This is a genomic window from Sphingomonas sp. (assembly GCF_019746015.1).
GTDB lineage: Bacteria > Pseudomonadota > Alphaproteobacteria > Sphingomonadales > Sphingomonadaceae > Sphingomonas.
In genome coordinates this window covers 1-52,782 of sequence record NZ_JAIESM010000017.1, presented here as the reverse complement: position 1 = coordinate 52,782, position 52,782 = coordinate 1, and the positions used below count along the sequence as shown (strand labels likewise).

General features: G+C 67.1%; 57 protein-coding genes, 1 tRNA gene and 1 pseudogene. 30 read left to right on the top strand and 29 right to left on the bottom strand.

Translation table 11 applies throughout. The features are described from left to right. The 3 genes and pseudogenes from K2Y03_RS03005 to K2Y03_RS02995 all read right to left on the bottom strand — a co-directional run. Positions 1–368: pseudogene (locus tag K2Y03_RS03005) on the bottom strand (hypothetical protein); the annotation flags it as partial. A gap of 176 nt (positions 369–544) precedes the next feature. Next, positions 545–1,567 carry a sulfur carrier protein ThiS gene (gene thiS / locus K2Y03_RS03000; protein WP_294088144.1) on the bottom strand — a complete coding sequence of 341 codons (1,023 nt, stop codon included), beginning with the start codon at positions 1,565–1,567 and terminating at the stop codon, positions 545–547. A gap of 59 nt (positions 1,568–1,626) precedes the next feature. After that, complete coding sequence (locus K2Y03_RS02995; RefSeq protein WP_294088143.1) at positions 1,627–1,896, bottom strand: TonB family protein; 270 nt, start codon at positions 1,894–1,896, stop codon at positions 1,627–1,629. A gap of 129 nt (positions 1,897–2,025) precedes the next feature. Between K2Y03_RS02995 and aroQ the strand changes: the two genes are divergently transcribed. The 12 genes from aroQ (at position 2,026) to bfr (ending at position 12,327) form a co-directional block, all read left to right on the top strand. Then, a complete protein-coding gene (gene aroQ, locus K2Y03_RS02990) occupies positions 2,026–2,457 on the top strand; it encodes a type II 3-dehydroquinate dehydratase (RefSeq protein WP_294088141.1) in 432 nt (143 codons plus the stop codon). Between the two features lie 87 nt (positions 2,458–2,544). Further along, on the top strand, positions 2,545–2,997 hold the full coding sequence (gene accB / locus K2Y03_RS02985; protein WP_294088149.1) for an acetyl-CoA carboxylase biotin carboxyl carrier protein: 453 nt from the start codon (positions 2,545–2,547) through the stop codon (positions 2,995–2,997). Next, positions 2,997–4,349, top strand: coding sequence for an acetyl-CoA carboxylase biotin carboxylase subunit (gene accC / locus K2Y03_RS02980; protein ID WP_294088139.1), 1,353 nt, complete (start codon positions 2,997–2,999; stop codon positions 4,347–4,349). Before accB ends, accC begins: the two co-directional genes overlap by 1 nt. 16 nt (positions 4,350–4,365) lie before the next feature. Continuing rightward, entirely contained in the window at positions 4,366–4,860 is a 495-nt protein-coding gene (locus K2Y03_RS02975; protein ID WP_294088137.1) for a GNAT family N-acetyltransferase, read from the top strand. A gap of 34 nt (positions 4,861–4,894) precedes the next feature. Continuing rightward, the gene (locus K2Y03_RS02970; RefSeq protein ID WP_294088134.1) at positions 4,895–5,584 is read left to right on the top strand and encodes a hypothetical protein; all 690 of its coding nucleotides are present in this window, start codon (positions 4,895–4,897) and stop codon (positions 5,582–5,584) included. 77 nt (positions 5,585–5,661) lie between these two features. Next, on the top strand, positions 5,662–6,609 hold the full coding sequence (locus K2Y03_RS02965; RefSeq protein ID WP_367114749.1) for an alpha/beta fold hydrolase: 948 nt from the start codon (positions 5,662–5,664) through the stop codon (positions 6,607–6,609). A 184-nt stretch (positions 6,610–6,793) separates the two neighbouring features. Then, a complete protein-coding gene (purL, locus tag K2Y03_RS02960; RefSeq protein WP_294088129.1) occupies positions 6,794–9,001 on the top strand; it encodes a phosphoribosylformylglycinamidine synthase subunit PurL in 2,208 nt (735 codons plus the stop codon). 112 nt (positions 9,002–9,113) lie between these two features. After that, positions 9,114–9,788, top strand: a complete 675-nt coding sequence (locus tag K2Y03_RS02955; protein WP_294088128.1) for a nitroreductase family protein — start codon at positions 9,114–9,116, stop codon at positions 9,786–9,788. Continuing rightward, positions 9,785–10,213, top strand: a complete 429-nt coding sequence (locus tag K2Y03_RS02950; RefSeq protein WP_294088127.1) for a hypothetical protein — start codon at positions 9,785–9,787, stop codon at positions 10,211–10,213. The genes K2Y03_RS02955 and K2Y03_RS02950 overlap by 4 nt, the downstream gene beginning before the upstream one ends. A gap of 33 nt (positions 10,214–10,246) precedes the next feature. Then, positions 10,247–11,500: a DUF418 domain-containing protein gene (locus K2Y03_RS02945; RefSeq protein ID WP_294088126.1), complete on the top strand. Its 1,254-nt coding sequence runs from the start codon at positions 10,247–10,249 to the stop codon at positions 11,498–11,500. 110 nt (positions 11,501–11,610) lie between these two features. Then, positions 11,611–11,781, top strand: a complete 171-nt coding sequence (locus tag K2Y03_RS02940) for a (2Fe-2S)-binding protein (protein WP_294088125.1) — start codon at positions 11,611–11,613, stop codon at positions 11,779–11,781. A 57-nt stretch (positions 11,782–11,838) separates the two neighbouring features. Further along, positions 11,839–12,327, top strand: coding sequence for a bacterioferritin (gene bfr, locus K2Y03_RS02935; protein ID WP_294088147.1), 489 nt, complete (start codon positions 11,839–11,841; stop codon positions 12,325–12,327). A gap of 167 nt (positions 12,328–12,494) precedes the next feature. Here bfr and K2Y03_RS02930 read toward each other — a convergent pair whose 3' ends face one another. The 15 genes from K2Y03_RS02930 to K2Y03_RS02860 form a co-directional block, all read right to left on the bottom strand. Beyond that, complete coding sequence (locus K2Y03_RS02930; RefSeq protein ID WP_294088124.1) at positions 12,495–12,941, bottom strand: Hpt domain-containing protein; 447 nt, start codon at positions 12,939–12,941, stop codon at positions 12,495–12,497. A 55-nt stretch (positions 12,942–12,996) separates the two neighbouring features. Next, positions 12,997–13,236, bottom strand: coding sequence for a sulfurtransferase TusA family protein (locus tag K2Y03_RS02925; protein ID WP_294088122.1), 240 nt, complete (start codon positions 13,234–13,236; stop codon positions 12,997–12,999). Next, on the bottom strand, positions 13,236–14,585 hold the full coding sequence (der, locus tag K2Y03_RS02920) for a ribosome biogenesis GTPase Der (protein WP_294088120.1): 1,350 nt from the start codon (positions 14,583–14,585) through the stop codon (positions 13,236–13,238). The genes K2Y03_RS02925 and der overlap by 1 nt, the downstream gene beginning before the upstream one ends. A 35-nt stretch (positions 14,586–14,620) precedes the next feature. Further along, complete coding sequence (locus K2Y03_RS02915; protein WP_294088146.1) at positions 14,621–15,940, bottom strand: PQQ-like beta-propeller repeat protein; 1,320 nt, start codon at positions 15,938–15,940, stop codon at positions 14,621–14,623. Beyond that, complete coding sequence (locus K2Y03_RS02910; RefSeq protein ID WP_294088119.1) at positions 15,940–16,665, bottom strand: tetratricopeptide repeat protein; 726 nt, start codon at positions 16,663–16,665, stop codon at positions 15,940–15,942. The genes K2Y03_RS02915 and K2Y03_RS02910 overlap by 1 nt, the downstream gene beginning before the upstream one ends. Positions 16,666–16,732: 67 nt before the next feature. Next, a complete protein-coding gene (panB, locus tag K2Y03_RS02905) occupies positions 16,733–17,593 on the bottom strand; it encodes a 3-methyl-2-oxobutanoate hydroxymethyltransferase (protein ID WP_294088118.1) in 861 nt (286 codons plus the stop codon). A 58-nt stretch (positions 17,594–17,651) separates the two neighbouring features. Continuing rightward, positions 17,652–18,299: an MOSC domain-containing protein gene (locus K2Y03_RS02900; protein ID WP_294088116.1), complete on the bottom strand. Its 648-nt coding sequence runs from the start codon at positions 18,297–18,299 to the stop codon at positions 17,652–17,654. A 19-nt stretch (positions 18,300–18,318) separates the two neighbouring features. After that, positions 18,319–18,600 (bottom strand): DUF427 domain-containing protein, encoded by a 282-nt coding sequence (locus K2Y03_RS02895; RefSeq protein WP_294088114.1) that lies wholly within the window; start codon positions 18,598–18,600, stop codon positions 18,319–18,321. Between the two features lie 71 nt (positions 18,601–18,671). Continuing rightward, positions 18,672–19,019, bottom strand: a complete 348-nt coding sequence (locus tag K2Y03_RS02890; RefSeq protein WP_294088113.1) for an ArsC family reductase — start codon at positions 19,017–19,019, stop codon at positions 18,672–18,674. 37 nt (positions 19,020–19,056) lie between these two features. Further along, positions 19,057–19,133: transfer RNA gene (locus K2Y03_RS02885), tRNA-Pro, on the bottom strand. 121 nt (positions 19,134–19,254) lie between these two features. Next, positions 19,255–20,550 carry an FAD-dependent oxidoreductase gene (locus K2Y03_RS02880; protein ID WP_294088112.1) on the bottom strand — a complete coding sequence of 432 codons (1,296 nt, stop codon included), beginning with the start codon at positions 20,548–20,550 and terminating at the stop codon, positions 19,255–19,257. Between the two features lie 79 nt (positions 20,551–20,629). Next, complete coding sequence (locus K2Y03_RS02875) at positions 20,630–21,622, bottom strand: nucleotidyltransferase family protein (RefSeq protein ID WP_294088110.1); 993 nt, start codon at positions 21,620–21,622, stop codon at positions 20,630–20,632. Beyond that, positions 21,607–22,467, bottom strand: a complete 861-nt coding sequence (locus tag K2Y03_RS02870; RefSeq protein ID WP_294088108.1) for an HprK-related kinase A — start codon at positions 22,465–22,467, stop codon at positions 21,607–21,609. The genes K2Y03_RS02875 and K2Y03_RS02870 overlap by 16 nt, the downstream gene beginning before the upstream one ends. Further along, entirely contained in the window at positions 22,464–22,733 is a 270-nt protein-coding gene (locus K2Y03_RS02865; RefSeq protein ID WP_294088106.1) for an HPr-rel-A system PqqD family peptide chaperone, read from the bottom strand. Before K2Y03_RS02865 ends, K2Y03_RS02870 begins: the two co-directional genes overlap by 4 nt. A 2-nt stretch (positions 22,734–22,735) precedes the next feature. Next, positions 22,736–23,131, bottom strand: a complete 396-nt coding sequence (locus K2Y03_RS02860) for a hypothetical protein (RefSeq protein ID WP_294088105.1) — start codon at positions 23,129–23,131, stop codon at positions 22,736–22,738. Between the two features lie 109 nt (positions 23,132–23,240). Here K2Y03_RS02860 and K2Y03_RS02855 point away from each other — a divergent pair, with 109 nt between their 5' ends. The 8 genes from K2Y03_RS02855 (at position 23,241) to K2Y03_RS02820 (ending at position 31,553) form a co-directional block, all read left to right on the top strand. After that, positions 23,241–24,533, top strand: coding sequence for an ATP-binding protein (locus K2Y03_RS02855; protein ID WP_294088103.1), 1,293 nt, complete (start codon positions 23,241–23,243; stop codon positions 24,531–24,533). Positions 24,534–24,571: 38 nt separating this feature from the next. Beyond that, positions 24,572–25,615, top strand: a complete 1,044-nt coding sequence (locus K2Y03_RS02850) for a substrate-binding domain-containing protein (RefSeq protein WP_294088102.1) — start codon at positions 24,572–24,574, stop codon at positions 25,613–25,615. A gap of 69 nt (positions 25,616–25,684) precedes the next feature. Continuing rightward, a complete protein-coding gene (pstC, locus tag K2Y03_RS02845; protein ID WP_294088100.1) occupies positions 25,685–27,061 on the top strand; it encodes a phosphate ABC transporter permease subunit PstC in 1,377 nt (458 codons plus the stop codon). After that, positions 27,054–28,328, top strand: a complete 1,275-nt coding sequence (gene pstA, locus K2Y03_RS02840) for a phosphate ABC transporter permease PstA (RefSeq protein ID WP_294088098.1) — start codon at positions 27,054–27,056, stop codon at positions 28,326–28,328. The genes pstC and pstA overlap by 8 nt, the downstream gene beginning before the upstream one ends. An 11-nt stretch (positions 28,329–28,339) precedes the next feature. Then, a complete protein-coding gene (pstB, locus tag K2Y03_RS02835; protein ID WP_294088145.1) occupies positions 28,340–29,107 on the top strand; it encodes a phosphate ABC transporter ATP-binding protein PstB in 768 nt (255 codons plus the stop codon). A gap of 19 nt (positions 29,108–29,126) precedes the next feature. Then, positions 29,127–29,810 carry a phosphate signaling complex protein PhoU gene (gene phoU, locus K2Y03_RS02830; protein WP_294088096.1) on the top strand — a complete coding sequence of 228 codons (684 nt, stop codon included), beginning with the start codon at positions 29,127–29,129 and terminating at the stop codon, positions 29,808–29,810. A 15-nt stretch (positions 29,811–29,825) separates the two neighbouring features. Then, positions 29,826–30,518: a phosphate regulon transcriptional regulator PhoB gene (phoB, locus tag K2Y03_RS02825; RefSeq protein WP_294088094.1), complete on the top strand. Its 693-nt coding sequence runs from the start codon at positions 29,826–29,828 to the stop codon at positions 30,516–30,518. Between the two features lie 135 nt (positions 30,519–30,653). Further along, entirely contained in the window at positions 30,654–31,553 is a 900-nt protein-coding gene (locus K2Y03_RS02820) for an SDR family NAD(P)-dependent oxidoreductase (protein WP_294088091.1), read from the top strand. A 94-nt stretch (positions 31,554–31,647) separates the two neighbouring features. Here K2Y03_RS02820 and K2Y03_RS02815 read toward each other — a convergent pair whose 3' ends face one another. Both K2Y03_RS02815 and epsC read right to left on the bottom strand, forming a co-directional pair. Next, entirely contained in the window at positions 31,648–31,995 is a 348-nt protein-coding gene (locus K2Y03_RS02815; RefSeq protein ID WP_294088089.1) for a DUF2794 domain-containing protein, read from the bottom strand. Then, positions 31,995–32,687 (bottom strand): serine O-acetyltransferase EpsC, encoded by a 693-nt coding sequence (gene epsC / locus K2Y03_RS02810; protein WP_294088087.1) that lies wholly within the window; start codon positions 32,685–32,687, stop codon positions 31,995–31,997. Before epsC ends, K2Y03_RS02815 begins: the two co-directional genes overlap by 1 nt. A gap of 177 nt (positions 32,688–32,864) precedes the next feature. Between epsC and K2Y03_RS02805 the strand changes: the two genes are divergently transcribed. Both K2Y03_RS02805 and K2Y03_RS02800 read left to right on the top strand, forming a co-directional pair. Next, positions 32,865–33,764: a hydrogen peroxide-inducible genes activator gene (locus tag K2Y03_RS02805; protein WP_294088085.1), complete on the top strand. Its 900-nt coding sequence runs from the start codon at positions 32,865–32,867 to the stop codon at positions 33,762–33,764. Positions 33,765–33,869: 105 nt separating this feature from the next. Beyond that, positions 33,870–34,496 (top strand): fasciclin domain-containing protein, encoded by a 627-nt coding sequence (locus K2Y03_RS02800; RefSeq protein ID WP_294088082.1) that lies wholly within the window; start codon positions 33,870–33,872, stop codon positions 34,494–34,496. 6 nt (positions 34,497–34,502) lie between these two features. Here K2Y03_RS02800 and K2Y03_RS02795 read toward each other — a convergent pair whose 3' ends face one another. The 3 genes from K2Y03_RS02795 to pgsA are packed head-to-tail and all read right to left on the bottom strand — an operon-like array spanning position 34,503 to position 35,748. Continuing rightward, positions 34,503–34,940 carry a molybdenum cofactor biosynthesis protein MoaE gene (locus tag K2Y03_RS02795; protein WP_294088081.1) on the bottom strand — a complete coding sequence of 146 codons (438 nt, stop codon included), beginning with the start codon at positions 34,938–34,940 and terminating at the stop codon, positions 34,503–34,505. Beyond that, positions 34,937–35,194, bottom strand: a complete 258-nt coding sequence (gene moaD, locus K2Y03_RS02790; RefSeq protein WP_294088080.1) for a molybdopterin converting factor subunit 1 — start codon at positions 35,192–35,194, stop codon at positions 34,937–34,939. The genes K2Y03_RS02795 and moaD overlap by 4 nt, the downstream gene beginning before the upstream one ends. Further along, positions 35,194–35,748 (bottom strand): CDP-diacylglycerol--glycerol-3-phosphate 3-phosphatidyltransferase, encoded by a 555-nt coding sequence (gene pgsA / locus K2Y03_RS02785; RefSeq protein WP_294088079.1) that lies wholly within the window; start codon positions 35,746–35,748, stop codon positions 35,194–35,196. The genes moaD and pgsA overlap by 1 nt, the downstream gene beginning before the upstream one ends. Positions 35,749–35,919: 171 nt before the next feature. Here pgsA and K2Y03_RS02780 point away from each other — a divergent pair, with 171 nt between their 5' ends. Then, positions 35,920–37,209, top strand: a complete 1,290-nt coding sequence (locus tag K2Y03_RS02780) for an MFS transporter (RefSeq protein ID WP_294088078.1) — start codon at positions 35,920–35,922, stop codon at positions 37,207–37,209. Positions 37,210–37,253: 44 nt separating this feature from the next. Continuing rightward, complete coding sequence (locus tag K2Y03_RS02775) at positions 37,254–38,042, top strand: transporter (RefSeq protein ID WP_294088076.1); 789 nt, start codon at positions 37,254–37,256, stop codon at positions 38,040–38,042. Here K2Y03_RS02775 and K2Y03_RS02770 read toward each other — a convergent pair. Beyond that, the gene (locus K2Y03_RS02770; RefSeq protein ID WP_294088074.1) at positions 38,028–39,413 is read right to left on the bottom strand and encodes an MATE family efflux transporter; all 1,386 of its coding nucleotides are present in this window, start codon (positions 39,411–39,413) and stop codon (positions 38,028–38,030) included. The genes K2Y03_RS02775 and K2Y03_RS02770 overlap by 15 nt on opposite strands. 4 nt (positions 39,414–39,417) lie before the next feature. Further along, a complete protein-coding gene (locus tag K2Y03_RS02765) occupies positions 39,418–40,659 on the bottom strand; it encodes an FAD-dependent oxidoreductase (RefSeq protein ID WP_294088072.1) in 1,242 nt (413 codons plus the stop codon). 420 nt (positions 40,660–41,079) lie between these two features. Between K2Y03_RS02765 and K2Y03_RS02760 the strand changes: the two genes are divergently transcribed. Both K2Y03_RS02760 and K2Y03_RS02755 read left to right on the top strand, forming a co-directional pair. Then, positions 41,080–41,532: a hypothetical protein gene (locus K2Y03_RS02760; RefSeq protein WP_294088070.1), complete on the top strand. Its 453-nt coding sequence runs from the start codon at positions 41,080–41,082 to the stop codon at positions 41,530–41,532. A gap of 19 nt (positions 41,533–41,551) precedes the next feature. After that, positions 41,552–41,707, top strand: a complete 156-nt coding sequence (locus K2Y03_RS02755; protein ID WP_294088068.1) for a hypothetical protein — start codon at positions 41,552–41,554, stop codon at positions 41,705–41,707. A gap of 11 nt (positions 41,708–41,718) precedes the next feature. On the opposite strand, the gene K2Y03_RS02750 is transcribed toward K2Y03_RS02755, so the two are convergent. Next, positions 41,719–42,276, bottom strand: a complete 558-nt coding sequence (locus tag K2Y03_RS02750) for a PilZ domain-containing protein (protein WP_294088067.1) — start codon at positions 42,274–42,276, stop codon at positions 41,719–41,721. Positions 42,277–42,558: 282 nt separating this feature from the next. Between K2Y03_RS02750 and K2Y03_RS02745 the strand changes: the two genes are divergently transcribed. Further along, the gene (locus tag K2Y03_RS02745) at positions 42,559–46,362 is read left to right on the top strand and encodes a PAS domain-containing protein (protein WP_294088065.1); all 3,804 of its coding nucleotides are present in this window, start codon (positions 42,559–42,561) and stop codon (positions 46,360–46,362) included. Here the strand turns inward: K2Y03_RS02745 and K2Y03_RS02740 are convergent. The 3 genes from K2Y03_RS02740 to K2Y03_RS02730 all read right to left on the bottom strand — a co-directional run bounded on the left by K2Y03_RS02740 (position 46,352) and on the right by K2Y03_RS02730 (position 49,967). After that, on the bottom strand, positions 46,352–46,954 hold the full coding sequence (locus K2Y03_RS02740; RefSeq protein WP_294088063.1) for a response regulator: 603 nt from the start codon (positions 46,952–46,954) through the stop codon (positions 46,352–46,354). The two genes, K2Y03_RS02745 and K2Y03_RS02740, sit on opposite strands and share 11 nt — an antisense overlap. A gap of 488 nt (positions 46,955–47,442) precedes the next feature. After that, positions 47,443–49,107 (bottom strand): amidohydrolase family protein, encoded by a 1,665-nt coding sequence (locus tag K2Y03_RS02735; protein ID WP_294088061.1) that lies wholly within the window; start codon positions 49,105–49,107, stop codon positions 47,443–47,445. Further along, complete coding sequence (locus tag K2Y03_RS02730; RefSeq protein WP_294088059.1) at positions 49,104–49,967, bottom strand: NAD(P)-dependent oxidoreductase; 864 nt, start codon at positions 49,965–49,967, stop codon at positions 49,104–49,106. The genes K2Y03_RS02735 and K2Y03_RS02730 overlap by 4 nt, the downstream gene beginning before the upstream one ends. A gap of 59 nt (positions 49,968–50,026) precedes the next feature. Here K2Y03_RS02730 and K2Y03_RS02725 point away from each other — a divergent pair, with 59 nt between their 5' ends. The 3 genes from K2Y03_RS02725 to K2Y03_RS02715 all read left to right on the top strand — a co-directional run bounded on the left by K2Y03_RS02725 (position 50,027) and on the right by K2Y03_RS02715 (position 52,584). Further along, positions 50,027–51,253, top strand: coding sequence for a threonine ammonia-lyase (locus tag K2Y03_RS02725; protein WP_294088057.1), 1,227 nt, complete (start codon positions 50,027–50,029; stop codon positions 51,251–51,253). A gap of 159 nt (positions 51,254–51,412) precedes the next feature. After that, entirely contained in the window at positions 51,413–52,192 is a 780-nt protein-coding gene (locus K2Y03_RS02720; RefSeq protein WP_294088055.1) for an arginyltransferase, read from the top strand. A gap of 44 nt (positions 52,193–52,236) precedes the next feature. After that, the gene (locus K2Y03_RS02715) at positions 52,237–52,584 is read left to right on the top strand and encodes a hypothetical protein (RefSeq protein WP_294088052.1); all 348 of its coding nucleotides are present in this window, start codon (positions 52,237–52,239) and stop codon (positions 52,582–52,584) included. Positions 52,585–52,782: the final 198 nt, after the last annotated feature.

The following is a 52,782-nucleotide window of genomic DNA, read 5'->3' as shown; positions in this document are numbered from 1 at the left end:
GCATAATCGGCGCTGCCGCCCAGCGCCGCCACCGTCTGGTTCGGCCCGAACAGGTCGCCGCCGGCGCGGGCATCGATCGCCAGCGCGCTATAGCCGTCGGCCGCCAGCTGCGGGGCGATGGCGGCATATTCATCCTTGCTCGACCCCGCCTGGTGGAACAGCAGCAGCAGCGCCTTGGGCCGCGCCGCCGGATAATAGCGGCCATAAACGGCCACCCCGTCCGCCGCCTTGAGCGTGACCGCCTGCGCGGCCGATGCGGGCGCGGCCTGCGCCTGTGCTTGGCGGGGTGCCTGGCGGGGTGCCTCGGCCGCCTTGCCACAGGCGCCGGTGGAGAGGGCAAGCAGAATCAACGGGATATGCGCGCGCATCACTGTCCCTCCAGCGGGTGGCCGAGCCGGCGCGGAGCATAAACGCAGGCGGCGGCGCTGGGAAGCGCGGCTGGAACGGGTACGGCCCCGGCCCGCTCCCCCACCCCGCCTCCCAACGGCAGTATTCTATGGGAGGCGGGGTGGGGGAGCGGGCCGGGGCCGCCTCCGAAAAAAACCTAGATCAGCCCCGCCAGCGGGCTGGACGGATCGGCATAGCGGCGCTGGCCCATGCGGCCGGCGCGATAGGCCATGCGCCCGGCCTCCACCGCTGCCTTCATCGCGCGCGCCATCAGCACCGGGTCCTTCGCCTCGGCAATCGCGGTGTTCATCAGCACGCCGTCGCAGCCCAGCTCCATCGCCACCGACGCGTCGGACGCGGTGCCGACGCCTGCATCGACCAGCACCGGCACCTTGGCCCCTTCCACGATCAGGCGGATGGTGACCCGGTTCTGGATGCCAAGGCCCGAGCCAATCGGCGCGCCGAGCGGCATGATGGCGACCGCGCCCGCATCCTCCAGCCGCTTCGCCGCGATCGGATCGTCGACGCAATAGACCATCGGCAGAAAGCCTTCCTTGGCCAGCGTCTCGGTCGCGCGCAGCGTTTCCACCATGTCGGGATAAAGCGTCTTGGCCTCGCCCAGCACTTCGAGTTTCACCAGGTCCCAGCCGCCCGCCTCGCGCGCCAGCCGCAGCGTGCGGATCGCCTCCTCGCCGGTGAAGCAGCCGGCGGTGTTGGGCAGATAGGTGATCTTCTTGGGGTCGATATAGTCGGTCAGCATCGGCGCCTTGGGGTCGCTCACATTCACCCGGCGCACCGCGACCGTCACGATTTCCGCGCCAGAGGCGGCAACGGCAGCGGCGTTCTGCGCGAAATCCTTGTACTTGCCGGTGCCGACGATCAGCCGCGAGCGGAAGGTGCGGCCGGCAACCGTCCAGCTGTCCTCGGCCAGCGCGGCGCCATGGTCGCCCCCGCCGACGAAATGGACGAGTTCGATGGCGTCGCCGGGCGCCACCATCACCTCGGCAAGCGTGGAGCGTGGCACGACTTCCAGATTGCGTTCAACCGCAAGCTTTGCCGGGTCGAGCCCCAGATGGCGGGCAAGATCAGCAAGCGAAAGACCGGCGGGCACCTGGCGCGGCTCGCCGTTCAGGGTGATGGCGATAGCGGTGTCGCCGGGGGTGGAAATGCTGGTGTTCATCCCACGCGCCTTTAGGCACTTGGGCGCGCCGCTTCAAATCGAAAGCGCGGGGGAGTGGATCAGTTCTTGGTGGTCCAGGCCAGGCTCAGCCGGTCGGTGCTGCGCACGGGCTTGCCGACCAGGTCGGTTGCGGGCTGATATTTGCCCTGCGCGATCATCAGCTGGCAGGCCTGCTTGTCGAGATCGGCCAGGCCGCTCGACTGGATGATCTGGCACCCATCCACCTGCCCCGCTTCGTTGATCGACAGATCGAGCACGGTGGTGCCGGTCGGCGCGACCGCCGCTGTCTGATTGGCTGCCAAAGCGAGAACCACGCCGAGAATCAACATATCCGTCTCCACCTGATGGTTCTGTTCTTCGCCGGAATTGGTTAAGTCCCGGTTGCCATCGGGCGCACTTGCTGTAGCAGATTACGGTAAGCGCTCAAAGTGCGCACGATAATTGCCGGGAACCGCCAATTGACGACCGTTTTTGTCCTGAATGGCCCCAATCTCAACCTGTTGGGGCTGCGCGAACCGCAAATCTACGGTAGTGATACGCTCGACGATATCGCCGGGATGTTGGAAGATCGCGCCCGGCAGCTGGGGCTGGCGGTGGATGTGCGCCAGTCTAACCATGAAGGCCATCTGATCGACTGGCTGCACGAATCGCAGGCCGTGGGCGCGAAGGCGGTCATCCTGAACGCGGGCGGCTATACCCACAGCTCGATCGCGCTGCACGATGCCGTGCGCGCCATCACCACGCCGGTGATCGAGGTGCACCTGTCAAACCCCCATGCGCGCGAGGCTTTTCGTCACGTCAGCCATATCGCGGCGGCAGCGCGCGGCACGATTGCCGGCTTTGGCGCGCAATCCTATCTGCTGGCGCTTGAAGCGGCGGCCCGGTTCTGACAATGCAGCCCCTTAAAAAGGAAAGCGGCCATGGCTGAACCCAATAATCCCGAGGGCGAGCAACCGGATTCGTCCCCCAACGCAACGATGCGCATCGAGATCGACCTGGTCCGCCAGCTCGCCGAAGTGCTGAACCAGACGCAGCTGACCGAAATCGAAGTGGAAGATGGCGAGCGGCGCGTGCGCGTTGCCCGCACGCTGACCGTGGCGGCAGCGCCGGCGGCGGTTGCCGCACCCGCCGCAGCACCGGTCGCCGCCCCCGCGCCGGTGGCGGAAGCGCCCGCCGCTGCACCCGCGCCAAGTGCGGCCAACGCGATCAAGTCGCCCATGGTCGGCACGGTCTATCTCTCCCCCGAGCCTGGGGCCGCGCCCTTTGTTGCCGCCGGCCAGCGCGTGGCCGAGGGTGACACGCTCGTCATCATCGAGGCGATGAAGGTGATGAACCCGATCGTTGCGCCGCGCGGCGGCACGGTCTCCGCGCTGCTGGTGGAAAATGGCCAGCCGGTGGAATTTGATCAGCCGCTGGTCGTGATCGACTGATGGCAGAGATCAAGAAGCTGCTGATCGCCAATCGCGGCGAGATTGCGCTGCGCATCCTGCGCGCCTGCCACGAAATGGGGATAGCGACGGTCGCGGTGCATTCCACCGCCGATGCGGACGCCATGCATGTGCGCCTGGCCGATCAGGCGATCTGCATCGGCCCGCCCAGCGCCACCGACAGCTATCTGAACATCCCGGCGATCATTTCGGCCGCCGAAATCGCCGGCGCCGACGCGATCCACCCCGGCTATGGCTTCTTGAGCGAAAATGCCCGCTTTGCCGAGATTGTGGAGGCGCACGACATCATCTTTGTCGGCCCCAAGCCCGAACATATCCGCACCATGGGCGACAAGGTGGAGGCAAAGCGCAGCGCCGGCGCGTTGGGCCTGCCGCTGGTGCCGGGGTCGGACGGGGCGATCACCAGCGTTGACGAAGCGCGCGCGATTGCCGAGCGCATCGGCTATCCGGTGCTGATCAAGGCGGCCTCGGGCGGCGGCGGGCGCGGCATGAAGGTGGTGCCCGATGCCGACAGCCTGGAAAGCCTAATGCAGCAGGCGGGGAACGAGGCGAAGGCCGCGTTTGGCGACGCCACCGTCTATATGGAAAAATATCTGGGCAATCCGCGCCATATCGAGTTCCAGATTTTCGGCGACGGCCAGGGCAATGCCATCCATCTGGGCGAGCGCGACTGTTCGCTGCAGCGGCGCCACCAGAAAGTGCTGGAAGAGGCGCCCTCGCCCGTGCTGAGCCATGCCGAGCGCGACCGGATGGGCGCGATCGTGGCCAATGCGATGGCCGAAATGAGCTATCGCGGCGCCGGCACGATCGAGTTCCTGTGGGAAAATGGCGAGTTCTACTTCATCGAGATGAACACCCGGCTGCAGGTGGAGCATCCGGTGACCGAGGCGATCACCGGGCTTGATCTGGTGCGCGAGCAGATCCGCATTGCCGAAGGGCATCCGCTGACGCTGCGCCAGCAGGATGTGGAATTTCGCGGCCACGCCATCGAATGCCGCATCAATGCCGAAGACCCGCGCACCTTTGCCCCCTCGCCCGGGCTGGTGAAGCAGTTCCATGCCCCCGGCGGCATGAATGTGCGCGTCGATTCAGGGCTTTATGCCGGTTACCGCGTGCCGCCTTATTATGATTCGATGATCGCCAAGCTGATCGTCTGGGGCCATACCCGCGAAGGCGCGCTGCGCCGGCTGCGCCGCGCGCTGAAGGAATTCGTGATCGAGGGGATGAAGACCACCATCCCGCTCCACCAGGCGCTGCTCGACGACCCCGATTTCCAGAAGGGCGACTATACGATCAAATGGCTGGAAGCGTGGCTCGCCCGGCAGGAGGATTGATGCAGGCCGGCGCCCGGTGATCGTGCGGCCGGCTGTGGCGGGCGACGCGGGCGCGATTGCCGCGATCTATGCCCATCATGTCGCAACCGGCACCGCCACGTTCGACACCGAAGCACCGGGCGAGGCCGAGTGGGCGGCGAAGATTGCAGAGCTTGCCGCGCGCGGCTGGCCGTTTCTGGTGGCCGCCGACGGCCCGGTGCTGGGCTATGCCTATGCCACCCAGCTGCGCGACCGGCCCGGCTATCGCTTTGCGTGCGAGGACAGCATCTATGTCGCCGCGCAAGCGCTGGGGCACGGGGTGGGCAGCGCGTTGCTGGAGCGCCTGATTGCCGCCAGCACCGACGCCGGCTTTCACCAGATGATCGCGGTGATCGGCGGCGGCGCGGCCGCGTCGGTCGCGCTGCACGAAAAGTTCGGCTTTCACCATGTCGGCCGGCTGCACCATGTCGGCCATAAATTCGGCACCTGGCTGGACACGGTTTACATGCAGCGCGCGCTGGTTGAACAGTAACGTAAAAGCAGCCGCTTAACGGGAGATTCCCACGATGTTCATCGGCCATTACGCCCCGGCCTTCCTGGCCGCGGCCGTCGCCCCGCGCCGCGCACAGAACCGCGTCGGGCTGGGCAGCATGTTCATCGCCGCTCAGCTGATCGACATCGTCTTCTTCACGCTGTTCCTGGCCGGCGTTGAGCATATGGGGATGCGCCCCGGCGCGACGGTGATGAACGCGATGGACCTGTACGACATGCCCTGGGACCATAGCCTGACCGGGGCGGCGTGCTGGGCAGCGGGCTTCGCGCTGGTGCTGCGGCTGACCGGGCGCGGCTGGGGTGCTGCGCTGTTGGGCGCGGCGGTCGTGCTGTCGCATTGGCTGCTCGATCTCATCGTCCACCGGCCGGACCTGACCCTGGCCGGCGGACCGCCACGGCTGGGCCTGGGGCTGTGGAACTATCCGATGATCGAAATTCCGCTGGAGCTGGCGCTCGCTTATGGCGCGCTGGGGCTCTATGCCGCGCGCACCCGGCCGAGCGGGGCGGCCAGCCGCTGGCTGCTGCTGGGGCTGGCTGTCGTGATGGCGCTGTTGCAGGCGATCAACTGGCTGACGCCGCCGCCGCCCGCGCCGGTTTATCCGGTGCCGTCCGCTGCCGGCATCACGGCGCTTGGCGCCTATGCGATCATGGCGGCGCTGGCCTTTGGCGTTGCCGCCACCCGCGTGCCGCTTTCTCGCCACTAGGCTTGCCGCGCGGCGCGCTTTTCTGCCATCCTTGCGGCTGAGGCTATTGGGGGACGTGGATGCGACGGTTCTGGCGGGTGTTGGCAACGATCGTCGTGGTGCTGGCGGTGGTGCTGGGCGCGGCGTTTCTGCTCTTTCGCACGCCCGATACCGACCCGGCGGCGATGCGCGCCAAATATGGCGGGCCGCCGTCGCAGTTCGTCGATCTGGGCGGCGGCCTCAACATCCATCTGCGCGACACCGGCCCGCGCAACGCGCCGGTGCTGATGCTGATCCACGGCTCCAATGCCTCGCTCCATACCTGGGAACCCTGGGCCAAGCGGCTGGAGCAGCAATATCGCATCATCCGCTTCGACCTGCCCGGGCATGGGCTTACCGGCCCGCACCCCCGGCGCGACTATACGATGCGCAGCTATGCCGATGTGGTGGAGCAGCTGCGGCTGAAGCTGCACCTCGCGCGCTTCGTGATTGCCGGCAATTCGATGGGCGGCTCGGTCGCCTGGCATTATGCGCTGTGGCATCCCGAACGGGTGCGCGCGCTGATCCTGGTCGATTCAGGCGGCCAGCCCGAGCCGATGCGGACGAGCGTGCCACTGGGCTTCCGTATCGCGCGCACGCCGGTGCTGCGTTACTTCGCCACCCAGATAACGCCGCGCGCGTTGATCGAGAGCACGCTAGACGACAGCTTCACCAACCGCGAGCTGGTGACGCCGGCGATGGTCGATCGTTACTGGGAGCTGCTGCGCTACCCCGGCAACCGCCAGGCGACGGTCGACCGCTTCAGCACCCGGCGCGATCCGGCCAGCCCGGCGCGGCTGCAGGCGCTGAAAATGCCGGTGCTGATCCTGTGGGGGGCGGATGACAAGCTGATCCCGGTCAGCTCCGCCAACTGGTTCGCCCAGCAGATCCCCGATCATCAGGTGATCATCTATCCCGCCACCGGCCATGTGCCGATGGAGGAGCGCGCCGACGAAAGCGCCCGCGACGTGCTCGACTTTCTGAGCGAGCACACGGCCGACCGCTAAAGCAGCATGACTCTGCAGTCTTCGTCAGCGGAGCTGAAGCAGTGCCGGCCCGCTCCCCCACCCGGCCACCCACACGATACTGCCGATGGGTGGCTGGGTGGGGGAGCGGGCCGGCGCCGAGACGGTTTCTGTTAAACTGAAACCAACTCTAGCCGCGATTTGCGCGCAGCGCTAAGGCGCAAGCATGAGCCAGATCACCGCAGAGATCGTTGCCCAGCACGGGCTGTCCGAGGATGAATATGCCCGCGTCCTTCATGCGCTGGGCCGCGAACCCAATCTGACCGAACTCGGCATCTTCTCGGTCATGTGGTCGGAGCATTGCAGCTACAAATCCTCGCGCATCCACCTGAAGAAGCTGCCGACGACGGGCGCGCGTGTCATCTGCGGGCCCGGCGAGAATGCGGGCGTCGTCGATATCGGCGACGGTCAGGCCGCGATCTTCAAGATGGAGAGCCACAACCACCCCAGCTACATCGAACCCTATCAGGGCGCGGCGACCGGCGTCGGCGGGATTTTGCGCGACGTCTTCACCATGGGTGCGCGGCCGGTGGCGAACCTGAACGCGCTGCGCTTTGGCCGGCCCGATCACCCCAAGATGCGCCACCTGATCGCGGGCGTCGTGGCCGGCATCGGCGGCTATGGCAATTGCGTCGGCGTGCCGACCGTGGGCGGCGAGGTGAATTTCCACCCCGCCTATGACGGCAACATCCTGGTCAACGCGATGACGGTGGGCGTCGCCCAGGCGGACAAGATCTTCTATTCGGCCGCCGCCGGCATCGGCAATCCGGTCGTCTATGTCGGCTCCAAGACCGGGCGCGACGGCATTCACGGCGCCACCATGGCCTCGGCCGATTTCGGCGAGGACAGCGAGGAAAAGCGCCCGACAGTGCAGGTGGGCGACCCCTTCACCGAGAAACTGCTGATCGAAGCGTGTCTGGAGCTGATGGCGTCGGACGCGATCGTTGCCATTCAGGACATGGGCGCCGCCGGCCTTACCTCCTCCAGCGTCGAAATGGCGTCGAAGGGCGGCGTCGGCATCCGGCTGGACATGGACAAGGTGCCCTGCCGCGAAACCGGCATGACCGCCTATGAAATGATGCTGTCGGAAAGCCAGGAGCGGATGCTGATGGTGCTGAAGCCCGGCCGCGAGGCCGAGGCGGAAGCCATTTTCCGCAAATGGGAGCTGGATTTCGCGGTGATCGGCGAGGTGACCGATACGGGTCGGATGGTCCTCGTCCACCATGGTGAGACGGTGGCCGACATTCCGCTGGAACCGCTGGCCGACGAAGCACCGGTCTATGACCGCCCTGCCCGCGCCACGCCCCCGCCGGCGCCGGTCGGCGCGACGCCGCGCTTCACCGATGTCGCCGCCGATCTGCTGAAGCTGATGGGCTCGCCCGACCTGGCCAGCCGGCGCTGGATCTATGAGCAATATGATCCCAAGGTCGGCGGCAACACGGTGCAGCCGCCGGGCGGCGACGCGGCGGTGGTGCGCGTGCACGGCACCGACAAGGCGCTGGCCATCACCACCGACTGCACGCCGCGTTACTGCCTGGCCGATCCGGTCGAGGGCGGCAAACAGGCGATTGCAGAGGCGTGGCGCAACCTGTGCGCGGTGGGCGCGACACCATTGGCCGCGACCGACTGCATGAATTTCGGCAACCCGCAGCGGCCGGAGATCATGGGCCAGTTCGTCGGCTGTATCGAGGGGATGGCGGCTGCCTGCCGCGCGCTCGACTTCCCCATCGTCTCGGGCAATGTGAGTCTTTATAACGAGACCAAGAACGAGGATGGCAGCGGATCGGCCATTCTGCCCACCCCAGCGATTGGCGGGGTCGGCCTGATCGATGACTGGCGGCGCGCGGCGACGATCGGCTTCAAGGGCACCGGCGACATTATCGTCCTGATCGGCGAGCGCAGCTTCCATCTGGGCCAGTCGTTGTGGCTGCGCGAATGCCAGGGGCGCGAGGAAGGGCCGCCGCCGCCGGTTGATCTGGACGCCGAACGGCGCACCGGCGCCTTTGTCCGCCAGCAGATTCTGGCCGGCGCGCTGACGGCGGTGCATGACGTGGCCGATGGCGGGCTGGCGGTGGCGGTGGCCGAAATGGCGCTGGCCGGCGGCATCGGCGCGATGCTGGCCGCGCCCACGCCGCATGGCCTGCCCGCCACCTATTTCGCCGAGGATCAGGGGCTGTATGTCGCAACCGTCGCCGACGCGATGCTGCACGACTTCCTCCACGCCTCCACCCGCGCCGGCGTCACCGTGGAGCGGATCGGCCGCACCATTGCCGGGCGGATCATCGTTGAATGCCCGGCCGCCGACCATGTGGTGTCGCTCGACGATCTGCGCGCCGCGCATGAGGGCTTTTTCCCCGCGCTGATGGGTGGTTGAGCGACGCGCCCCCTCCTCCCATTCAGGGGGCTTTGGTCAGCGGCGGTTCGACACTATGATTCGCTGCCCTGCCCCCCGCGAGATCGGGCAGGCCCTATGCGAAGGACATCTGATGCGCGACCATCCTGCCCAGCCCTGGCCCGGCCTGGCGCCGCTTGCCGATGACGAGCGCGTCGCCCGCGCTGGCGCGTTTCGCGATGCACTGCGCGAGCGCCGCACCTGCCGCTATTTCAGCGATGCGCCCGTCCCCCGCGCGGTGATCGAGGCGGCGATCGAGGCCGCCGGCACCGCGCCATCGGGGGCGAACCACCAGCCATGGCATTTCGCGGTGGTGACGAGCGCCGACCTGAAGGCGCGCATCCGTGCGGCGGCCGAGGAGGAAGAGCGCGCTTTCTATGCCGGCAAGGCCAGCGCCGAATGGCTGGAGGCGCTCGGCCCGCTCGGCACCGACCCGGACAAGAGCTTTCTCGACATCGCGCCCTATCTGATCATTGTCTTCGCGCAGCGGCGCGGCGGCATCGAGCCCGGCGAGGACCGGCAGAATTATTATGTGAGCGAATCGGTCGGCATCGCCACCGGCTTCCTGCTCGCCGCGCTCCACGCCGCCAATGTCGCCACCCTCACCCACACGCCCAATCCGATGAAGTTCCTGAACGAGGCGTGCGGCCGGCCGGACAGCGAAAAGCCGGTGATGATCGTGGTCGCCGGCCACGCCGCACCCGACGCGACCGTGCCACTCCACGCGCTGCGCAAAAAGCCGCTGGCGCAGATTTCCAGCTGGCTGTGAGCGCCGGCTATTCCGGCACGCCGCTGGCGAAGAAGCTGGGCCTGAAGCCCGGCATACGCGTGTGGTTCGATAATGCCATGCCCGAAAGCGTGCGGGCCGAAATCGACCCGGCAGCGATCGGGGTGGTAGAGCTTGCCGAACCTGCGGCCGGGCTGGAGGCCGCGCATATGTTTGTCACGCTTGAGTGGGAACTCAGGAGCGCCATCGGCGTGCTGCGCCCGCTGCTCGCGCCGAGCGGTTTCGTCTGGATTGCCTGGCCCCAAAAAGGCATCCAAGGTGCCGAGCGAAATCACCGAAGACCTGATCCGCGCGGTCGCGCTGCCGACGGGCCTCGTCGATACCAAGGTGTGCGCGATCGACACGGTCTGGTCGGGTCTCAAGCTGATGATCCGCCGGAGCGCACGTTGACGGATCAACCGTATTAGTGCGATAAGTCACATGTTTGACGGGGGGTTTGGATGAGCACAACGCCGCCGCTGCAGGACCGAATCACCACGCTGGACGTGATCCGCGGCGTCGCCGTGATGGGCATCCTGACGATGAACATCGTCGCCTTCGCGATGCCGGAGGTCGCCTATCTCAACCCGCGTGCCTATGGCGCCGACACGCCCGTCGACATGGTAACCTATCTCATCGATTTCGTGCTGTTCGACGGCAAGATGCGCGGGCTGTTCTCGTTCCTGTTCGGCGCGTCGACGCTGCTGGTGATCGAGCGCGCCACCGCCAAGGGGGAATCGGCGGGCGCCATCCACTATGCGCGGATGGGCTGGCTGCTCGTGTTTGGCCTGATCCACCTCTACCTGATCTGGTGGGGCGATATTCTGACGCATTATGCGCTGATCGGCATGATCCTGTTCCTGTTCCGCAAGCGCAGCGTGAAATGGCTGGTGCGGATCGGCGCGGGAATGCTGGTGCTGCAGATGCTGGTGCTGAGCGGCCTCCCGCTTGCCATCGCCACGGTCGATGCGCAGCTGGCCCAGCCCAACCCGCCCAAGGAAATGGTCGAGCAGGCCCGCGATTTCGCCGACACCTTCGGCGTGCCGTCGCGCGCCAAGACCGAGAAAGAACTCGCCCTCCATCGCGGCAGCTATGCGACAATCGTCGCGCAGCGTGTGCGCGAGAAGGCCTGGGTCGTGCCCGCCACGTTCGCCTTGGTCGGGTTTGAGACGCTGGCCTATATGCTGTTCGGCATGGCGCTGCTGAAAAGCGGCATGCTGCGCGGCGAATGGCCGGCGGAGCGCTATCGCCGATGGGCGATACTGGGCCTGGGCACGGGCATTGTCGGTTATGGCACGCTGGCGGTGCTGCTCGCCCAGTCGGGCTACACGCCCTTTGCGGTCGCGCTTTACGTGCTGGCGCTCACCGTGCCGATCCGGCCGGTGATGATCATCGGCTGGGCGAGCGCGATTGCGCTGTTTGCGCGCGGGCGCGGGGCGCTGGTCGCGCGCGTGGCGGCGGCCGGGCGGATGGCGTTCACCAACTATCTGATGACGTCGATCCTGTGCACCACGCTGTTCTATGGTTATGGCCTGGGGCTGTACGGGCATCTGGGCCGCGCACAGCTTTACCTGGTGGTGCTGGGCATGTGGGCGCTGATGCTGCTGTGGTCGAAGCCATGGCTGGACCGATTCGCCTATGGCCCGTTCGAATGGCTGTGGCGCAGCCTGGCGCGCGGCCGCCCGCAGCCGATGCACAAGCCCGCCGCCGCCTGATCCGCAGCGCGCCGCCCCAAATGGGGAAATCATAATGCGAGTCATTCGCATTCCATATTGCGAACGGCTCGCATTAGCGCTATATCATCGGGCAACGAGCGGGCGAAACGATGATCATTTGCATTTGCAATAATATTCGTGAGAATGAGTTGCGTTCAGCGGTTCGCGACGAACATCGTTCCGCTTGCCAGACCTATCGGTCAATGGGGTGCCGGGCCAAATGTGGTCAATGCATCCGCACCGCACGAACAATTATTGCAGAGGCCCGCGCAACTGCTTGACGGGGCGCCCCCGCCCAGCCCATGAGCAGTCAACACTGCTTTGAAGGGACTGGCACGATGAAGGGCGACGCGAAGGTTCTTGAGTATCTGAACTTGGTGCTCAAGAATGAATTGACGGCGGTCAACCAGTATTGGCTGCATTTCCGCATGCTCGACAATTGGGGCATCAAGAAGCTCGCCCAGCATGAGCGGCACGAATCGATCGAGGAAATGCAGCACGCCGACCAGCTGGCCGAGCGCATCCTGATGCTCGACGGCCTGCCCAATTTCCAGCTGCTCGGCCGGCTGCGCATCGGCGAGACCGTGGAGGAAATCCTGAAGGCCGATCTGGCGCTGGAGGATGAAGCGATTGCCGTGCTGCGCGAGGCGATCGCCCATTGCGAAACCGTGCGCGACTATGTGAGCCGCGACCTGTTCGCCGGCATCCTCAAAAACGAGGAAGAGCATGTCGACATGATCGAAACCCAGTTCGACCTGATCGCGCGCGTCGGCATCCAGAACTACATCCAGCTCAACAGCAACCCGGCCGAAGGCCACGCGCATTAAGGGCTGACGTCGGGCCAGCACCCCGCGCCATCGCGGGCGTTGGTTTCAGTTCCGGCTTGATCGGTTACGGCACCGGCCCGCTCCCCCACCCGGCCTCCCAACGGCAGTATTCTATGGGAGGCCGGGTGGGGGAGCGGGCCGGTGCGGCTGCTACCTTACCAAAAAACTCAGCTGGCGCGGCCGAAGCTGCTGGCGGCGCGGCGGCCGAACACGGGTGCGGCCGCTGGCGTCGGGCGCCGGGCAACCAGCGGGCTCGCCTCGCGCTGCAGCGCCGACATGGTGTTTTCGAACAGGTCGCGCAGCCGCACGACATAGGGCAGCGCGGCGTCGGGCTCCTCGCGCGATTCGACACAGTCGCGCGCGATCATCTCGATCATTTCGGCGACCTGCGCCAGCGGAGAGGCGCCGAACTGGCGCGCCTCACCCTTCAGCGTGTGCGCCGGCCGCACCAGGGCGGCGGCGTTCTTGGCGCGCATGGCTTCCTCGATCGCGTCAACCGACTTGACGCCATCTTCCTGAAAATAGCCGAGAATCCTGACGAAGCCGGCACCCAGTTCCTCACGGGCCTGGGCAAAGGCACTCCAGTTGACCAAGGCGCTGTTCGCGTCCGACACTGGTATCTCCCTGACAATCACGCCATGGGCCCTGGCCGGCCCCACGACCTTCGCTTTACGCCCGATCCGTAAAGGAGGAGTTGATTTTGCGGGTGATTTCGAACCGCATTTCCCCCAGATGGCCGGCATCGGGGCGCGTCAGGGTGGCACCGGCGGCAGCGGCAATGGCGGCCAGTTCGCCGGGCGCGGCGGGGTCGTCCGCCCAGATTTCGATCGCGTCCGCCCCCTCGCGCAGCGCCCGCGCGGCGCGGATCGCGGGCCAGGGGCAGCGCTGCCCGCGCGCGTCGATCCGCATCACCGGTCGAACGGATTTTTGGGCGCGCGCAGGGTCAGCCGCACCGGCACCGCGCCAAAGCCCAGCTCGCGGCGAATGCCGTTGACCAGATAGCGCTGATAGCTTTCGGGCAGCTGGTCGACCCGCGTGCCGAACAGCACGAAGCCGGGCGGGCGCGTCTTGGCCTGGGTGACGTAGCGCAGCTTGATCCGCTTGCCGCCGGGCGCGGGCGGCGGGTTGGCCTCCACCGCGCGTTCGAACCAGCGGTTGAGTTCGCCCGTCGGCACGCGGCGCGACCATGCCTCGCGCGTTTCGAACGCCACCTTCATCAGCACGTCGAGCCCCTTGCCCGTCACCGCCGAAACGGTGAGCAGCGGCACGCCCTTCACCTGCGCCAGCCCTTCGTCGAGCGCGGCGCGCACGCCGTTGAACAGCTTCGACGCGTCTTCGGCCACATCCCATTTGTTGAGCGCGATCATCAGCGCGCGCCCTTCCTGAAGCACGCGGTCGGCGATCTTCAGATCCTGCACCTCCAGCCCGCGCGTCGCATCGAGCAGCAGCACCACGACTTCGGCGAAATCGATCGCGTGCAGCGCATCGGCGACCGACAGCTTTTCCAGCTTGTCCTGCACCTGTGCGCGTTTGCGCATGCCGGCGGTGTCGATCAGCCGCACCGCGCGCCCCTGCCATTCCCAGTCGATGGCAATCGAATCGCGGGTGATGCCGGCTTCCGGCCCGGTGATCAGCCGGTCCTCGCCCAGCAGGCGGTTGATGAGCGTGGACTTGCCGGCATTGGGCCGGCCGACAATCGCAAGCTTCAGCGGCGCATCGGGCGAGTCGTCGGCATCGGGGTCGTCCTCTTCGCCCTTGCCGTCGAGATGGGGCAGCAGCGCCTCGAACAGGTCGGCCATGCCCTCGCCATGCTCGGCCGACAGCTGCACCGGATCGCCAAAGCCCAGCGCCAGCGATTCGAGCACGCCCTGCTCGCCGCTGCGCCCCTCCGCCTTGTTGGCCACCAGCACCACCGGCGTGGTGGAGGCGCGCAGCCAGCGGGCGATCTCTTCGTCCAGCGGCACGATCCCCGCGCGCGCATCGATCAGGAACAGCGCGACATCGGCCGCCGCCACCGCCGCCTCGGTCTGCTGGCGCATCCGCCCGGGCAGCGTCTGCGGATCCTCGTCCTCATAGCCGGCGGTGTCGATCACCCGGAAATCCAGGCCGATCAGCGTCGCGTCGCCCTCGCGCCGGTCGCGCGTCACGCCGGGCCGGTCATCGACCAGCGCCAGCTTCTTGCCGACCAGGCGGTTGAACAGCGTCGACTTGCCGACATTGGGCCGGCCGATGATCGCGACGGTGGGAAGCTTTGCCATCGCGGCGCTGTAGTGGTGCGCTCCCGCGTCAGCAATCACCGATAGGCGGTGATCTTGCCCTTGGCGTCGAGCACGAACAGCGTGTTGTTGGCGACCACGGGGCCAAAGGTATAGGGCACGCTGCCCTTCATGTTGGTGACGATCTTGCCGTCCTTCGGCGAGAGCATCACGATCCGCCCCAGCGAGCCGACCACGATCAGCCGGTCACCGGCCAGCACCGGGCCGCTCCAATAAACGGGCGCACCTTTGCGCTTCTTCGCGTTCTTGAACGCGCCCAGATCGGCGATCCAGCGCACTTTGCCATTGGCGCGCGACAGGCAGACCAGCCGCCCGTCATCGCTCATGATGAACAGCCATTCGCCGGCCAGCCATGGTGTTGAGATGCTGGCGAGATTCTGTTCCCACACGCGCTGGCCGGTGCTCAGTTCCAGCGCCACCGCGCGGCCGCCCTCGCCCACAGCATAGACGCGGTTATTATCGATCACCGGGCTCGCGTCGATATCGGCGAGGCTGGAAACCGAAGTGGTGATGCTGGTGCGCGACAGCTGATCCTGCCACAGTACGCGGCCATTTTCATAGCGATAGGCGTTCAGTTCGCCCGACGAGAAGCCGACGACCACGGTGCCGCGCCCCGCCGCCGGCGCGCCGACGCCGAACACGCCCTGCGATTCGAGCGTGCCGAGCTGCGTCCACAGCGTTTCGCCGGTCGCCTGCGACACGGCATAGAATTGGTTGTCCTGGGTCAGCACATAGACCGCGCCGTTGGCCACGGTCGGCGCGCCGCGCAGCGGGCCGCCGGGCTTCACCCGCCACACGATTTTGCCGTCGGCCGCATTCAGCGCGACCAGATCGCCCAGCCCGTCGGACGCGAACAGCTTGCCATCGTCATAGCTGACCCCGCCGCCAAAGCGCGACTGGCGGTTCTTCTTGTCCTCCGCAACCGGGGTCGACCACAGCTTGCGGCCGGTATCGGCGGCGAAGGCATATACCGTGGCGTGGGTATCGACCACGAACAGCTTGCCCTCGGCCACCACCGGCGGCGCACCCAGCCGCTCGCGCGTGTTGCCGCCGCGCACCCGCGCCGTCCACAGCTTGCGCGGTTCAGCACCCAGCGCCAGATGGCCCATCGACTTGGCCGCGTCGCCGCCCGGCTGCACCCAGCCCTCGTTCACCGCCGCCGGGGGCAGCAGCACCTCGACATCGGCCAGCGACTTGTCCGGCAGCGCGCCAGCCTCCGCCAGCAGGATCGGCATCCGGTCGCCGATGGTCGGCGTCTTCTTGGGCGCCCGCAGGGTGTTGCAGGCACTGAGCGCGACCAGCGCAATCAGCGCCGCGTGCCAGCGACGAGGCTTCATCATGATGGCTGACCGCCTTCTTTCTGCGCGTTGCTGCCCTGTTTGCCATCCTGCTTGATGGTGTCGACCCCCGCCGATCCGGCGAGCGCGACGACGCGGTTGCGCACGGTTTCGGGCACGTCCTTTGCCTCGGCAAGGTCGGCGAGCAGCTTGCGCGCGGCGACCATATTGCCCTGGCGGATATAGGCGATGGCGACCATTTCGCCGGCCGCGCCGAACCACATATTGTCCTTGGCGGCATAGGGCTTCAGCCGGCCGAGCACCTGTTCGGGCTTCAGCGTGTCATATTCGGCCAGCGTCTGGCGGATCAGCGCCAGATCGCGGAACGGCTGGGCCAGCCCGGTATCGGCCGCCACCTCGCCAAAGATGCGCGCGGCGCCGGCCAGATCATTCTTCTGCAGCGCCAGATCGGCCTGCACGAACTTGGCGGTGGCGCGATAGCCAGGCGCCCCGTCGCGCGCCAGCTGGGCAATCGCGGTTTCGCCGGTGCGGTCACCAGTGCGCACCTTGTCGAGCGCGGCGCTCAGCTTGGTGCCCTGCGCGCCGGCGCTGGTCAGCTGCCATTCCTGAAAGCCCAGCCACGCGGCAAAGGCGGCAAGCCCCGCGCCAACGCCGATCAGGCCCATCCGGCCATAGCGGCGCCACAGCTGCACCACCTGGTCGCGGCGCAGTTCCTCATCGACTTCGCGCAGAAATGCTTCGTTGGCGGGCGGCGGAACGGCCAAGTCAAACTCCTTATGGGGCGCTCAAGGCGGCGGACATTAGCGGCGCCGCGCGGCAAGGGGAAGTGTATCAATCCTTGGCCGGGTAAATCTGTTCCGGCCCCGGAAAGGTGCGCGCGCGCACCTCGCCGGCATAGGTCTCGGCTGCGGCGGCAATGCGGGCGGACAGGCTGTCATACCGCTTCACGAAACGCGCGGTACGGTCAAACATGCCCAGCATGTCGTCGACCACCAGCACCTGGCCGTCGCACTGGGCGGACGCGCCGATGCCGATGGTCGGGCAGCCGACCAGCCGCGTGATCTCGATCGCGACCGGCTCCACCACGCCTTCGATCACCAGCGAAAAGGCGCCCGCCTCGGCCACGGCCACCGCATCGGCGACAATCTTGGTCGCCTCCGCCGCTGACCGCCCGCGCGCGCCATAGCCGCCCAGCACGTTCACGGCCTGCGGCGTCAGCCCGACATGCCCCATCACCGGAATGCCGCGCTCGACCAGAAAGCGCACCGTCGGCGCCATTGCCTTGCCGCCTTCCAGCTTCACTGCGGCCGCCCCGGTCTGCTTCAGCAGATAGGCCGCGCTTTCGAACGCCTGTTCAGGCCCGCGTTCATAGCTGCCGAACGGCATGTCGATGACGACCACCGCATGATAGCTGCCGCGCACCGCCGCCGCGCCATGGGCGGCCATCATTTCCAGCGTTACCGGCACGGTGGAGGGCAGGCCGTAAATCACCTGGCCCAGGCTGTCGCCCACCAGCAGCATGTCGCAATGCGGATCGAGCAGCTGGGCAGTGCGCACGGTATAGGCGGTCAGCATCACCAGCGGCTCGCCACCCTTGCGGGCGCGGATCGCGGGCACGGTCAGCCGCTTCATCGGCTGCGGCGTGGGGTTGGCGCGGCTGGTGGCGGTGTCGAGCGTATAGGTGGTGGACATGCCGCTTGTTAGCCCGCCCGGCGCGCAACCGCCAGCGCGGACTTGGGCATCCGCCCGTTCAGGCGAGGTCCGCGCGCGCCTTTTGCCGCAGCCAGCCGGCCACGCCATCGGCCCGGGCGAGCAAAGCCACCTCCTCCGCCGTGGCATTGCCGAAATTGACGATGGCAACCAGCCGCGCGAACGGCAGCTCGGGGTGCGGCCGCGCGGCCAGGCGCACCGGATCGCCGGCTTCGATCACCCCTTCCTGGACCACCCGGTAATACCAGCCCGACCGGCCCGAGCGCACCATCGCCTTGGGCATGCGGCTGTCGTCAAAGCGCAGCGCGAGCTTGAAACAGGGCTGGCGCGGCTGGCACAGCTGCAGCTGCGCGGTGCCGATGGCGTGGATATCGCCCACGCACAGATCGGCCTCGGTGAGGCCGGCGATGGTCAGATTCTCGCCAAAAGCGCCCGGCGTCAGCCGCGCCGCATGCTGGGGCTGCTCGGCCGCCCAGACCGGATAGAGATCAGCCGCATAGCCATAAATCGCCTTGTCGGGGCCGCCATGATAGCGCGGATCGGCCTGGTGATCGCCCTCCAGCCCCAGCGGCGCGACGCGCACCGGCCCGGCGACCGGCTGCTTGACGAAGGCGCTGGGCACCCCTTCCGGCCCCAGCGGCGCGATGCTGCCGACCTGAACCGAAACCACCGAAGCGCCGTGCGCCATGCCCGCCTCCCAAGGATGATCAGGCGATCTCTACACCCTTCCAGAAGGCGACATAGTCCTTGATATGCGCCGCCGCCGTCTTGGGCGCCGGATAATACCAGGCGGCATCGGCATTGCGCGCGCCATCGACGACAATCGTCTTGTAGCTGGCCGCACCTTTCCACGGACAGTGGGTCTGCGTCTTGCTGTCTTCCAGCAGCGCCGCGTTCACCGCGTCGGGCGGGAAATAATGATTGCCCTCCACCAATATGGTCTTGTCGGACTGGGCAATGACGGCGCCGTTCCAGCGGGCGGTGACCATAAGCGGCATCCTTTTCCACAGGGTGATGAAATCACGCGCTATATGGAGGCGCCGCCGCCGGGCGCCAAGCGTCAGCCGAGTGCGGCGGCGTAAAGATCGTCTTTGAAGCCGACAAGCAATGCTGGGCCACCCTCCAGCACCGGGCGCTTGATGAGCGTCGGCTGCGCCGCCATCAGCGCCAGCGCGCGGGCCTCGTCCAGCCCCTCCTTCGCCTCGGGCGGCAGCGCGCGGAAGGTGGTGCCGGCGCGGTTGAGCAGCTTCTCCCAGCCCACCTGCGCGGCCCAGCCGGCGAGCTGCGGCGCCGAGATGCCATCGACCCGGTAATCATGGAAGCGATAGGCAATGCCGCCCCGGTCGAGCCACGCGCGCGCCTTCTTCACCGTGTCGCAATTCTTGATGCCATAGAGGGCGTAGGGCATTTTGCCGGTTTTCCAATGATTTGGTGCGCAAAAGAAATGGTCGGGGAGAGAGGATTCGAACCTCCGGCCCCTGCGTCCCGAACACAGTGCTCTACCAGGCTGAGCTACTCCCCGACGGAGTCCGGGCCGCAACAGGTCGGGAGCGGTCCGGCAAGAGCCAATTTGAAGGCGCGCCTATAGCCACCCGCTTGGGGCGACGCAAGCGCCTTTCGGGCCGGCGCCGGGGCCATGCCGGTCACCCAGCCAGCGCGGCCAACATCTCGGCAATGGACGTGAATTTCTCACGCGGGGCGCCGGCCCGGGCGCGGGCGATTTCGGCCGCCTCGATCCGTTTCCAGTCGCGGAAAGTGACGATGTCCACCCCCCGGCCGGAGAGCAGAGCGTCCAGGCCCGGCCGCCCCGGCCGGCCGCTGTCGCCGGCAATGTCGGCGGCGATATGCTCGGCGATCATCGCGCCGTCCGGCCGGTTGGTGCCGATGGTGCCCGTCGGCCCGCGCCGCGCCCAGCCCACCGCATAGAGCCCCGGCGCCACCCGCCCCTCGACATTGGCGAACCGGCCGGCGCGCGCATCATAGGGCACGCCTTCGATCGCTGGCGTGCGATAGCCGATACAGGCGACCACCAGCCGCGCGGGGATGGTGTAAAGCTCGCCCGTGCCCTGTGCCTGGCCATCGGCGTCGAGGCGGGTCCGCTCCAGCACCACGCGCTCGGCATGGCCGTCGCCCTCGATCGCGCGGGGGGCGGCAAAGAAATCGAACGCGATCCGCCGTTTTTTGGAGGGCGCCGCCACGAACTGGCGCAGCAGCGACACCGACTTGCGCAGCCCCGGCTCCAGCGCGGCATCGGCCTCGGCCGGGGGCAGATCGGCCGGATCGACCCAGGGCGCGGCGTCGGCCAGCTCGCCCAGCTCGCCCAGTTCCTTGGGCGTCATCGCGATCTGGTGCGGCCCGCGCCGGCCGGCAATGGTGATGGCGGGCGTCGCGGCATCGACCAGCGGCTCCAGCGCGTGGGCGGCAATGTCTGACCCCGAAAATTCGCTTTCCGTCTTGGACAGGATGCGCGCCACGTCGAGCGCGACATTGCCCATGCCAATCACCACCGCCGGCCCGGCGCCGATGGGCGGTTCAAGCGCGGCATGGTCCGGATGGCCATTATACCAGCCGACAAAGGCGGCCGAACCATAGACGCCGGGAAGATCGGCCCCCGGAATGCCCAGCGAGCGGTCCGCCGGCGCGCCGGTCGCCAGCACCACCGCGTCGTACAGCGTCTGGAGTTCCGCCACCGACAGGTCGCGCCCCACCTCGACATTGCCGACAAAGCGCACCGTGTCGGTCAGCGCCACGGCCTCATAGCGGCGGGCGACACCCTTGATCGATTGGTGATCGGGCGCAACGCCCGAGCGGATCAGGCCATAGGGCACCGGCAGACGGTCGATAATGTCGACGCGCACCGCCTCGCCGAACTGCTTCTGGCAGGCCTCTGCCGTGTAATAGCCGGCGGGCCCCGAGCCGATTACCGCGACATGGCGCATCCTGTCTCCCTCCCCCCGCACTGGCGTTGGGCAGAGCCTAGCGCCGGCGGCGCCAAGCGCAACGGGCGATGCCGCCCGGTCAGCGCCGGGCCTTCACCCACAGATGTCGCGCGAGCATCAGCGGGGGCATGCGCAGCAAATGGCTGCGCAGATAGAAGCCCAGCCGGGTGGCACGCCGCGTGCCGCGCCCCCAGCCGTCGCGCGCGGTCACGCGGCGGTGGATCAGCCGGTCGACGATGTCCCACCCCTGCCATTCGGGGCCGATCATGGTGCCGTAAAGCCGGTGCGCCTGGCGCAGCGCGCGACGCACCGCCACGCTCAGCCCGTGCCTAGCCGCGCGCTCGGCCAGGCCGTCGAGCCCCTGTTCCTCGGCCAGGCAATGCACGTCCCACAGATTGCGCAGGCCGCCGGCCAGGTCGCCATCGGCCATCAGGTGCGCCGCCGCATGGCACAGCCGGTCGGCGGGGGAGAGGATGCTGAGCCCGCCGCCCAGCGCCACGCTGTCCGCCAGCAGCGCCGCCGCATCGGGCGTGATCGGCGCGGTCAGCGGCAGGATGGTGTGGTGCACGTCGATCATCCGGTCGCGCTCACGGTGGATCAGCGGGGGCAGCTCGTGCATCCAGCGCCGGTAATAGGCATCGTCATAGGGGTCGGGCTTCACCCATTCCCAGCCCGCCTCGATCAGCGCCGCCTCCACCGCATCGAGCGCGGCGCGCGGCACCAGAATGTCCAGATCGCCGATGAAGCGCCCCTGCCCGGCGGCGAGCCCCGCCGCGACATAGGCAGTGCCCTTCAGCAGCACCACCGGCACGCCGAGCGGCGCCAGCGCGCGGCGGGCCATCTCCGCCTCCCACAGCGCGGCGGTGCGCGCCTGCTCGGCAGAAGCGCGCGCGGCAGCGAGGAGGCGCGCCGCCGGCGCCGGCACGTCCAGCCCGTGCAGCCGGTGCGCCAGCGTGCCGGCCAGCTGTTCAGCGCGCGCGATCGCGAACAGCTGCGTCCAGCCTGCACCGTCCAGCGCCAGCACGCTTGCCGGATCGCGGAGCGCCCGGGTCAGGATCAGCGCGTCTGCCACAGCGCCTCCACCTGCTGCATGGCCGCGTCGGTATCGGGATAGTCGATCGCGCGCGCCGGCACCCCGGCGACCAGCCGGGTGAGCGCATCGAACCCGCGCTCGCCAAGTGCCGTGTAGTTCGTGGAGGCCTGGGTCAGCCGCACGAACACCTCGCCCGCCCCCACCGGCCGCGTGGCCGCCGCATGGCCATAACGCGGGAACAGGATCATCGCCGGGCGGGCCGGCTGGTCCATCCCGGCAATCGCGCGGGCATCGGGCACCAGGTGGCGGATGTCGCCCTTTGGCGTCGACGCCAGCAACGGCCCCAGCCGGGCGCCGGGCGTGGCGCCGGCAACCAGTGCAATCGCGCTGTTCTTCAGGCTCACCAGCCTGGGGAAGGGGTGCACCAGCCCAGTGGCCGGGTCGAGCAGCGCGAATTCATCGCCCAGCAGCCGCCAGCCGCGCGCGGCGAGCAGCGCGGCCAGCGTCGATTTGCCGGCCCCCGATTCGCCCGTCATCACCAGTGCCGCGCCGTCGCGCTCCACAACACTGGCGTGGAGCAGCAGGAACCGCCGCTCGCCCAGCGCAAGTTGCAGGTTCATCGCCATTTCGGCGGCCAGCAGCCCCTGCGCCAGCGGCAGCGGCGCCGCGTCCGCCAGCCAATAATCCCCGCCGATCGCCACCGACGGGCGGATGAAGCGCCGCCACGGCCGCGTCGCGCTCAGCCGGACGGTGAAATCGGCGATGCCGCCCGCCGGTGCGGGATAATCGCGGTAGAGATCGCGCAGAAGATCGACCGGCGCGCGCCAGTCGCTGCCGATGCGAAAGCCGACCGGCCCGATGCGCAGCCAGTGGACGTGCCTCATCGCCGCTCGACCAGCCCGGCCAGCGCCAGTTCGTCCAGCCGGGCGGCCAGCGCCGGCGCCGCATCGTCCGCCAGCGCGAAATCGCCGGCCAGCCGCTGAAGCAGCGCGTCGGCGCTCATCGGTGTGTCGAGCGCGGCCAGAATTTCGGGCGCGGGGCTCGCCAGCACATGGGTGATGCCCGAGGCGCGATCATAAACCAGCGTCAGGTCGTCCAGCGGCACGATCCGCAGCCGCCCGGGCGCCGGCGGCGCAAAGACCGCCGCCACGGCTAGCCGCGCGGCATCTGCAGCGAGGCAAAGCAGGTAAAGCCGCTGGTCCCCTGCTGCAGGCGGCGGATATATTGCAGATAGGCCCGGCTGCGATCGTAATCGGTGCCGGGCAGCTGCCCGCCGTTCAGCGCCAGGCGCACATCCTCGCCCTTGAACGGCTGCGCGGCGGGCGGAAACGCGCCGGGCGTGTTGGGCGGCACCAGCCTGCCATCGGGCGCGATATATTGCCCGCTGCGTGCCGGATCGGGCACCGGGATTTCGCAGGTCAGCACCGACACCGCCGTCTGCGCCAGTGCCGGGCGGATCGACACCACCGCCGCCGTACCGACCGCGCCCAGCATCAGCGCGCGCCGCGACGGGCTGCCGGGTTGCTTGCTGTCGTCCGTGTCGCTCATTCCATCACCCTGTTTGGCCAAGCCCTTCCACAAACAGCAATAGCTGGCAAGGCGCGGCAAACGCCGCCGCCCTCGCCGACCGTCCCATATTGCGCTAGGTGGCACGGGCATGACTCACCCGTTCGGTCCCCGCACGCTGCTTGCCATTGCCGTGGTCGGCCTTACCGCGATGGCCGTGGCGCTGGTTGGCGGTCAGCTGGAGCATGTGGCGCTGATCTTCGTGGGTGGCACTGCCGCCGTGCTGATGGCGGTCGGACCGGGCGACATGCCGGCCGCGCCGCCGATGCTGATCGATCCCCCGGCGCCCCCCGCACCACCCGCCGCTATCGACGAGCTGATCGCCGCGATCAACGAGCCCATTCTCATCGTCGCGGAAGGCCGTGTCGCCCATGCCAACGCCCCGGCGCACAATCTGCTGGGCAGCCATATCCAGGGCGAGGATGTGCGCCTGGCAATCCGCCACCCGGCGGCGGCCGAACGGCTGATCCAGACCGGCACCGGCGAGGATGCACCGATCAACCTCGTCGGACTGGGCACGCTTGACCAGCGCTGGGAAATGCGGGTGACCGAGCTGAGCGGCGACCGTCGCCTTGTTCACCTGACCGACCAGACCGGCAGCTATGCGGCAGAGCGGATGCGCGTCGACTTCGTCGCCAATGCCAGCCACGAGCTGCGCACACCGCTCGCCTCAATCCTGGGCTTTGTCGAAACCCTGTCCGACGACAAGGCAGGCGAGGACGCCGACGTCCGCCACCGCTTCCTGAAGGTGCTGATGCTGGAGGCGCGGCGGATGCAGCGGCTGGTGGAGGACCTGATCTCGCTGTCGCGGATCGAGGCCGATAAATACCGCCTGCCGGCCACGCCCGTCGATCTGGCTGCCGTGCTGGAGGAAGTGCACGCCGAACTGGCCGACACGCTCGACCCGCGCGGCGCCGATCTGATCGCGGAGATCGACGCCGGCGTGCCGCCCGTAGTCGGCGACCGCGCCCAGCTGAGCCAGGTGCTGCACAATCTCATTGGCAACGCGATGAAATATGGCCGCCCCGGCACGCCCGTAATCAGCCATTTGTGGCACGATCATACCGGCATGGTGCGCCTGAGCGTCGCCGATGAGGGCGAAGGCGTGGCGCCGGAGCATCTGCCCCGGCTGACCGAGCGATTTTATCGCGTCGATGCGGGGCGCAGCCGGGCCATGGGTGGCACCGGGCTGGGTCTTGCGATAGTAAAGCATATTGTAGAGCGGCATCGCGGTCGGCTGGATATCGCCAGCACACCGGGCAAGGGCACAACCGCCACGGTGCTGTTCCCCGCGTCGCCAGCGGCATCACCGCCGGCGACGATAAGGGATGGACTGTCATCGAAACGTAACTCTACCGTCACAGAGCCGCCGGTGCAGGAATGATAGCGCGGCCTTGGGCGCAAGAAGCGGGAGGACATCCAATGCGACTGAAGATCGCGATCATCGCAACCGGGCTGCTGTCACTTGGCGCCTGTGGCGATCAGGCAGGGGGCGCCGGCGCGCGTGACCAGGTCCGCGTGGTGGGATCATCCACCGTCTATCCGTTCGCCACGCTGGTGGCCGAGCAGTTCCGCGCCGAAAACCCCGGGCTGAAGGCGCCCGTGGTCGAGGAGACCGGCACCGGCGCGGGCATCAAGCTGTTCTGCAAGGGCGTCGGCGCCGCCCATCCCGACATTTTGGATGCATCGCGCCGGATGACCGCGAAGGAATTCAGCAGCTGCGAGGCCAACAATGTCGGGCCGATCATGGAAATCCAGATCGGGCTTGACGGCATTACCTTTGCCGAGGCGAAGAACGGCCCCAAGCTGCAACTGATCCCGGCAGACATTTATGCGGCACTCGCCGCAAATCCGATGGGGCAGCCGAACAAGGCAAAGACGTGGAAGGATGTGAATCCGGCGCTGCCCGCCATCCCCATCCAGGTCTATGGCCCGCCATCGACCAGCGGCACCCGCACCGCACTTGCCGAAATCCTCATGCAGCGCGGCTGCCAGGCGGTTTATCCCGAGTCGCTGAAGCTGAAGGACAAGGAACCCGACAAGTACCGGAAAATCTGCGAGGAAATCCGCAGCGACGGTCCCTATATCGACGCCGGCGAGAACGACAACCTGATCGTCCAGAAGCTGCAGGCCAACCCCAATGCAGTGGGCATTTTCGGCTACAGCTATCTGGAGCAGAATCTGCAGACGCTGGCCGGCGTGCCGATTGGCGGCGTAGCCCCCACTTATGAAACGGTGGCGCAGGGGCGCTATCCGGGGTCGCGACCACTCTACATCTATGTCAAGAAAGCGCATCTGAACGCGGTGCAGGGGCTGGCGAAGTTCATTGCCGTCTATCCCAAGATGTGGAACCCGGGCGGCCCGCTGGTTAAGCGCGGGCTGATTGCGGCGCCGCAGAATGTGCGGGATGCCGCCGCCAAGGTAATCGAAAACGGCACCGTGCTCGACATGAGCAACCTGGAATGATGGCGGCCGGCGCGGCCCGGGCATCCGCCCGCCGCGCCACCACCTGCTGATGAGAATAGACCCGATACTTTGTCCACGCTTGCGCTTTTGTTTCTGATTGCCGGTCTGGGGCTGATCGGCTGGCTGACGGCGCGGGTGCGCGCGGTGGCGTTCCGTCGCGGCACGACCCGCCGGTTCAGCTCGCTGCCCGCGCACCATGCCGGCTTCGTCGCGCTGGTGATGGTGCTGCCGGCGCTGCTGTTCCTGTCGGTGTGGTCGGCGGTAACGCCGGGCATGGTGACCGAAGCGGTGATCCGCACGGAAGGCGCCGCGACGCTGCCCCCGCCGGGCTTTGAACGATCGGCAGTGCTGGGCCAGGCACGTGCGCTGGCGCAGGGGGGCAGCACGCTCGGCGCCAGCCCGCTCGCGCTGCGGCTGGCGCCGGCCTATGCCCGTGAACAGGCGCGGTTCGACCTGATCGCCACCATTTTGGTGTTCATCATCACCCTGTCCTGCGGCGCCTATGCCTATCTGCGCATCAAGCCCGATTTCGGCGCGCGCAGCCGGATCGAGCGGATGATCATGGCCGCTTTGCTCACCGCATCGCTGATCGCGGTGCTGACAACGGTCGGCATCATCGGCTCGCTGCTGTTCGAATCGGCGCGGTTTTTCAGCATCGTGCCGGCCAGCGACTTCCTGTTCGGCACGCACTGGGCGCCGCAGGTGATCGATCCGGCCGACCCCGGTGCGTCGCTGGGCGCGGTCCCTTTGTTCTGGGGCACCTTCTTCATCGGCGCGGTGATCGCGATGCTGGTGGCGATCCCGTTCGGGCTGATGAGCGCCATCTATCTGACGCAATATGCCGCCGCCCCGGTGCGCCGCTGGATGAAGCCGGTGATCGAGATCCTGGCCGGCATCCCGACCGTGGTCTATGGCTTCTTCGCCGCGCTCACCGTGGCGCCGGCGGTGCGCAATCTGGCGGTGGCGCTGGGCTATCCCTTTGCCTCATCCGAAAGCGCGCTGGCCGCCGGGCTGGTGATGGGGGGCATGATCATTCCCTTCGTCTCCTCGATGGCCGATGATTCGATTGCGGCGGTGCCCAGCGCCATGCGCGACGGCTCGCTGGCGATGGGGGCAACCACGTCGGAAACGATCAGCCGGGTGCTGCTGCCCGCCGCGCTGCCCGGCGTCGTGGGCGGCGTGCTGCTCGCCATGAGCCGCGCGATCGGCGAGACGATGATCGTGGTGATGGCGGCATCGGGTGCGGCGACGATCAGCCTCAACCCGCTCGAAAGCGCCACCACCGTCACCAAGCAGATCGTCGACCTGCTGACCGGCGAGGCGGAGTTTGACAGCCCCAAGACGCTCGCCGCCTTTGCGCTGGGCCTTACCCTGTTCGGCGTGACGCTGCTGCTCAACATCGTCGCGCTCACCGTCGTCAAACGATATCGGGAGGCCTATGAATAGCCCCCGCCCCTTCGGCACCGACCGCGCGCCGACCGACTGGCGCGCGCCCGCAATGCAGGCGCGCGTGCGCCGGCGCTATGCGGCGGAGCGCCGCTTCCGCCTGTTCGGGCTGGGGGCGGTGGTCGCCTCGGCCGGGTTCCTCGCCTTTCTGCTGATCAGCATGGCGGCCAGCGGGCTGCAGGGCTTTGTGCAGACGCAGATTCTGCTGCCGGTCGATTTTGCCCGTGCCAATCTGCCGCTCGACACCGCCCGGCTGCGCGGCCCCGGCGCCGATCTGGCGCTGGCGGGGGCCGGACTGCCCGACTATGCCGCCGTGGCAGCCGTCAAAGCACTGGGGCCGGGCGGCGAACAGCTGATCTCGACCAGCGGCTGGACGCGGCTGGCCGACGCGCTGAAGGCCGATCCCGATCTGCTCCACCGCCGCACCGTCATCGCGCTGCCCGCATCCGCCGCGATCGACCTTGCCGCCAAGGGGCTGGGCACGCCGGAGGCAGAGGCCGCCGTCACCCGGCTGCGCGCCGCCGGCCGGCTGACCAGCGCCGTCGACTGGCACTTTCTGGAAGGGAGCGATTCGGGCGATCCGGTTGCCGCCGGCATCTGGGGCGCGCTGAAAGGATCGCTGCTGACGATGGCGGTCACGCTGGCGCTTGCCTTCCCCATCGGCGTGCTGTCGGCCATCTATCTGGAGGAATATGCCCCCCGCAACTGGATGACCGACCTGATCGAGGTGTCGATCAACAATCTGGCGGCGGTGCCCTCGATCATGTTCGGCCTGCTGGGGCTGGCGGTGTTCCTCAGCCTGTTCGATCTGCCGCGCTCTTCCGCGCTGGTCGGCGGCATGACGCTGGCGCTGATGACGATGCCGGTGATCGTGATTGCCTCGCGCAACGCGATCAAGGCGGTGCCGCCGACCATCCGCGATGCGGCGCTCGGCATCGGGGCAAGCCCGGTGCAGGTGGTGTTCCACCATGTGCTGCCGCTGGCGATGCCGGGCATCCTGACCGGCACCATCATCGGTATGGCGCGGGCGCTGGGCGAAACCGCGCCGCTGCTGATGATCGGCATGCGCGCCTTCATCGCGACGCCGCCCGACAAGCTGACCGACCCGGCAACCGTGCTGCCGGTGCAGATTTTCCTCTGGTCGAACGAGGTGGACCGCGCCTTCGTTTCGAAAACGAGCGCGGCGATCATCATCCTGCTCATCTTCCTGCTCGCGATGAACGGGATTGCCGTCTATCTGCGCAATCGTTTCGAGACCCGCTGGTGATGCAGACCCCCATGCCCCCCCGCCCGCCCAAGATGACCGCGTCACGCGTGAACGTGTTCTATGGGGACAAGCAGGCGATCAACGATGTCTCGATCAATGTCGAGCTGGACTATGTCACCGCGCTGATCGGCCCGTCGGGCTGTGGCAAGTCCACCTTCCTGCGCACGCTCAACCGGATGAACGACACCATCCCCATCGCGCGGACGCAGGGCGACATCCGGCTGGACGGCGAAGACATCTATGCCCCGGCAATGGACGTGGTGCAGTTGCGCGCGCGTGTCGGCATGGTGTTCCAGAAACCCAACCCCTTCCCCAAATCGATCTACGAGAATGTTGCCTATGGCCCGCGCATCCACGGGCTGGGCAGCAACCGGGCACAGCTGGACGCGATCGTCGAACAGTCGCTGCGCCGCGCCGGCCTGTGGGACGAAGTGAAGGACCGGCTGAGCGACAGCGGCACCGCGCTGTCGGGCGGCCAGCAGCAGCGGCTGTGCATTGCGCGGGCAATTGCGGTGGACCCCGAGGTGATCCTGATGGACGAGCCCTGCTCGGCACTCGACCCGATCGCCACGGCCAAGATCGAGGAGCTGATTCACGAGCTGAAGGGGCGTTATGCCATCGTCATCGTCACGCACAACATGCAGCAGGCCGCCCGCGTTTCGCAGCGCACGGCGTTTTTCCATCTGGGGCAGCTGATCGAATACGGCCCGACCTCAAGCATTTTCACCAATCCGCGCGAGGAGCGCACCAAGGATTACATCACCGGCCGTTACGGCTGAGTAGCAGGAGCGTGACCCGGTGGAGCATACGGTAAAGGCGTTTGACGAGGAAATCGGCCAGCTGCGCGGGCTGATCGCGCAGATGGGCGGGCTGGCGGAGCATGCCATCATCGGCTCGATGGAAGCGCTGAAGCGCCACGATGTGGAGGCGGCGCAGGCAATCGTCGCCGGCGACAAGCAGATCGACGCCATCGAACAGCAGGTCGAACGGCTCGCCGTGCAGCTGATCGCACTGCGCGCGCCGCTGGCCGACGATCTGCGCGAAGTGGTGGCGGCGTTGAAGATCGCCGGCGTGGTCGAGCGGATCGGCGATTATGCCAAGAACATCGCCCGCCGGGTGGAGGCGATCGAGGATCATGGCGATATCGAGCCGCTGTCGGTGCTGCCCGCAATGGCGCACATGGCCGGCCAGATGGTGCATGAGGCGCTCGACGCCTTTGCCGCGCGCGACCCCCAGGCCGCCATCCGCGTGACCGAGAGCGACCGCGCGCTCGACGATTTCTACAACAGCCTGTTCCGGGTGCTGGTGACCTATATGATGGAGAACCCGGCCAGCATCGGCCAGGTGGCGCATCTGCTGTTCGTTGCCAAAAATCTGGAACGCGTCGGCGACCATGCGACCAATGTCGCCGAAATGGTGTTTTACGCCGCAACCGGCGTGCATATGGGAGAACGCGAACGGGGCCTGACCCCGCGCGTCTGACAAGAGGAAGACATGATGGCCCGCGCCAAGATGTTGCTTGTGGAAGACGATGCCTCGCTCGCCGAACTGCTGGTTTGGCACTTCAAGCGAGAGGATTTTGACGTCCAGCAGACCCCCGATGGGGAGGAGGCCCTGCTGCTTGCCAAGGAAGCGACGCCCGATATCGTGCTGCTCGACTGGATGGTGGAGGGGCTGTCGGGGATCGAGGTATGCCGCCGGCTGCGGCGGATGCCGGAAACCGCGAACATCCCGATCATCATGCTTACCGCGCGCGGCGAGGAGGAAGACCGGGTGCGCGGGCTGGAAACGGGCGCGGACGATTATGTGACCAAGCCCTTTTCCCCGCGCGAACTGGTCGCGCGCGTGGGCGCGGTGCTGCGCCGGGTGCGGCCGGCGCTCGCCGGCGAGCAGCTGGTCTATGCCGATATCGAGATGGACACGGTGGGGCACAAGGTGCGCCGCGGCGGCGAGGTGGTGCCGCTCGGCCCCACCGAATTCCGGCTGCTGAAGCATTTCCTCGAACATCCCGGCTGGGTGTTCAGCCGCGAACGCCTGCTCGATGCGGTGTGGGGGCATGACAGCGACATCGAAAGCCGCACGGTCGACGTGCATATCCGCCGGCTGCGCAAGGCGATCAATATCGGCGACCGGCCCGACATCATCCGCACCGTGCGCTCGGCCGGCTATGCGCTGGATGCCGGTAACTGACCCCGGCTTGCGCCGGCAACTGAACCCGGCTTGCACCGACGCGTGAGACCGGCTTGCGCCGGTAGCTGAACCCGGCTTGCGCCGGCTGGCCAATCGAATAGGAAGCAGCGTTTCCGATCCAAGGGAGAGGCTTTGATGACCATCCGTTTCGACAATCGCGTTGCCATCGTTACCGGTGCCGGCGGCGGGCTGGGCCGCGCCTATGCGCTTGAACTCGCCCGGCGCGGCGCGAAAGTGGTGGTGAACGATCTGGGCGGCGCGCGCGACGGCACCGGGCACAGCGACGCGGCGCTGAAAGTGGTTGAGGAAATCACCGCCGCCGGTGGCGAGGCGATGTCGAACGGCGGCTCGGTGACCGATTACGACCAGATGGTCGAGATGGTCGCCAAGGCCAAGGAACGCTGGGGCGGCGTCCACATCCTCATCAACAATGCCGGCGTCCTGCGCGATAAGAGCTTTGCCAAGATGGAGCCGGCTGATTTCCGCTTCGTCGTCGATGTCCACCTGAACGGTTCGGCCAACTGCACCAAGGCGGTGTGGGAGACGATGCGCGAGCAGAATTACGGCCGCATCCTGATGACCGCGTCGTCGACCGGCCTGTTCGGCAATTTCGGCCAGGCCAATTACGGCGCGGCCAAGCTCGGCCTCGCCGGGCTCACCAAGACGCTCTACCTTGAAGGCGCCAAGAACAACATCAAGGTCAACACGATCGCGCCCGTGGCCGGCACGCGGATGACCGAGGATCTGTTCCCGGCGGAAGCCTTTGCCGCCTTCTCGCCGGACAAGGTGGTGCCGGCGGCGCTGTTCCTTGTTTCCGAAGACGCGCCGACCAACCAGATTGTCGGCGCGGGCGCGGGCGTGTTCCAGGCCAGCTATGTCACGCTGACACAGGGCAAGCTGTTGACCGGGGACGAACTGTCGCCCGAAGGCGTGGCCGCGCACTGGGCGACAATCACCGATCGCACCGGGGAAATCACCCCGGCCTCAGGCGCTGAACAGTCGATGATCATCATGAAGCGGCTGCAGGGCCAGTAAGCCGGCGATACCGGGCGGCCCCGCCGTGGCCGCCCGGTAAGATCTTTTGAGCTGCGCTCAAACGGCACCGGCCCGCTCCCCGTTTCAACCAAATCTATTCCTGAATCAGCTTCAGCAGCCGCCGTTCGATGGGCGCCAGCACCGGCGCCAGATCGTGCCCGCGCTTCAGCACCACGCCATGTTCGCCGATCAGGCTCCATTGCCCCTGGCGCTGGCGCAGCGCCGGGCGCTTTTCGATGCGATATTCGGGCCGTTCGGCGGCACGGCGGAACGCGGCGAAGATCGCTGCGTCCTGGCCCAGCTCGATCGCATAATCGCGCCAATGGCCGGCGGCGACCATGCGGCCATAGAGATCGAGGATGCGGGTCAGTTCCACCCGGTCGAACCCGATCTGCGCCGCCACGCGGCCGCCCGCGCCGGGAAAGGGCGTGATCGTGCCCATCAGGCGCGGTCGCGCTGCTCCTCGCGGGCGCTGTCGCGTTCGTCGATCAGCGCGGCCACCTGTTTGCGCAACTGCTCCACCTCGCAGCGCAGCAGTTCCAGCTTCTGCGTTTCGGGATCAAACATGTCGCGGCACGGCGTGCCATAGGGAATGAAGGCGGGATCGGCCTTGCCCCCTTCGATCACCGTCGGCCGCGCGGGAATGCCGACCATCACCGCGCCGGGCACCACATCGCGCGTGACCACCGCATTGCCGCCGATGCGCGCGCCGGCGCCCACCGTGATCGGCCCCAGCACCTGCGCGCCCGCGCCGATGATGACCCCGTCCTCGATCGTCGGGTGGCGCTTGCCGGCAACCCCGCTGGTGGGGTTGGTGCCGCCCAGGGTGACGCTTTGATAAATGGTTACGTTGTCGCCGATCTCCGCCGTCTCGCCGATCACGGTAAAGCCATGATCGATGAAGAAATTGCGCCCGATCCTGGCCCCCGGATGGATGTCGATCGACGTCAGAAAGCGCGACAGATGGTTGACCGCGCGCGCCAGGAAATAGAGCCGCGCACGGAACAGCGCATGCGCCAGCCGGTGCCAGATGAGCGCGTGAACGCCCGGATAAAGCAGGATTTCCCAGCGCGAACGCGGCGCCGGATCGCGCGCCTTCACCGAATCAAGATAGGCAATCAGCCGGGCGACCATGCAGAACCCCTTTGTGCAGCGGGCGCCAATTTAGGGGGCCGGGGGGCGGATTGCCATAACCCCCATGATCCCCACCCGGCACGACCGCGCCACCTGCCCCGAAGTGGCGCATTCCGGGGTGGCCTTTGCGGACGGAATCATTTAATACGACGAAATTAATCGACATAGGCGATTAAGATGACCGTCTATCTGCCCACGCTGAAGCAGCTGCAATATCTGGTGGCGCTGCGCGACCATGGCCATTTCGGCCGCGCGGCGGAGGCATGTTTCGTGACCCAGTCGACACTGTCGGCTGGCTTGCGCGAGCTGGAAACGCTGATCGACGTGGTGCTGGTGGAGCGCACCCGCCGGGTAGTGCGCTTCACGCCGCTGGGTGAGCGGATTGCCGACAAGGCGCGCCGGGTGCTGCGCGAGGCGGAAGAGCTGGGCGATCTGGTCCGCGCTTCGGGTCAGCCGCTATCGGGTGATCTCAGGCTCAGCGTCATTCCCACCATCGCGCCCTTCCTGCTGCCGCGCATCCTGCCCCGGCTGCGCGCCGAATATCCGCAGCTGAAGCTCTACCTGCGCGAGGAGCCGAGCGGCACCGCGTGCGAAGGGTTGCACAATGGCCGCACCGACTGCGTGCTGCTCGCGCTGCCCTATGCCTGTGGCGACGTGGCGACGCGCACGCTGTTCCACGAACCGCTCTATGTCGCCTTTCCCGAAAGCGAGGGCGCGGTAGAGGCAGACAGCTATGCCGCCACCGACATCGACGAGAAGCGGCTGCTGCTGCTGGAGGACGGGCATTGTCTGAAGGAGCACGCACTGGCCGCGTGCAACCGGCCCGAACTGCGCGCCGAGGCGATGATGATGGGCACCTCGCTCCACACCATCGTGCAGATGGTCGACAACGGGCTGGGGGTGACGATCCTGCCGGAAATGGCGCTGAAGGCAGGTATTCTGAACCAGACCGGGGTGGCGGCGCGGCCACTCGCGGCGGAGCATTCGACACGCGCGATCGCGCTGGCCTGGCGCCGGGCGAGCCCGCGCGAGCGCGACTTTCAGCTGCTGGCTGACATGCTGACGGCCGCGCCCTGAGCACCGCCCACCCCCGTTTGGCTTGCGCGCGCGCAACCCAGCCGCCACAGCCGCGTAGCTGCTGATGCCGCATCGGTTCTGCGGCATGGTTATAAGGAGTAGGACATGACTGTTGCCAAGCTTCCGGCGCTTGCCGCCGCCGGCCTGATCGCGCTGATGGCGCCCGCGTTCGCCCAGACGGCGCCCGCCACGCCGCCGCAATCAGCGACGGGCATGCCGCAGCAGCCGCCTGCTGCCGACACTGGCGCCCCCGTGGTTGGCGGCGCCCCGATGCTGCCGACCAGAACGATCGTCGAAAATGCCAGCGCCGCCAGCACGCTGACCACGCTGGTTACCGCGGTGAAGGCCGCCGATCTGGTGGCGACATTGTCCGGCCCGGGGCCGTTCACCGTCTTCGCGCCGACCAATGATGCGTTTGGCCGGCTGGCGCCGGGCGTGGTCGATGCGCTGCTGAAGCCCGCCAACAAGGAAGCGCTGAAAAAGGTGCTGACCTATCATGTCGTGGCCGGCGAGGTGACGCTGGAAAAGCTGGACGAGATGGTGACCACGGGCGGCGGCAAGGCGGTGCTGACCAGCGTCGCCGGCCAGCCGATCACCGTCGAGCGGCAGGGGCCGGCGATCAAGCTGACCGATGTCAGCGGCAATACCAGCTATATCGAGCTGGCCGATGTCAAACAGTCGAACGGCTATGTTCATGTCGTCAACGGCGTGCTGGTGCCGAAGCTGAAATAAGCGCCCCTATTCCCAGCGCCGCGCCGCGTCGTCATCGGCCGCGCGCGGCGCCACCCAGCGCGCACCATCGGCCAGCTCCTCACGCTTCCAGAACGGGGCGTCGGTCTTCAGCCGGTCGATCAGGAAGGCGCACGCATCCAGCGCGGCGGCGCGGTGGCGGGCGGCGGTGGCGACAAAGACGATGCGGTCGCCCGGCACCATCCGCCCGACGCGGTGGATGATTGTCGCGGCGATCAGCTGCCACCGCTCGGCCGCCGTCTGGGCCAGCCGCAGCAGCGCGGCATCGGTCGCGCCGGGATAATGTTCCAGCTCCAGCGCGAGCACGCCATCATCGGCGCGCACCAGCCCGGTAAAGCTCGCCACCGCCCCGGCGCCGGCGCCTTCGATGTGGGCCAGCTCGGCCGCCACATCGATCGGCGCGGTGGGCAGGATGACGCGGATCATCCGCCCGTCACCGGCGGGAACAGCGCGACTTCGCGCGCGCCGATGATCGAGGCGTCGAGCGGCACGAACTGCTGATCGACCGCCGCGCGCAGCCTTGTGACATCGGCGAGCGCTGCCTCATGCGCGGCGCTTTGCCGCCGCAGCCAGTCGATCAGCGCGGCGACGGTGGTCACGTCTGCGGGCGGATCGCGCGTTTCCGCCCCCCGGCCCACCGCCTCGCGCACCCAGGCGAAATAGAGGATGTCGAGCGCCATCAGCTGTCGATATGCCTCAGGCCGGCGCGCAGATAGTCATAGCCAGTGATGAGGGTGACCACCGCCGCCGCCCAGAGCAGCGCGCTGCCCAGCAGATCGAGCGCGCGCCACGCCGGCACTGCCCCCGCCAGAATGATCGCGCCCAGCGCCACCAGCTGCAGCGTCGTCTTCCACTTGGCCAGCCGCGTGACCGGCAGCGACACGCCCAGCCCGCCCAGAAATTCGCGCAGGCCCGACACCGCAATCTCGCGGATGGTGATGGCCAGTGCGGCGACCACGTCCACCCCGATGATCCGCCCAGCGCCGACCAGAATGAGCAATGTTGCCGCAACCAGGATCTTGTCGGCGATGGGATCAAGGAAGGTGCCGAGCTTCGACACGGTGCCGCGCTGCCGCGCCAGCTTGCCGTCCAGATAATCGGTATAGCCCATCAGCGTGTAGAGCAGGAACGCCAAGCCATAGCCGGCAATCCACCCCGGCCACCACAGCAGCCACGCCAGCAGCGGCACCGCCAGAATGCGCGACAGCGTCAACAGATTCGGCAGGCTGAGCATGGCCTTGGTGTAGCCGGCGCGGACAGGGGCGCAACCCATCGCATGCGCCGGCCGGCCGGCGCGGCCGTAACCGCCATCGGTCGGCCAACGAAACCAATTGCGACACCGCTTACCAATGGGCTATGCGGCGCGCTTAACCCTGACAACACCACAAGGCTTGCACCCACCGCCATGCTGAACGCGCTCGGATTGCTCAAGGAGCGCCGCTTCCTGCCCCTGTTCGTCACGCAGTTTCTGGGCGCCTTCAACGACAATCTGTTCAAGACGGCGATGGTGCTGTTCGCCACCTATCAGATCTATAACGACCCCAAGATCGAACAGAATTTCAACGCGCTGGCAACGGCGATCGGCATTCTGCCGTTCTTCCTGCTCTCTGCCCTGTCCGGCCAGCTGGCCGACACGCATGACAAGGCGCGCATCATCCGCATCGTGAAGACGGCGGAGATTTTCATCATGCTGGTGGGCGCTGGCGGCCTGTTGCTGGCGGTTGCCGGCATGCAGATGGCGGGCCTGGTGATGATGCTGTCGGCGGTGCTGTTCCTTGGCGTCCACTCCGCCTTTTTCGGGCCGATCAAATACGCCATCCTGCCTCAGCACCTGAAGGAAGACGAAGTGCTGGGCGGCACCGGGCTGGTGGAGGCGGCGACCTATCTCGCCATTTTGTCGGGCACGGTGATGGCGGGCATCGTCTCGCCACAGGGGGCGGCGATCCTGGTGATGGTGGTGGCGGCCATCGGCTGGGTGACGGCGCTGTTCGTCCCCTCGGCACCGCGCGCCGGGCCAAAGCTGGTGATCAACTACAACCCCTTCACCGCCAGCTGGCGGGTGATCAGCGCGACGATGCACATTCCACGCCTGTTCATGGCGATTGTCGCGATCAGCTTTTTCTGGACGATGGGCGCGGTGCTGATCATCGTCTTCCCGCCGCTCGCCAAGAATGTGCTGACGGCGGACGCGCAAGTCTCCACCTTCATGATCGCGCTGTTCTCGGTGGGGGTCGCCATCGGCTCGGTCGCCATCAACGCGATGCTGAAAGGGCATACTTCCGCAAAATATGCGCCCGCCGCTGCCATCGCGATGGGGCTGTGCGTGGTTGCCTTCTCGCTATTGTGCCGCGCCTGGCCGGAGGCGCCCGCCGGCACGCCCTATCACCTGCGCGAATTCGTGATGATGCCGTCGGGCTGGCTGATCATCGCGGTGCTGATGGCGATTGCGGTGACGGGCGGCATGTTCGTGGTGCCGCTCTATGCGTTCCTGACCACCACCGTGGAGAAGGACCAGACCGCGCGCACGGTCGCCGCCAACAATGTCGTCAACGCTGGCGCCATGGTGGTGGGTGCCGTGGTGGTGCAGGGCGTCGCCGCGCTGGGCGTGACGCCTGAAAACATGCTGTTCCTGGTGGCAGCAATGTCTCCGGTCGCGGCCTATCTGGGGCAGCGGCTGCACGTCTTGTGCGACTGACGCCGCCAGCACTGCGCCTTCTGCCGGCTGGTTTGGCGGCCGCGTTGTTCGCGGCACCCGGCCTGGCGCAGCAGGCACCGGCCAATGTGCCGACCAGTTCGGCCGCCGATGCGCCGATCTGCACCGACCGGCCGACCAAATCGACCTTCGCCTGCACCGTGCCCAAGGGCCGCTGGCAGGTGGAGGCGGACGCGTTCAGCTACACCCGCCAGTCAACGGGTGGCGTGACGGCCGAGACCTATCTTTTCACCAACCCCACGCTGAAATACGGGATCAGCGACAGTGCCGACCTGTCGGTCAACTGGGTGCCCTATGCCCGTGTCGAAACGCGCATCGGCAGCCAGCGTCTGGCGATCGAAGGCGTGGGCGACCTGACGCTAAGGCTGAAGAAGCGCTTCACGGCGGACGAAAGCGCCGTGCAATTCTCGCTCGTGCCCTTCGTCAAGTTGCCGACGGCACGCCTCGGCATCGGCAATGGCCTGGTCGAGGGCGGCGTGATCGCGCCCGTCAACATCAGCCTGCCGCGCGGCTGGACGCTGACTGTCGTGCCGACGCTCGACATTCTCGCCAATGCCGATCTGCGCGGCGGGCGCCATGTGCAGCTGCAGGGCCTGGTCAATCTGGGCAAGCAGATCGGCAAGGTCACGCTTTATGGCGAACTGTGGACCGCGCAGAACTGGGACCCGGCTGGCGCCGTGCGCCAATATTCGGCGGATGTCGCGCTTGCCTATCTGATCAGCAACCGGTTGCAGCTGGATGTCGGCGCCAATATCGGCCTCAACCGCGCAACACCGGGCTTTCAGGGCTATCTGGGCGTGTCAGCCCGCTGGTAGCGCTGTCATCAGCCCCAGCGGGCCACGCCGCGCCCAGCGCGCCAGCATCAGCACCGCCACCACCGCCAGCCCCGTCGCCAGCCCTGTCCAGATGCCCAGCCCTTCCCAGCCGGCATGGAAACCCAGCCACCAGCCGATACCGATGCCAATCACCCAATAGCCGACTGCGGCAAACATCATCGGCACGGTCGTGTCCTGCAACCCGCGCAGGCACCCCGCGCCCACTGCCTGCGCGCCATCCACCACCTGGAACAAGGCGGCGACCAGCAGATAGCGCACTGCCAGCGCGAACACCGGCGCCGTCTCCGCCGTGCGCGCCAGGAACAGGCTGACGAACAGGCCGGGCGCCGCCAGCATCGCGAGGCCCATCGCCGCCATGAAGCCGATGCCCAGCACCAGCGCGGTCGCACCGGCCCGGCCGATGCCGCCCGGATCGCCCCGGCCATAGGCCAGCCCCACGCGCACCGTCGCCGCCTGCGCGATTCCCAGCGGCACCATGAAGGTGAGCGAGGCGATCTGGATCGCGATCGCATGCGCGGCAAGCGCCGCCGTGCCGAACAGCCCCATCAGAAAGACGGCGGCGTTGAACACCGTCACTTCCAGCCCCAGCGTCACCGCGATCGGCACGCCCAGCCGCCAGACCGCCGCAAAGCGCGCCCAGTCTGCCCGCCAGAAATTGCCGAACAGCCGGTACCGGCGAAAGCGCCGCACCCGCGTAACCACCAGCGCCATGCCCAGAAACAGCAGGGTCTGGGTGATGCTGCTCCCCAGCCCCGCGCCCATCACGCCGAGCGCGGGCAGGCCGAAATGGCCGAAGATCAGGCCATAGTTGAGCACCGCATTGACCACCACCGCCGCCAGCGCGACGATCAGCGACCAGACCGGCCGTTCCAGCGCGACGACAAAGGCGCGCAGCACCAGATAGCCCATCGCCGGCAGCAGCCCCCACATGATCGCGCGGGTGAACTGCGCCGCATCGCGCGACAGCGCGGGCTCCTGCCCCAGCCAGCGCAGCAGCAGCTCGGCATGCCACAGAACCACCCAGACCGGCAGGCAGAATATGGTCGCCGCCCAGAGCGACTGGCGCACGGTGCGGCGCACGTCGCGCACGCTGTGTGCCCGCGCGCCCAGTTCGCGTGCGATCAGCGGGGAAGCGGCCGTCACCAGCCCGATCCCCAGCACAAGGAAAGCGACATAGAGATTGGCGCCCAGCGCGCCAGCGGCGAGGCTCTGCGGCCCACGCCAGCCGAGCAGCACGACATCGGTCGCCTGGATCGCTGCCTGGCCGAGATTGGTCAGCACCAGGGGGGCGGCGAGCGCTATCGTCGCGCGCGCCTCCTGCGCCCAGCCGCCGGCAGAGGGCGTCGCCATGGCGTCAGCCCGCCGTCGCGAGCGACTTGAGCGGCACCTGCGGGTCGGCAAGCTGGGCCGGATCGGCAACCACGCCGCCCGCAACCAGCGCACGGCCGGCGACATAATCCTTCACCGCATTCACGCAATCGAGCGCGATGACGCGGCCAGCCTTCAGATACACCACCGAAAAACTGCGCGCCGCCGGATCGCCGCGGACCAGCGCTGCGTCATGCCCCGCGCTCAGGCCCACCGTCTGCAGCTTCAGGTCATATTGGTTGGACCAGAACCACGGCACCGCTGCATAGAGCTCGTCACGGCCCAGAATCGTGCGCGCGACCGTCGTCGCCATGTCGTTGGCGTTCTGCACCGATTCGAGCCGGATCACCGCGCCCCCGGCATAGGCATTGGCGTGCGCGGCACAGTCGCCGAGCGCGAACACCGCGTCCAGGCTGGTGCGGCAGTGGCTGTCGACCAGCACGCCGCCCGCTGCTCCGGCACAGGCGGCGCCCGCCTGTTCCAGCGGCGCGACGGCGGGCACGATGCCGATGCCGACGATCACCAGATCGGCCGCCACCACCTCTCCGTCCGACAGGCGGACACCGGCGGCCCGGCCGCCCGCGACCACAATCTCCTCGACCAACGCGCCCAGCCGGAAGGTCACGCCCTGCGCGCGGTGCTCGGTTTCGAAAAAGCGCGACAAAGCCTCACCCGCGACGCGGGCCAGCACGCGGGGCTGCGCTTCGACCACGGTGATCGACAGGCCGCGCTTGGCCAGCACGGCGGCCGCCTCCAGCCCGATATAGCCGCCGCCGACCACGGCGATTCGCTGCACGCCGGGCAGATCGGCGACCAGCGCGTCGATATCGGCACGGGTGCGCACATAATGGATGCCGGCCGCCTCCGCGCCAGGACAGCCCAGCCGCCGGGGCGCGCCACCCGTCGCCCAGACGAGCGTGCCATAGCCGATGGCCCGGCCGCTGGCCCCGGTCAGCCGGCGCGCGGCGGCATCGACCGCGACCACCCGCTCGCCGGTGACCATCTCAACCGCCCGCTCCTGCCAGAACGCGGGCGGGCGCAGCAGCAGCCGCTCAAACGCCTTGTCACCCGCCAGATAATCCTTGGACAGCGGCGGCCGTTCATAGGGCAGCTCGGGCTCGTCGCCGATCATCAGCACGCTGCCGGCAAAGCCGCCCTGGCGCAGCGCGATTGCCGCCTGCGCGCCGCCATGCCCCGCCCCCACAATCACGATATCGGCCCTGGTCATGGCCGTCCTTTGGCCGATCTGCCGGGGTCGCGCCAATATTTCTTTGCCATCCCCTGATTTGCCGCGCCGCAGCCCGCCGACACGCCAGACTGCGCCGCTAGGGGGCAGCCATCGACTCGGCGCAAATTCGGCACGGGCGCTGTCAACTGTGGACCGCGTGAATCTACTGGATAACCGGATTATTGGTCATTTATGTTATGTTTTTCAGTTGTTTAATGGCAAACGCCGAAGCTGCGCCGGTATTTTCACCAGATTGAGAGCAACGCCGCCCAGTCGCTAGCGAAAAAAATGTTAATGGGGCGGGAACCAACGATGAAGCCATATGTTGGAAGTAGCTTGTGCGCGATTTCGGTTGACGGGTCGATTGAACTGCCATCGTTCATTCTGTCGGTTGCATGCGAACGGTCACCGCATTGGTTGATGTTCGCCGGGCCTGATCAGCAGGCTCCCTGCCTGACGCTCTTCGACGAACAGACCATCGCCCAGCGGTTGGCTGATATGAGCGAAAACGTCGGTCCTGCGCGCAGCACGCGGCGCGACTTCGGCTTTTTCGAACCCGCCCCCTTTTATGCCAGCGGCCGGCTGCAACTGCCGGTTATGGCGCGCGCGGGCGGCTGGCTGGGTGCAGAGGCGCTGGTCATCGGCGCGGGCGACCGGCTCGAAATCTGGGATCCGGTGGTCGCGGCGGAACGCGGCGACGGCACCGTGGCGGCGCTCGCGCTGCTGCATCGCCGCATGGCGACCCAGCAGGAAGAAGAGCATGCTCCTGTGCTACCGCTGCACGATAATCTGGTCCATCTGGGCGCCATCACGCGGCGGCCGGCCGGCGGCCAGCGCAACCGGCGCAGCGGCGCCGCGCCCCGCGCAGCCTGAACAGGGAAGGAACCAAGACATGTCGCAACTTCCCCTTATCGTGCACGCCATGGGCGCGGCCGTTTACTGGCGCATGGTCGATGCCAGCAAGGCCCGCCGGGCGCCGCGCCCTGCACCAATCCTGCTGCGGGCGAGCAAGAATCTGCCGGTGGTGGTGCACAAGCGCGCGGCCTGAACCGGCCGGGATCAGCCGATCGCTGCGCGCGACTGGATCGCGGCGGCCGCGATCAGTTCTATCCCGACGCGGCCATTGCGGGCCCAGCGCACCTGGCCTGCGAGCGGCGCATCGCTATCCATCGCGATATCCACCAGCTGGCCCAGCGCCAGCGGCAGCGCGGTCTCGATCATCATTCCTCCGCGCGACATGTTGCGGATGACCGCGCTGTCGGCGCTGCCGCCGCTGCTGACCGAAACCACGCGCGCCATCCTGTGGCGGGCAGCCCGCACCGTGCAGGTACGGGCATAAACCGCTAGCAGATCGGCGGCGAGCGGCGCATCGAAACCAATGCCCAGCATCGGCGGGCGAACCCAGCGGATGCGGGCGGGCACCCGCCGGTCCGCCCCGAACAGCACCGACACCGGCACGCCCGACACCAGGCTGGCCGCCAGCCGGCCGGTTGCACCATCTGCGCTCAGGCTGTGCAGCGCAAACGGCTGGGCGCCGAGGGGTGATTCGACCATCACCAGCGCCCCGCCATCGTCGCTTGCCACTGCCTTGCCGTCCATCGTCATGCGTGTGTCCATTGCGGGAGAGCCAACCTGCGCGAGGCGCGGCCAGTGGCACTGTTGGTACCATCTGGGCCGCACCCCGCCAAAAGCCAACGCCCGTATTTTTTCCGTAGCGCCTGGCGCCCTGGCTGCGCCTATTGCATCATAGCTGCATGGCAAATGTCATATTATCCATGCACTGACAACAATCTTACGCCATCGCCTTGCTTGGAGTACAAGATTGCCGATCCGCTGCCGCGCTTGCCTGATTTTGTTACGCTGGCGTGCAGCCCGCTGCCCTGAGACACTGGAAACGCCATGCTGTATGCGCCAACCGACCTGACCTCGCTGCTGTTCGACCAGCACCCGGACCCGATGGCGATCTATGACCGGGACAGCCTGAAATTCATTGCCGTGAACAACGCCGCAATCACCAGCTATGGCTATTCGCGTGACGAATTTCTGGAAATGAAGGTCACCGACATCCGCGTTGAGCGCGGCGCGACCGTCAGCAGCGATGCATCGGCCCCCTTTCCGATGTCGGAAAGCGAAAGCTTCTACGCCAAGCACCGGCTGAAGGATGGCCGCATCGTCGATTCCTATGTCCGCTCGCACACCATCGAAATGGGCGGAAAGCGCTATCGCGTGTCGGTGGTTCGCGACGCGACTCAAGAACTGCGCGCCGAACGCGAGGCGAAGCGCCTTGCCCGGATCGGCGAAATGGCCGCGCGCATGGCGAGGCTGGGGCATTGGACGGTAAAGCCCTGCGGCGACATCCAGTGGAGCAAGGAGGCGGCCAACACTTTCGGCTTCACGCCCGATACCGAGCCCGATCTGGAAGCCGGCTTCCGCCGCGTGCCGGAACCCTATAACGCCCGCATCCGGCAGGTTTTCTATGACTGTTTGACGCTGGGCAAGCCGTTCGACACCGTGTGCCAGCTGGACACCAACGCGCATGGCCGCATCTGGGTGCGCGTGATGGGCGAGGTGGAACGCGACGAGGCCGGCAACATCATCCACTGCATCGGCGCAACGCAGGACGTAACCGAGCTGTTCGTTGCCCGCGAGGAGAGCGCGCGTCGTTCGGAGCAGCTGCTGTCGGTGCTGAACAGCGTCGACGACCCGTTCTGCATTCTCGACGATGAGTGGCGGCTGACCTATTTCAACGAGGCTGCCCGCCGCGCGCTTGATCGGCCAGCGGCCGATCTTGCCAACCAGACCTTCTGGGACATCTGCCCATTCCCTGAGGAATCACCGACGACGCAAGCGGTGCGCCAGGCGATGCGCGACCGCGTCAGCTATTCGACCGCCATCCATCACGACAAGCTTGATCAATGGTTCCATCTGAACCTCTATCCCACGCCCCAGGGCATGGTGCTTTACTTTACCAACATTACCGAGCAGCGCGCGCGAGAGGGGCAGATGCGCATGCTGCTGGCGGCGGTCGATAGCGCCAATGACTTCGTGCTGATTCTGAGCCCCGAAGTCGATCCCCAGCTTAAAGGGCGCGTGATTCTCTACGCCAATGATACCTTCCTGCGCGCAACCGGGTTCGGCAGCGACGAAGTGATTGGTAAACTTGCGGCACGTTTCTTCGGCAATCAGAATCCGCCTGCTATCGGCGCAGAAATCGTCAATCAGACCCGCGCTGGTCAGAAATTCTGCGCTGACATCTGGATGAAGACGAAGAGCGGCGAAGAGATTCTGGTTGAAGCCGACGCCTCACCGCTGCGCGATGCGGACGGCGCGCTCACCCAATGGCTGGTGATCCAGCGGCCCGTCAGCGAAAAGCGCGCACGCGAAGAGCAGATGCGCATGCTGCTGGCGGCCGTCGACAGCGCCAACGACTTTGTATTTATCCTGACCAAGCACAGCAACCCGCCGCTCGACGACCGGCGCGTCCTCTATACCAACCAGACATTTCTGAACGCGAGTGGGTTCACGCGCGAGGAAGTGATCGGCAAGGAAGCGTCCGAGCTGACCGGCACACGCAACGATCCGGCACTGATCGACCGCATCCGGGAGGCGTCGCTGAACGGCGGCACCGTGCGCACCGACCTGTGGATGCGCACCAAACATGGCGCCGAGATCCTTGTGGAGGGCGATGCGTCCCCGCTGCGCGATGCCAATGGCGAGATCACCCACTGGCTGGTCATCCACCGCCCGGTATCGGCCGAGCGCGAGCAGGCCGAACAGATGCGCATGCTGCTGGCCGCGGTAGATAACGCCAACGACTTCGTCTTCATCATGAGCAAGGATCAGGATGCGGAGTCGGGCGGCCGCAAGGTCATCTATGCCAACCAGACCTATCTGCGGCAGTCAGGCTTTTCCCGTGACGAAGTGATCGGCCACAATTCGAGCGTGCTCTATGGCCAGCGAAACGATCCGGCGATCATCGCAAAAATGCGCACCGCCGCCGACCGCGGCGAACATGTCCAGGCCGATCTGTGGATGCGGACCAAACATGGCGACGATATTCTGGTCGATGGCAATGCTTCGCCGCTCAGCGATGCCAATGGCGATATCACGCATTGGCTCATCATCCAGCGGCCGGTGACCGAGCAGCGCCGCGCCGAGGCGCTGATGCGCCTGAACAATGAACGCGCCCGGCTGATCAGCCAGGCGACGTCAGGCGTGATCTGGGATTATGACGTCGCCACCGGCAAATTGTGGTGGAACGAAAATCTCAAGACGCTGCTGGGATTTGATCCGAAAAGCTTTGGCGAGGAGCTGGAGCGCTGGACCACCCAGATCGTGCCCGAGGACCGGGTGCGTGTGTCCAACAGCTTCCACGCGGCCATCCACGGCAGCGACAGCGTGTGGCGCAGCGAATACCGCTTCACCCGCGCCGATGGCTCGGTGGCAACGATCATGGATCGCGGGTTCGTGATCCGTAACGAGACCGGCGAGGCGGTGCGCGTGATCGGCTCGATGGTCGACATCACCGAGCGGCGCGAGCTCGACGAACAGCTGCGTCAGGCACAGAAGCTGGAAGCGGTCGGCCAGTTGACCGGCGGGCTGGCGCATGACTTCAACAATCTGCTCACCGTCATCCTGGGCAATGCCGAGGCAATGACTGCAATCGCCAGCGACGATCCCGACCTGGGCATCCTGGCCAAGATGACGATGAGCGCGGCCGAACGTGGCGCCGAACTGACCAATCGCCTGTTGTCGTTCGGGCGCCGCCAGAAGCTGCTGCCGCGCAGCATCAACTGCTGCGACCTGATCCAGGGCATGGGGCATCTGTTGCGCCGCACCCTCTCCGAACGGGTGCAGATCGAGCTGCAGCTGGCGGGCGATACCTGGCCGGCACTTGCCGATCCGGGGCAGCTGGAAGTCGCGCTGCTCAACCTGGCGCTCAATGCGCGCGACGCGATGCCGACGGGCGGGCGACTGGTGATCGAAACGGCCAACATCTCGCATGACAGCGGGCTGGAGCAGGCGGCCGATGGCACTGACCCGGGTGACTATGTCGCGATTTCGGTTGCCGACAGCGGCAGCGGGATGAGCCGCGAAATCGCCCAGCGCGCGTTCGATCCCTTCTTCACCACCAAGGAGGTCGGCAAGGGCACCGGGCTGGGGCTGTCGATGGTCTATGGCTTTGCCAAGCAGTCGGGCGGCACAGTAACGATCGATTCGGCGCTGGGTCGCGGCACGACCGTGACCATCTATCTGCCGCGCGCCAAGCGGCAGCCGCCGGCGCCGCGCAAGACGTCGAGCACCGTCATGCCCAGCGGCGTCGAATCGGTTCTGGTGGTGGAAGACGATCCCCTGGTGCGCAGCCATGTCTGCACCCTGTTGCGCGGCCTGGGCTATTCGGTAACGACCGCGGCCGACGGGCGCGAGGCAATGACGATGATCGAAACCGATCATCCCATCGACCTGCTCTTCACCGACATCGTGATGCCGGGCGGGGTGGATGGCACTGCGCTGGCCGCGATGGCGCTGAAATTGCGGCCGGAGCTGAAGCTGCTGTTTACCTCGGGCTATGCCGACCAGCGCAAGCTGCCGGGCGACGGTGCAGATGGGGCACCGCGGATCCTGCGCAAACCCTATCGCCGGGCCGAGTTGGCGGAGCAGGTGCGCGCTGCGCTCGACACGACCGGGCTGGTCAGCTGCTGAGCATGGCGCCCGCCTGCGCCATCAGCAGCGCGGCGCCGATATTGGGCACGTCGAGCTTCTTCAGAATGTTCGCGCGATGCATTTCAACCGTGCGCACGCTGATGCCCAGATCATAGGCCACCGTCTTGCTGGGGCCGCCGCCGGCCAGCGCCGACAGCACTTCGCGCTCCCGGGTGGACAGCTTGTTGAGCGCGGCAAAACGCTGGGCGCGCGCGCGCTTTTCGGCATAGGCGGCCACCGCCTGCTCAGCATGCGTTACCGCCTCGAGCAACTCGGCCGCGCGATAGGGCTTGCGAATGAAATCGAGCGCGCCGGCGCGCATCGCGCTGACCGCGTCCGGGATTTCCCCTACGCCGGTCAGCAGGATGACCGCATGGCCGCAATCCATGCGCACCAGCTCCCGCTGCACTGTCAGGCCATTGATATCCGGCAGATGCAGGTCGAGAAGAACGCAGCCGGGAGTGAGGTCACGCGCCACGGCAAGAAACGCGCGGGCGTTTGAAAAACAAGTCACTTCATGCCCGGCCCGCCGCAGAATAACCGACAGCGACGTCAACAGTTCGGGTTCGTCATCAACGATATGAACGTGCACCAATTCTACTCCGTAGACGAGTGTCCTGTCGCCCCGATTAAGCCTCCCTCCCTTAAGCAACGCCGCATGGACGCATCCTCTTTTCGGTCAGCCGGGCAACGTCCCGATGGGCGCCTGGCTTGCGAAAAGAAAACACGGCCGGAGCGCCCTGCCAACAACGCGACCGAGCGTTCATTGCGATTACGAAATAATATAGTTTCGCGGGCAATCAAAGCATCTGCAATCGATTGCGAGGCGCGCCAATGCCCGAACTGAGCGGCTTTGTCCAACGCTGTCAGGTAGAAATACGTATGCATACGCGCCAACCAACGCGGCCGCCATTGCCATGGCCGCAAAAACACATTCATTATCAGCTTGTAAGATTAACTCCAAAAAGTCGTCATGTTCGTTAAGTTATCGCAACCTTGAGCCAACTGGCCTGCCCCAAGGGTCGCGCGCGTGGCGATCCGACCGAATCACCTCGAACAGGTCGGGAAAATCGACCGTTGTCACCGCCGCTGCCACACCTTGGTGCCGGCCAGCCAGGTTTCCTCCACCTTCATGCCCCGCAGGTCGCCGGGGCTGGCGAGCAGGGGATCGCCGCGCAGCACGATGAAATCGGCATATTGCCCCGGCGCCAGCCGGCCGAACTGCGCTTCGGCAAAGCCGGCATAGGCGGCCCCTTGGGTATAGGCCCACCAGGCCTGTTCGCGGGTCAGCCGTTCCTGGGCCTGCCACCCGCCATAGGGCTGGCCATCGGCATCGGTGCGGGTGAACGCGGCCGCCCAGCCGGCAAAGGGATCGGGGCTTTCCACCGGATAATCGGTGCCAAAGGCCAGCCGGCCGCCCACCTTCAGCATCGTCGCCCAGGCATAGGCACCGGTCAGCCGCTCCGGCCCCAGCCGGGCTTCGGCCATGGTCCGGTCGCTGGTCTGGTGCACCGGCTGCATCGACGCGATCACGCCATGCGCGCCAAATTTGGCGATATCGGCCGGGTCGACGATCTGCGCATGCTCGATCCGCCAGCGCCGGTCGCCGCCATAAGTGGGGGCAAGTTCGGCGATCGCGTCGAGCACCTGCGCATTGGCGCGGTCACCGATCGCGTGGACGGCAACCTGATAGCCGTCCATCGCCGCGCGGCTCATCAGGTTGCGGATCACGTCATCGGCCATGAATCCGGCGCCCTGCTGGCCGGCCGCATCGGCGTAAGCGCCCTTCAGCCACGCGCCGCGCGAACCGAGCGCGCCATCGGCATAAAGCTTCACCCCCACCAGCCGCAGCCGACCGGCATAAAGCCAGGGGGTGGGGCCGGTGGCGCCGATGCGCACCGTGTCCTCGATGCCGGCGCCATAGCTCATCACCCGCATCCGCAGCGCGCCGGCATCGCCCGCGCGGCGCAGCGCCAGCCAGTCATCCACGCTGGTGCCCATGTCGGCGGTGGCGGTGATGCCGAACGACAGCAGCATGTCCTGCGCCTTGCGGAAGGCGACATCGCGCTCCTTGGGCAGCGGCTTGGGCACCGCTTTCTGCACCAGGTCTTGCGCGGCATCGACGAAGACGCCGGCCGGGCGCGGCCCCTCCATCTCGATGCGGCCGCCGGGGGGCGACACGCTCTTGGCGGTCACCCCGGCTGCTGCCATCGCTGCCGAATTGGCCCAGCTGGCATGGCCATCGGCACGCGCCAGCCACACCGGCCGATCGCCCACCACCGCGTCCAGGTCGGCGGCGGTCGGGAAGCGGCCAAGCCCCCATTTCTCCTGATTCCAGCCACCGCCCAAAATCCATTTCCGCTCCGGATTGGCAGCGGCATAGGCGGCGATGCGCGCCTTGGCCTCGTCAAGCGAGCGGGTGTCGGACAGGTCGAGCTCCATGGCGCGGAAGCCCAGCTCCAGCACATGGCCATGCGCGTCGACAAAGCCCGGCATCACCGTGCGGCCGCGCAGATCGGCGCGCCAGTCCAGCCGGTCGGGGCGCTTGTCGCCATCCTTCAGCAGCCGCACGACGCGGCCATCGACGCCGATCAGGATGCCGGTGAAGCGCATCACCTTGCCGTCGGCATCGAGCGTGACCCCATCGACATTATCGACCAGCGCATCGGCCAGCGCCGGCGCCGCCGCCAGCGCCACCAGAGCCGCGCACAGCCCGAACAGCCCGCGCCGGATGCGATCGATCATTTCAGCCTCCTCACCAGCGCGCTGGTATCCTGCCGGCCACCGCCCATCTGCTGCACCTCGGCATAGAATTGGTCGATCAGCGCCGCGACCGGCAGCACCGCCCCGTTGGCGCGCGCCTCATCGAGCGCAAGCCCCAGATCCTTGCGCATCCAGTCGATCGCAAAGCCGAAGTCGAACCGGTCCTCGGCCATGGTCGGCCAGCGGTTGACCATCTGCCAGCTTTGCGCGGCGCCGCCCGACACCGCCTCCAGCACCCGGTCAAGGTCCAGCCCCGACTTCTGGGCAAAGCGCAGTGCCTCGGCCAAGCCGCCCAGCACGCCGGCAATCGCGATCTGGTTGACCATCTTGGTCTGCTGGCCGGCGCCCGCCGCGCCGACATGCACGATGCGCGCGGCATAGGCCTGCATCAGCGGCGTCGCCATCGCCAGCGCCTCCGCCGTGCCGCCGCACATGATCGACAGCGTGCCATTCTCGGCCCCCGCCTGCCCGCCAGAAACCGGCGCGTCGACCACATGCAGCCCGCGCGCCGCGCCTTCCTGCGCCAGCCGGCGGGCGAGCGTTGCCGAAACAGTGGTGTGGTCCACAAACAGCGCACCCGGTGCCATCGTGGCGAACGCCCCTTCGGTGCCCAGCGTCACGGCGGCCAGATCCTCGTCCCGGCCGACACAGGCGAACACGGCCGCTGCCCCTTGTGCCGCCGCTGCCGGCGTTGCCGCGACCTCCCCGCCATGCGCCGCGACCCAGGCCTCCGCCTTTCCCCGCGTGCGGTTATAGACGGTCACCTCGTGCCCGGCCCCGGCCAGGTGCCGCGCCATCGGGGCACCCATCACCCCCAGTCCCAGGAAGGAAAGTCTTGCCATGGGGATAGGCGCATAAGCCCAGTTCCCCCGCCGCGCCAGATGGTCTAGGCCCGATTTCCATGACCGAGCTTGCCCTGTCGCCCGCCGTGACCATTGACGATATCCGCGCCGCCCATGCGCGCATCGCACCCGCAATCGTGCGCACGCCGACGCTGTTCAGCCGCACGCTTTCCGAACTGACCGGCGCCAAAGTCTATCTGAAGTTCGAAAACCACCAGTTCACCGCTGCTTACAAGGAGCGCGGCGCGCTCAACACGCTGCTGCAGCTGCCCGCGGGCACGCCGGGCGTGATCGCGGCATCGGCCGGCAACCATGCCCAGGGCCTGGCCTATCACGCGCACCGGCTGGGGGTGCCCGCCACCATCGTGATGCCGCGCCCGACGCCGATCGTGAAGGTGACGCAGACGCAGGGGCATGGCGCGCGGGTCATCCTGCACGGTGAAACCTTTGACGATGCCTACGCCCATGCCCGCGAGGTGGAGCGCGCCGAGGGGCTGACCTTCGTCCACCCGTTCGACGATGCGCGCATCGTGGCCGGCCAGGGCACCACCGCCATCGAAATGCTGGAGGACGCGCCCGACATCGACATGTTCGTCACCCCCATTGGCGGCGGCGGGTTGATCAGCGGGATGGCGACCGTTGCACGCAGCTGGGGCCACCCGATCGCGGTGGTGGGCGTGGAGGCGGAGCTGTTCCCTTCCATGTACAACCGCATCAACGGCACGCAGATGGCCTGCGCCGGCGACACGCTGGCCGAAGGCATTGCGGTGAAGGAGCCGGGCCAGCTGACCGCGCGCATGGTGAGCGAGCTGGTCGACGAAATCGTGCTGGTCAGCGAACGCAGCCTGGAAAAGGCGGTGTCGCTGCTCGTCCAGATCGAAAAGACGGTGGTGGAGGGCGCGGGCGCCGCCGGCCTTGCCGCGCTGATCGAGCATCCGGCGCGATTCGCCGGGCGCACGGTGGGGCTGGTGCTGTGCGGCGGCAATATCGACACGCGCCTGCTCGCCAATGTGCTGCTGCGCGATCTCGCGCGCTCGGGCCGGCTGGCGCGGCTGCGCGTGCGGCTGCAGGATCAGCCGGGCGCGCTGTTCAAGCTGTTCCGCATCTTCGACGAGGAGCGCGTGAACATCATGGAGGTATACCACCAGCGCGTGTTCACCACGCTGCCGGCCAAGGGGCTGATCACCGAGATCGAGTGCGAAACCCGCGACCGCGCACATCTCGACCGGCTGATCGAGGCGGTGCGCGCGGGCGGCTATGAAGCCAATCTGATCGAGCTGGGCTGAGCCGCCGGGGCGTGCGCCCGCGTCATCCCCGGCATTTTTTCGAGGTGGTGCCGCATTGTTGGTGAACGGCCTTTTCAACAAACGCGGCGCGGTTAATATTTGCGCGCAGATGGCAGCCGCAGACGACGGGGTGCCAGGCCGAATCAGAGGGCATATGCGGTGACGGCGCCATTTCGATTTCCCCGCTTCTTCGTGACGAGCCCGTCGCCCTGCCCCTATCTGCCCGGCCGGCTGGAACGCAAGGTATTCACCGAACTGTCCGGCCCGCATGCCGGCGAGCTGAACGATGCGCTCGGCCGGATCGGGTTCCGCCGCAGCCAGTCGGTCGCCTATCGCCCCAGCTGCGCGGGCTGCTCCGCCTGTGTGTCGGTGCGGGTGGTGACGGGCGGCTTCACCCCCAACCAGACGCAGCGCCGGCTGATCCGCCGCAATGCCGATCTCGAAGTCAGCGCCTGTCCGCCCTGGGCCACCGACGAGCAATATGACCTGCTGCGCCGCTATCTGAACAGCCGCCACCCGGGCGGCGGCATGACCAATATGGACGAGGCCGATTATGCCGACATGATCGAGCAGAGCCCGGTCCAGTCGCACGTCATCGAATATCGCGAGCCTTCATCGGGCGGGCGGCGCGGGCGGCTGGTGGGGGCGTGCCTTACCGACCAGCAGGCAGACGGCCTGTCGATGATCTACAGCTTCTTCGATGCCGACCATGACGCGCGGCCGGGGCTGGGCAGCTTCGTCATCCTCGACCATATCACCCGCGCGCATGCGGTCGGCCTGCCCTATGTGTATCTGGGCTATTGGGTGAAGGGCAGCCCGCGCATGTCGTACAAGGCGCGCTACCGCCCGCTCGAAGTGCTGGGGCCGACCGGCTGGTCGCTGCTCAACGACGACACCCCCGCCCCCCAGGGCATGCCCGACGTGGTCGAGGCGCTGTAGCTGCGAGCGCCAGGGCGGCGCGGAGATCAGGGCGAAGAAATGCCATGAGCAATCAAACGATCACCTTGTGGCGGCCCGTGGGCCCCGAGGAGCTGGCGCTGATCGAACAACTGGGAATGCGGGCGTTTCCACCGCGATTGGCCGAACAACCAATCTTCTATCCCGTCACGACCGAAGATTATGCGGTAAAGATCGCCCGGGACTGGAACGTGCCCGCCAGCGGCGTGGGCTTCGTCACCCGTTTCGAGGTTCGCAAAGACTATCTGGACCAATTCGACGTCCAAATCGCCGGCGGCACGGCCCATCAGGAATATTGGATACCGGCCGAGGAGCTGGACGCCTTCAACGCGGCCATCGTGGGTGAGATTGTGGTCGTACAGACGTTTCGTTGAAACCGGGCGGGCTGGCGTTTAGCGCGCACTTCGGCCGTTCCGCCAAAGGCGCGCTGACCGAAACGGGCCAACGCCCGCCCAAAACCAACCCTAGCCCATCGTCGGGATGACGAACGCGTTTGAGCCGTCGCCGCCGCCATCGGGCCAGCGCTGGGTCACCGTCTTGGTCTTGGTCCAGAAGCGCACGCCTTCGGTGCC

What these genes read in the sequence shown, in the direction of transcription:
- accB (WP_294088149.1), top strand. Translation starts at nt 2,545, where the DNA reads ATGCGCATCGAGATCGACCTGGTCCGCCAGCTCGCCGAAGTGCTGAAC.
- K2Y03_RS02735 (WP_294088061.1), bottom strand. Translation starts at nt 49,107, where the DNA reads ATGATCGATCGCATCCGGCGCGGGCTGTTCGGGCTGTGCGCGGCTCTG.
- K2Y03_RS02940 (WP_294088125.1), top strand. Translation starts at nt 11,611, where the DNA reads ATGATCATTTGCATTTGCAATAATATTCGTGAGAATGAGTTGCGTTCA.
- K2Y03_RS02870 (WP_294088108.1), bottom strand. Translation starts at nt 22,467, where the DNA reads ATGAGGCACGTCCACTGGCTGCGCATCGGGCCGGTCGGCTTTCGCATC.
- K2Y03_RS02860 (WP_294088105.1), bottom strand. Translation starts at nt 23,131, where the DNA reads ATGAGCGACACGGACGACAGCAAGCAACCCGGCAGCCCGTCGCGGCGC.
- accC (WP_294088139.1), top strand. Translation starts at nt 2,997, where the DNA reads ATGGCAGAGATCAAGAAGCTGCTGATCGCCAATCGCGGCGAGATTGCG.
- K2Y03_RS02880 (WP_294088112.1), bottom strand. Translation starts at nt 20,550, where the DNA reads ATGCGCCATGTCGCGGTAATCGGCTCGGGGCCCGCCGGCTATTACACG.
- K2Y03_RS02750 (WP_294088067.1), bottom strand. Translation starts at nt 42,276, where the DNA reads ATGGACACACGCATGACGATGGACGGCAAGGCAGTGGCAAGCGACGAT.
- K2Y03_RS02925 (WP_294088122.1), bottom strand. Translation starts at nt 13,236, where the DNA reads ATGCGGATCGACGCGCGCGGGCAGCGCTGCCCCTGGCCCGCGATCCGC.
- panB (WP_294088118.1), bottom strand. Translation starts at nt 17,593, where the DNA reads ATGTCCACCACCTATACGCTCGACACCGCCACCAGCCGCGCCAACCCC.
- K2Y03_RS02745 (WP_294088065.1), top strand. Translation starts at nt 42,559, where the DNA reads ATGCTGTATGCGCCAACCGACCTGACCTCGCTGCTGTTCGACCAGCAC.
- K2Y03_RS02915 (WP_294088146.1), bottom strand. Translation starts at nt 15,940, where the DNA reads ATGAAGCCTCGTCGCTGGCACGCGGCGCTGATTGCGCTGGTCGCGCTC.
- K2Y03_RS02820 (WP_294088091.1), top strand. Translation starts at nt 30,654, where the DNA reads ATGACCATCCGTTTCGACAATCGCGTTGCCATCGTTACCGGTGCCGGC.
- K2Y03_RS02795 (WP_294088081.1), bottom strand. Translation starts at nt 34,940, where the DNA reads ATGATCCGCGTCATCCTGCCCACCGCGCCGATCGATGTGGCGGCCGAG.
- K2Y03_RS02895 (WP_294088114.1), bottom strand. Translation starts at nt 18,600, where the DNA reads ATGGTCACCGCCCGCTGGAACGGCGCCGTCATTGCCCAGTCCGACAAG.
- K2Y03_RS02780 (WP_294088078.1), top strand. Translation starts at nt 35,920, where the DNA reads ATGCTGAACGCGCTCGGATTGCTCAAGGAGCGCCGCTTCCTGCCCCTG.
- pstA (WP_294088098.1), top strand. Translation starts at nt 27,054, where the DNA reads ATGAATAGCCCCCGCCCCTTCGGCACCGACCGCGCGCCGACCGACTGG.
- K2Y03_RS02755 (WP_294088068.1), top strand. Translation starts at nt 41,552, where the DNA reads ATGTCGCAACTTCCCCTTATCGTGCACGCCATGGGCGCGGCCGTTTAC.
- pgsA (WP_294088079.1), bottom strand. Translation starts at nt 35,748, where the DNA reads ATGCTCAGCCTGCCGAATCTGTTGACGCTGTCGCGCATTCTGGCGGTG.
- K2Y03_RS02800 (WP_294088082.1), top strand. Translation starts at nt 33,870, where the DNA reads ATGACTGTTGCCAAGCTTCCGGCGCTTGCCGCCGCCGGCCTGATCGCG.
- K2Y03_RS02890 (WP_294088113.1), bottom strand. Translation starts at nt 19,019, where the DNA reads ATGCCCTACGCCCTCTATGGCATCAAGAATTGCGACACGGTGAAGAAG.
- epsC (WP_294088087.1), bottom strand. Translation starts at nt 32,687, where the DNA reads ATGGTCGCCCGGCTGATTGCCTATCTTGATTCGGTGAAGGCGCGCGAT.
- K2Y03_RS02850 (WP_294088102.1), top strand. Translation starts at nt 24,572, where the DNA reads ATGCGACTGAAGATCGCGATCATCGCAACCGGGCTGCTGTCACTTGGC.
- K2Y03_RS02725 (WP_294088057.1), top strand. Translation starts at nt 50,027, where the DNA reads ATGACCGAGCTTGCCCTGTCGCCCGCCGTGACCATTGACGATATCCGC.
- K2Y03_RS02765 (WP_294088072.1), bottom strand. Translation starts at nt 40,659, where the DNA reads ATGACCAGGGCCGATATCGTGATTGTGGGGGCGGGGCATGGCGGCGCG.
- K2Y03_RS02760 (WP_294088070.1), top strand. Translation starts at nt 41,080, where the DNA reads ATGTTCGCCGGGCCTGATCAGCAGGCTCCCTGCCTGACGCTCTTCGAC.
- K2Y03_RS02970 (WP_294088134.1), top strand. Translation starts at nt 4,895, where the DNA reads ATGTTCATCGGCCATTACGCCCCGGCCTTCCTGGCCGCGGCCGTCGCC.
- K2Y03_RS02855 (WP_294088103.1), top strand. Translation starts at nt 23,241, where the DNA reads ATGACTCACCCGTTCGGTCCCCGCACGCTGCTTGCCATTGCCGTGGTC.
- der (WP_294088120.1), bottom strand. Translation starts at nt 14,585, where the DNA reads ATGGCAAAGCTTCCCACCGTCGCGATCATCGGCCGGCCCAATGTCGGC.
- K2Y03_RS02730 (WP_294088059.1), bottom strand. Translation starts at nt 49,967, where the DNA reads ATGGCAAGACTTTCCTTCCTGGGACTGGGGGTGATGGGTGCCCCGATG.
- K2Y03_RS02715 (WP_294088052.1), top strand. Translation starts at nt 52,237, where the DNA reads ATGAGCAATCAAACGATCACCTTGTGGCGGCCCGTGGGCCCCGAGGAG.
- K2Y03_RS02805 (WP_294088085.1), top strand. Translation starts at nt 32,865, where the DNA reads ATGACCGTCTATCTGCCCACGCTGAAGCAGCTGCAATATCTGGTGGCG.
- K2Y03_RS02900 (WP_294088116.1), bottom strand. Translation starts at nt 18,299, where the DNA reads ATGGCGCACGGCGCTTCGGTGGTTTCGGTTCAGGTCGGCAGCATCGCG.
- K2Y03_RS02995 (WP_294088143.1), bottom strand. Translation starts at nt 1,896, where the DNA reads ATGTTGATTCTCGGCGTGGTTCTCGCTTTGGCAGCCAATCAGACAGCG.
- moaD (WP_294088080.1), bottom strand. Translation starts at nt 35,194, where the DNA reads ATGGCGCTCGACATCCTCTATTTCGCCTGGGTGCGCGAGGCGGTGGGC.
- K2Y03_RS02815 (WP_294088089.1), bottom strand. Translation starts at nt 31,995, where the DNA reads ATGGGCACGATCACGCCCTTTCCCGGCGCGGGCGGCCGCGTGGCGGCG.
- bfr (WP_294088147.1), top strand. Translation starts at nt 11,839, where the DNA reads ATGAAGGGCGACGCGAAGGTTCTTGAGTATCTGAACTTGGTGCTCAAG.
- pstB (WP_294088145.1), top strand. Translation starts at nt 28,340, where the DNA reads ATGCCCCCCCGCCCGCCCAAGATGACCGCGTCACGCGTGAACGTGTTC.
- K2Y03_RS02945 (WP_294088126.1), top strand. Translation starts at nt 10,247, where the DNA reads ATGAGCACAACGCCGCCGCTGCAGGACCGAATCACCACGCTGGACGTG.
- thiS (WP_294088144.1), bottom strand. Translation starts at nt 1,567, where the DNA reads ATGAACACCAGCATTTCCACCCCCGGCGACACCGCTATCGCCATCACC.
- phoB (WP_294088094.1), top strand. Translation starts at nt 29,826, where the DNA reads ATGGCCCGCGCCAAGATGTTGCTTGTGGAAGACGATGCCTCGCTCGCC.
- K2Y03_RS02770 (WP_294088074.1), bottom strand. Translation starts at nt 39,413, where the DNA reads ATGGCGACGCCCTCTGCCGGCGGCTGGGCGCAGGAGGCGCGCGCGACG.
- purL (WP_294088129.1), top strand. Translation starts at nt 6,794, where the DNA reads ATGAGCCAGATCACCGCAGAGATCGTTGCCCAGCACGGGCTGTCCGAG.
- K2Y03_RS02955 (WP_294088128.1), top strand. Translation starts at nt 9,114, where the DNA reads ATGCGCGACCATCCTGCCCAGCCCTGGCCCGGCCTGGCGCCGCTTGCC.